Origin of the sequence: Nocardia otitidiscaviarum NBRC 14405 (genome assembly GCF_000308635.1) — a bacterium.
In the GTDB taxonomy this organism is placed as follows: Bacteria; Actinomycetota; Actinomycetes; order Mycobacteriales; family Mycobacteriaceae; genus Nocardia; species Nocardia otitidiscaviarum.
Genome location: NZ_BAGD01000027.1, coordinates 56,493 through 105,377 on the forward strand (window position 1 = coordinate 56,493; position 48,885 = coordinate 105,377).

General features: G+C 68.4%; 50 protein-coding genes (1 of these 50 cut by a window edge). 32 read left to right on the top strand and 18 right to left on the bottom strand.

Features of this window, described 5'->3' with window-relative positions; genetic code table 11:
* Nucleotides 1-979, bottom strand: the 5' portion of a protein-coding gene (gene gad / locus ON31_RS03710) for a glutamate decarboxylase (RefSeq protein ID WP_039809252.1). It extends 434 nt beyond the left edge of the window; the window shows 979 of its 1,413 coding nt (coding positions 1-979); the start codon lies at nucleotides 977-979; its stop codon lies beyond the left edge, outside the window.
* A 165-nt stretch (nucleotides 980-1,144) separates the two neighbouring features.
* Here gad and ON31_RS03715 point away from each other — a divergent pair, with 165 nt between their 5' ends.
* From ON31_RS03715 to ON31_RS03725, 3 genes are read left to right on the top strand one after another with little or no spacing between them, the layout of a single operon-like run.
* A complete protein-coding gene (locus ON31_RS03715; RefSeq protein WP_039809254.1) occupies nucleotides 1,145-1,510 on the top strand; it encodes a hypothetical protein in 366 nt (121 codons plus the stop codon).
* A 43-nt stretch (nucleotides 1,511-1,553) separates the two neighbouring features.
* The gene (locus ON31_RS37225; protein WP_051036788.1) at nucleotides 1,554-1,835 is read left to right on the top strand and encodes a hypothetical protein; all 282 of its coding nucleotides are present in this window, start codon (nucleotides 1,554-1,556) and stop codon (nucleotides 1,833-1,835) included.
* Nucleotides 1,836-1,877: 42 nt separating this feature from the next.
* A complete protein-coding gene (locus ON31_RS03725) occupies nucleotides 1,878-3,266 on the top strand; it encodes a dipeptidase (RefSeq protein WP_039809256.1) in 1,389 nt (462 codons plus the stop codon).
* On the opposite strand, the gene ON31_RS03730 is transcribed toward ON31_RS03725, so the two are convergent.
* Entirely contained in the window at nucleotides 3,263-3,907 is a 645-nt protein-coding gene (locus tag ON31_RS03730; protein ID WP_039809257.1) for an MBL fold metallo-hydrolase, read from the bottom strand. The genes ON31_RS03725 and ON31_RS03730 overlap by 4 nt on opposite strands.
* Nucleotides 3,908-4,145: 238 nt before the next feature.
* On the opposite strand from ON31_RS03730, the gene purS reads away from it, so the two are divergent.
* Both purS and purQ read left to right on the top strand, forming a co-directional pair.
* Nucleotides 4,146-4,379, top strand: coding sequence for a phosphoribosylformylglycinamidine synthase subunit PurS (purS, locus tag ON31_RS03735; protein WP_029926445.1), 234 nt, complete (start codon nucleotides 4,146-4,148; stop codon nucleotides 4,377-4,379).
* Entirely contained in the window at nucleotides 4,376-5,053 is a 678-nt protein-coding gene (purQ, locus tag ON31_RS03740; protein WP_039809259.1) for a phosphoribosylformylglycinamidine synthase subunit PurQ, read from the top strand. Before purS ends, purQ begins: the two co-directional genes overlap by 4 nt.
* Here purQ and ON31_RS03745 read toward each other — a convergent pair whose 3' ends face one another.
* Nucleotides 5,054-6,133, bottom strand: a complete 1,080-nt coding sequence (locus tag ON31_RS03745) for a substrate-binding domain-containing protein (RefSeq protein WP_039809261.1) — start codon at nucleotides 6,131-6,133, stop codon at nucleotides 5,054-5,056.
* 45 nt (nucleotides 6,134-6,178) lie between these two features.
* Here ON31_RS03745 and ON31_RS03750 point away from each other — a divergent pair, with 45 nt between their 5' ends.
* The 4 genes from ON31_RS03750 to ON31_RS03765 all read left to right on the top strand — a co-directional run bounded on the left by ON31_RS03750 (nucleotide 6,179) and on the right by ON31_RS03765 (nucleotide 8,822).
* Nucleotides 6,179-6,616, top strand: coding sequence for a MarR family winged helix-turn-helix transcriptional regulator (locus ON31_RS03750; protein ID WP_039809263.1), 438 nt, complete (start codon nucleotides 6,179-6,181; stop codon nucleotides 6,614-6,616).
* 154 nt (nucleotides 6,617-6,770) lie between these two features.
* Nucleotides 6,771-8,090 carry a M18 family aminopeptidase gene (locus tag ON31_RS03755; RefSeq protein WP_039809265.1) on the top strand — a complete coding sequence of 440 codons (1,320 nt, stop codon included), beginning with the start codon at nucleotides 6,771-6,773 and terminating at the stop codon, nucleotides 8,088-8,090.
* Nucleotides 8,091-8,154: 64 nt separating this feature from the next.
* Nucleotides 8,155-8,409 (top strand): FitA-like ribbon-helix-helix domain-containing protein, encoded by a 255-nt coding sequence (locus ON31_RS03760; RefSeq protein ID WP_039809267.1) that lies wholly within the window; start codon nucleotides 8,155-8,157, stop codon nucleotides 8,407-8,409.
* On the top strand, nucleotides 8,406-8,822 hold the full coding sequence (locus ON31_RS03765) for a type II toxin-antitoxin system VapC family toxin (protein WP_039809269.1): 417 nt from the start codon (nucleotides 8,406-8,408) through the stop codon (nucleotides 8,820-8,822). The genes ON31_RS03760 and ON31_RS03765 overlap by 4 nt, the downstream gene beginning before the upstream one ends.
* 127 nt (nucleotides 8,823-8,949) lie before the next feature.
* Here the strand turns inward: ON31_RS03765 and ON31_RS03770 are convergent, their stop codons facing one another.
* Entirely contained in the window at nucleotides 8,950-10,131 is a 1,182-nt protein-coding gene (locus ON31_RS03770; protein ID WP_039809271.1) for a helix-turn-helix domain-containing protein, read from the bottom strand.
* A 211-nt stretch (nucleotides 10,132-10,342) separates the two neighbouring features.
* Between ON31_RS03770 and ON31_RS36465 the strand changes: the two genes are divergently transcribed.
* The 6 genes from ON31_RS36465 to ON31_RS03795 all read left to right on the top strand — a co-directional run bounded on the left by ON31_RS36465 (nucleotide 10,343) and on the right by ON31_RS03795 (nucleotide 15,185).
* On the top strand, nucleotides 10,343-10,507 hold the full coding sequence (locus ON31_RS36465) for a hypothetical protein (protein ID WP_157533580.1): 165 nt from the start codon (nucleotides 10,343-10,345) through the stop codon (nucleotides 10,505-10,507).
* Nucleotides 10,508-10,509: 2 nt separating this feature from the next.
* The gene (locus tag ON31_RS03775; RefSeq protein WP_029926459.1) at nucleotides 10,510-10,722 is read left to right on the top strand and encodes a hypothetical protein; all 213 of its coding nucleotides are present in this window, start codon (nucleotides 10,510-10,512) and stop codon (nucleotides 10,720-10,722) included.
* Nucleotides 10,723-11,012: 290 nt separating this feature from the next.
* Nucleotides 11,013-11,624 carry an MspA family porin gene (locus ON31_RS03785; protein WP_157533582.1) on the top strand — a complete coding sequence of 204 codons (612 nt, stop codon included), beginning with the start codon at nucleotides 11,013-11,015 and terminating at the stop codon, nucleotides 11,622-11,624.
* A gap of 16 nt (nucleotides 11,625-11,640) precedes the next feature.
* The gene (locus ON31_RS36470) at nucleotides 11,641-12,828 is read left to right on the top strand and encodes a hypothetical protein (RefSeq protein WP_147287034.1); all 1,188 of its coding nucleotides are present in this window, start codon (nucleotides 11,641-11,643) and stop codon (nucleotides 12,826-12,828) included.
* Complete coding sequence (locus ON31_RS36475; protein ID WP_147287035.1) at nucleotides 12,829-13,356, top strand: hypothetical protein; 528 nt, start codon at nucleotides 12,829-12,831, stop codon at nucleotides 13,354-13,356. It abuts the gene before it with no gap.
* A 362-nt stretch (nucleotides 13,357-13,718) separates the two neighbouring features.
* Complete coding sequence (locus ON31_RS03795; RefSeq protein WP_051036792.1) at nucleotides 13,719-15,185, top strand: HNH endonuclease signature motif containing protein; 1,467 nt, start codon at nucleotides 13,719-13,721, stop codon at nucleotides 15,183-15,185.
* A gap of 308 nt (nucleotides 15,186-15,493) precedes the next feature.
* On the opposite strand, the gene ON31_RS03800 is transcribed toward ON31_RS03795, so the two are convergent.
* Nucleotides 15,494-16,834, bottom strand: a complete 1,341-nt coding sequence (locus ON31_RS03800; RefSeq protein ID WP_255221971.1) for a glycosyltransferase 87 family protein — start codon at nucleotides 16,832-16,834, stop codon at nucleotides 15,494-15,496.
* A gap of 219 nt (nucleotides 16,835-17,053) precedes the next feature.
* Between ON31_RS03800 and purL the strand changes: the two genes are divergently transcribed.
* A complete protein-coding gene (purL, locus tag ON31_RS03805; protein ID WP_039809278.1) occupies nucleotides 17,054-19,351 on the top strand; it encodes a phosphoribosylformylglycinamidine synthase subunit PurL in 2,298 nt (765 codons plus the stop codon).
* 45 nt (nucleotides 19,352-19,396) lie between these two features.
* On the opposite strand, the gene ON31_RS03810 is transcribed toward purL, so the two are convergent.
* On the bottom strand, nucleotides 19,397-19,687 hold the full coding sequence (locus ON31_RS03810) for a YiaA/YiaB family inner membrane protein (protein WP_029930858.1): 291 nt from the start codon (nucleotides 19,685-19,687) through the stop codon (nucleotides 19,397-19,399).
* Between the two features lie 146 nt (nucleotides 19,688-19,833).
* Here ON31_RS03810 and ON31_RS03815 point away from each other — a divergent pair, with 146 nt between their 5' ends.
* On the top strand, nucleotides 19,834-21,609 hold the full coding sequence (locus tag ON31_RS03815; protein WP_255221972.1) for an alpha/beta hydrolase: 1,776 nt from the start codon (nucleotides 19,834-19,836) through the stop codon (nucleotides 21,607-21,609).
* Here the strand turns inward: ON31_RS03815 and ON31_RS36480 are convergent.
* Nucleotides 21,602-22,009 (bottom strand): hypothetical protein, encoded by a 408-nt coding sequence (locus ON31_RS36480; RefSeq protein WP_147287036.1) that lies wholly within the window; start codon nucleotides 22,007-22,009, stop codon nucleotides 21,602-21,604. The two genes, ON31_RS03815 and ON31_RS36480, sit on opposite strands and share 8 nt — an antisense overlap.
* Here ON31_RS36480 and ON31_RS03820 point away from each other — a divergent pair.
* Both ON31_RS03820 and ON31_RS03825 read left to right on the top strand, forming a co-directional pair.
* Nucleotides 21,987-22,625 (top strand): CPBP family intramembrane glutamic endopeptidase, encoded by a 639-nt coding sequence (locus ON31_RS03820; RefSeq protein WP_255221973.1) that lies wholly within the window; start codon nucleotides 21,987-21,989, stop codon nucleotides 22,623-22,625. The genes ON31_RS36480 and ON31_RS03820 overlap by 23 nt on opposite strands.
* A 129-nt stretch (nucleotides 22,626-22,754) precedes the next feature.
* Nucleotides 22,755-23,144: a sterol carrier family protein gene (locus ON31_RS03825; protein WP_039809284.1), complete on the top strand. Its 390-nt coding sequence runs from the start codon at nucleotides 22,755-22,757 to the stop codon at nucleotides 23,142-23,144.
* A gap of 138 nt (nucleotides 23,145-23,282) precedes the next feature.
* Here ON31_RS03825 and ON31_RS03830 read toward each other — a convergent pair whose 3' ends face one another.
* The gene (locus ON31_RS03830; protein WP_051036795.1) at nucleotides 23,283-24,626 is read right to left on the bottom strand and encodes a YhgE/Pip domain-containing protein; all 1,344 of its coding nucleotides are present in this window, start codon (nucleotides 24,624-24,626) and stop codon (nucleotides 23,283-23,285) included.
* A gap of 113 nt (nucleotides 24,627-24,739) precedes the next feature.
* On the opposite strand from ON31_RS03830, the gene purF reads away from it, so the two are divergent.
* The 3 genes from purF (at nucleotide 24,740) to ON31_RS37500 (ending at nucleotide 27,693) form a co-directional block, all read left to right on the top strand.
* On the top strand, nucleotides 24,740-26,290 hold the full coding sequence (gene purF, locus ON31_RS03835; protein WP_029930863.1) for an amidophosphoribosyltransferase: 1,551 nt from the start codon (nucleotides 24,740-24,742) through the stop codon (nucleotides 26,288-26,290).
* Between the two features lie 111 nt (nucleotides 26,291-26,401).
* Complete coding sequence (gene purM / locus ON31_RS03840) at nucleotides 26,402-27,481, top strand: phosphoribosylformylglycinamidine cyclo-ligase (RefSeq protein WP_029930864.1); 1,080 nt, start codon at nucleotides 26,402-26,404, stop codon at nucleotides 27,479-27,481.
* 41 nt (nucleotides 27,482-27,522) lie between these two features.
* Complete coding sequence (locus ON31_RS37500) at nucleotides 27,523-27,693, top strand: hypothetical protein (protein WP_218007286.1); 171 nt, start codon at nucleotides 27,523-27,525, stop codon at nucleotides 27,691-27,693.
* Nucleotides 27,694-27,869: 176 nt separating this feature from the next.
* On the opposite strand, the gene ON31_RS35400 is transcribed toward ON31_RS37500, so the two are convergent.
* The 4 genes from ON31_RS35400 to ygfZ form a co-directional block, all read right to left on the bottom strand.
* Nucleotides 27,870-28,082: a DUF3073 domain-containing protein gene (locus ON31_RS35400; protein WP_081592194.1), complete on the bottom strand. Its 213-nt coding sequence runs from the start codon at nucleotides 28,080-28,082 to the stop codon at nucleotides 27,870-27,872.
* 172 nt (nucleotides 28,083-28,254) lie between these two features.
* Nucleotides 28,255-29,217 (bottom strand): asparaginase, encoded by a 963-nt coding sequence (locus tag ON31_RS03845; protein WP_039809286.1) that lies wholly within the window; start codon nucleotides 29,215-29,217, stop codon nucleotides 28,255-28,257.
* Between the two features lie 70 nt (nucleotides 29,218-29,287).
* Complete coding sequence (locus ON31_RS03850) at nucleotides 29,288-30,025, bottom strand: MOSC domain-containing protein (protein ID WP_081592195.1); 738 nt, start codon at nucleotides 30,023-30,025, stop codon at nucleotides 29,288-29,290.
* Nucleotides 30,022-31,137, bottom strand: coding sequence for a CAF17-like 4Fe-4S cluster assembly/insertion protein YgfZ (ygfZ, locus tag ON31_RS03855; protein WP_039809288.1), 1,116 nt, complete (start codon nucleotides 31,135-31,137; stop codon nucleotides 30,022-30,024). The genes ON31_RS03850 and ygfZ overlap by 4 nt, the downstream gene beginning before the upstream one ends.
* An 89-nt stretch (nucleotides 31,138-31,226) precedes the next feature.
* Here ygfZ and ON31_RS03860 point away from each other — a divergent pair, with 89 nt between their 5' ends.
* The 6 genes from ON31_RS03860 (at nucleotide 31,227) to ON31_RS03885 (ending at nucleotide 39,509) form a co-directional block, all read left to right on the top strand.
* Nucleotides 31,227-32,144: an aminodeoxychorismate lyase gene (locus ON31_RS03860; RefSeq protein ID WP_029930869.1), complete on the top strand. Its 918-nt coding sequence runs from the start codon at nucleotides 31,227-31,229 to the stop codon at nucleotides 32,142-32,144.
* Between the two features lie 186 nt (nucleotides 32,145-32,330).
* Complete coding sequence (locus tag ON31_RS03865; RefSeq protein ID WP_039809289.1) at nucleotides 32,331-33,794, top strand: cytochrome ubiquinol oxidase subunit I; 1,464 nt, start codon at nucleotides 32,331-32,333, stop codon at nucleotides 33,792-33,794.
* A gap of 10 nt (nucleotides 33,795-33,804) precedes the next feature.
* Nucleotides 33,805-34,854, top strand: coding sequence for a cytochrome d ubiquinol oxidase subunit II (gene cydB, locus ON31_RS03870; RefSeq protein ID WP_039809291.1), 1,050 nt, complete (start codon nucleotides 33,805-33,807; stop codon nucleotides 34,852-34,854).
* 3 nt (nucleotides 34,855-34,857) lie between these two features.
* Nucleotides 34,858-36,912: an ABC transporter ATP-binding protein/permease gene (locus ON31_RS03875; RefSeq protein WP_063821428.1), complete on the top strand. Its 2,055-nt coding sequence runs from the start codon at nucleotides 34,858-34,860 to the stop codon at nucleotides 36,910-36,912.
* Nucleotides 36,913-36,917: 5 nt separating this feature from the next.
* Nucleotides 36,918-38,618, top strand: coding sequence for an ATP-binding cassette domain-containing protein (locus tag ON31_RS03880; protein WP_039809293.1), 1,701 nt, complete (start codon nucleotides 36,918-36,920; stop codon nucleotides 38,616-38,618).
* A 309-nt stretch (nucleotides 38,619-38,927) separates the two neighbouring features.
* Nucleotides 38,928-39,509 carry a Uma2 family endonuclease gene (locus tag ON31_RS03885; RefSeq protein WP_039809295.1) on the top strand — a complete coding sequence of 194 codons (582 nt, stop codon included), beginning with the start codon at nucleotides 38,928-38,930 and terminating at the stop codon, nucleotides 39,507-39,509.
* 43 nt (nucleotides 39,510-39,552) lie between these two features.
* On the opposite strand, the gene ON31_RS03890 is transcribed toward ON31_RS03885, so the two are convergent.
* The 6 genes from ON31_RS03890 to ON31_RS03920 form a co-directional block, all read right to left on the bottom strand.
* Nucleotides 39,553-40,245 carry a heme-binding beta-barrel domain-containing protein gene (locus ON31_RS03890; protein WP_039809297.1) on the bottom strand — a complete coding sequence of 231 codons (693 nt, stop codon included), beginning with the start codon at nucleotides 40,243-40,245 and terminating at the stop codon, nucleotides 39,553-39,555.
* A 201-nt stretch (nucleotides 40,246-40,446) separates the two neighbouring features.
* A complete protein-coding gene (locus tag ON31_RS03900) occupies nucleotides 40,447-40,752 on the bottom strand; it encodes a DUF1416 domain-containing protein (protein ID WP_029930876.1) in 306 nt (101 codons plus the stop codon).
* Between the two features lie 5 nt (nucleotides 40,753-40,757).
* Complete coding sequence (locus ON31_RS03905) at nucleotides 40,758-41,591, bottom strand: sulfurtransferase (protein ID WP_029930877.1); 834 nt, start codon at nucleotides 41,589-41,591, stop codon at nucleotides 40,758-40,760.
* 27 nt (nucleotides 41,592-41,618) lie between these two features.
* On the bottom strand, nucleotides 41,619-42,131 hold the full coding sequence (locus tag ON31_RS03910; RefSeq protein WP_051036797.1) for a DUF4395 domain-containing protein: 513 nt from the start codon (nucleotides 42,129-42,131) through the stop codon (nucleotides 41,619-41,621).
* A gap of 260 nt (nucleotides 42,132-42,391) precedes the next feature.
* Complete coding sequence (locus ON31_RS03915) at nucleotides 42,392-42,847, bottom strand: thioredoxin family protein (protein WP_039809300.1); 456 nt, start codon at nucleotides 42,845-42,847, stop codon at nucleotides 42,392-42,394.
* Nucleotides 42,844-43,671: an LmeA family phospholipid-binding protein gene (locus tag ON31_RS03920; RefSeq protein WP_039809301.1), complete on the bottom strand. Its 828-nt coding sequence runs from the start codon at nucleotides 43,669-43,671 to the stop codon at nucleotides 42,844-42,846. Before ON31_RS03920 ends, ON31_RS03915 begins: the two co-directional genes overlap by 4 nt.
* Nucleotides 43,672-44,150: 479 nt before the next feature.
* On the opposite strand from ON31_RS03920, the gene ON31_RS03925 reads away from it, so the two are divergent.
* From ON31_RS03925 to pstC, 4 genes are all read left to right on the top strand, one after another.
* Entirely contained in the window at nucleotides 44,151-44,906 is a 756-nt protein-coding gene (locus ON31_RS03925) for a winged helix-turn-helix transcriptional regulator (RefSeq protein WP_039809303.1), read from the top strand.
* A gap of 569 nt (nucleotides 44,907-45,475) precedes the next feature.
* The gene (mshD, locus tag ON31_RS03930; protein WP_085996329.1) at nucleotides 45,476-46,372 is read left to right on the top strand and encodes a mycothiol synthase; all 897 of its coding nucleotides are present in this window, start codon (nucleotides 45,476-45,478) and stop codon (nucleotides 46,370-46,372) included.
* A gap of 300 nt (nucleotides 46,373-46,672) precedes the next feature.
* Complete coding sequence (gene pstS / locus ON31_RS03935; protein ID WP_039809306.1) at nucleotides 46,673-47,782, top strand: phosphate ABC transporter substrate-binding protein PstS; 1,110 nt, start codon at nucleotides 46,673-46,675, stop codon at nucleotides 47,780-47,782.
* Between the two features lie 103 nt (nucleotides 47,783-47,885).
* A complete protein-coding gene (gene pstC, locus ON31_RS03940; RefSeq protein ID WP_029930884.1) occupies nucleotides 47,886-48,857 on the top strand; it encodes a phosphate ABC transporter permease subunit PstC in 972 nt (323 codons plus the stop codon).
* Nucleotides 48,858-48,885 lie beyond the last annotated feature (28 nt).

Below are 48,885 nucleotides of genomic sequence, written 5' to 3' on the forward strand. Positions count from 1 at the left end.
GCCGGTAGCCGGTCCGGCCGAGCCGGATGAAGTCGTAGTACTGGGTGATCACCTGCCCGCCGGGGCGGGAGAAATTGAGATTGAAGGTGGCCATGCTGCCACCCAGATAGTCGACGTCGAAGATGAGCTCCGCGGGCAGGTCGGCCGCCTCCCGCCAGATCGCCCAGCCCGCGCCGAGCGGGGCCAGCCCGGTCTTGTGGCCGGAGGCGTTGATCGATTTCACCCGGGGCAGCCGGAAATCCCACTCCAGATCCGGAGCGCAGAACGGGGCGAGGAAGCCACCGCTGGCGGCGTCGACGTGGATGGGGATGTCGAGCCCGGTGCGGGTCTGGATCTCGTCGAGCGCACGGCTGATCCCGGCGACGTCCTCGAACAGTCCGGTGAAGGTCTGCCCGAAGGTGGGCACCACCATGATGGTGTTCTCGTCGACGAACCCCGCGATATCGTCCGGATGCAGGGTGAGGCGGTCGCCGCGCAGCGGCACCTGCCGGATTTCCACGTCGAAGTAGCGGGCGAACTTCTCCCAGCACACCTGGACCGGGCCGCACACGAAGTTGGGCGTGCCCGTGCCGCCGCGAGCGCGCCAGCGGAACTTGGCGGCCAGGCCGCCCAGCATGGCGGCCTCGCTGGAGCCGGTGGTGGAGGTGCCCAGAGCGGTGGCCGGGTCGGGGGCGTGCCACAGGTCGGCCACCATCCGGACCGCGCGCCGCTCGAGTTCGGCGGTCTGCGGGTATTCGTCCTTGTCGACGATGTTCTTGTCGATGGAGTCGTTCATGAGCCGCCGGGCCTGATCGTCCACCCAGGTGGTGCAGAAGGTCGCCAGATTCATGCGGGAGACGCCGTCGAGCATGAGTTCGTCGTGCACGATCTCGTAGGCGACCTGGGGCAGCATCTCCGGCTCCGGAAAGCCCGCCTTGGGCGCACCGTGGCGCAGGCCGGGCAGCGCGTACAGGTCATGGGATTCGGACTTCTCGGCCATGCTGCCTCCGGATTCGCGGCCGGTAGTTGCCACTCTTCGAGTACTTACGCGTTCATTACCGAAACTCGTTGGACAGCTTACCGTTTCATATCCGAAATTCGGTTGCTGGACGATTACCATCCTGCATATGGACTATCACCACGGTCGCGAGCGCGTGGTTCGATGATGGCGACGACCAGGGCCGCGACGGCCACCAACTACCTCCCCTGGATCACGCTGGCCCTGATGACCACCAGCTCGGTGGCGAGCCTGCGGGCCGCGCCGACCATGGCGGTCTACGGACTGGTGTGCGTATTCCTCTACCTGCTGCCCGCCGTGCTGTTCCTGTTGCCCACCGCCTTCGTGGCGGCGGAGCTGGCGTCCGGCTGGGCGGTCGGGGTGTACCGGTGGGTGGGGGAGGGGATCTCGCAACCGGCGGGTACGTGGCCATCGTCATCATCACCATCTACTGGGCGGCGGTGTACATCTCCTCGCAGGGCACCAAAACCGTGGCTGGACTGTCGAGTGCGGGACTGGTCATCGGCACCCTGATACCCGGAGCGCTGCTGACGCCGCCACCGCCAAGGCCGAGCGGTTGCACGCCCGGCTGCTCGCCGCGGGACTGGCCGCGCCCGATCCGCGGGTCATCGCCGACTCGCTCGGCGCCGACGGCGGGCTGGTGTGCCAGGACCCGTCGTCACCGCTGGTCCAGGCGCGCTACCAGGCCGCCATCAGCAATGGCGCGACCGGTCCGGGAGCGCGGCCGGTCACCTGGGACCGCGATCTGCTGGCGGCCACCGCCCTGGCCATCGAGACCTACTTGCCCGGATCGCCTCGCCGCCTACCTGGAGGAGACGGGAACACTGAGAACCGGTGACACGCTGAAACCTCGAGGCAACCAGTAAGTCAGGAGCTTGCTATGACCGATACCGCCGGGGCGGAAGACGATCCGCGCATCGCCGCACTGCGCGCCGCCGTGCGCAAGCACATGCCACAGGCGAAAGCCGATCTCGCCGAGCTGGTTTCGTTCAAGTCGGTGGCCGACCCCCGCCAGTTCCCGGCCGAGGAATGCCGAAAGGCCGCCCAATGGGTGGCCGACGCCTTCGTCGCCGAGGGGCTCACCGACGCCGGACTGCACACCACCCCCGACGGCACCGACACCGTGGTGGCCCGCCGCGCCGCACCCGCCGGGAAGCCGACCGTCATGCTGTACTCCCACTACGACGTACAGCCGCCGCTGGACGACGCGGCCTGGCATACACCGGTGTGGCAGCTCACCGAACGGGACGGGCGCTGGTACGGGCGCGGGGCGGCGGACTGCAAGGGCAATATCGTCATGCACCTCACCGCCCTGCGGGCGCTACGGGAAGTTCTGGGGGACAAGGGTTTCCCAGTGGGCTTGACCTTGGTGTCGGAGGGCTCGGAGGAGCAGGGCACGGGCGGGCTGGAGCGATTCGTGCCGGAGCACGCGGACCTGCTGCGCAGCGACACCATCCTCATGTGCGACACCGGCAACTTCGCGGTCGGCGTGCCCACCTTCACCGAGACGCTGCGCGGCAACGTGAATGTCGTCGTCACTGTCGAAACCCTCGCCAGCCCCATGCATTCGGGCATGTTCGGCGGCGCCGCGCCGGACGCGCTGGCGGCGCTCATCCACCTGCTGGCGACCCTGCGGGACGAGCACGGCAACACCACCGTGGACGGACTGGCCAACGACCAGGTGTGGGACGGGGTGCAGTATCCGCCGGAGCAGTTCCGGGCCGACGCCACCGTGCTGCCCGGGGTGGATCTGGTCGGCAGCGGGACGCCCGCCGATATGCTCTGGGCGCGTCCGGCGCTGACCGTGCTCGGCATCGACGCGCCCAAGGTGGTCGGGTCGTCGGCCGCCATCCAGTCCACCGCCGCCGCCCGGCTCAACCTGCGGATTCCACCCGGGACCGATCCGGGGCAGGCGCTGCGGCTGCTCGCCGCGCATCTGGAGCGGCACACCCCCTGGCATGCCAGGGTGACGGTCGAGACGGAAGGCGTCGGCGCGCCGTTCAGGTCGGCGGCCGGGGGATCGGCCCGCACCGCCATGGCGGCCGCGCTGGCCGCCGCCTACGGTCGTCCGGCCACCACGGAGGGGCAGGGCGGAGCCATTCCGCTGTGCAATGTCTTCGCCGACACCTACCCGGACGCCGAGATCATGCTGTTGGGGGTGGAGGAGCCCAAGTGCCTGATCCACGCGCCCAACGAGAGCGTGGATCCGACCGAGATCGAGCATATGGCGCTGGCGGAGGCGCTGTTCCTGGCCTCGTACGCGGATTAGAACTCGGTGTGGTCCTCCGGCTCGATGACCCGGAAATCCGTTCCGGCGGGCGTCATTTCATTGAGTCGGCCGAAGTAGATGCCCTGCGCCGCGTCCGCGATGATCCCGTAGTGGATGGGGAACGCGGTGCGGGGGTTCACGGCCCGCAGGTAGTCGACGGCCTCGCTGATCTTCATCCACGGCGCGACGGCGGGCAGGGCGAGGACGCCCACGGGGACCGGCGGCACCCACAGCGAGTCGCCGGGGTGGACGAGTTCGGCCGGATCATCCGGGGTGCCGAGTTGGAAGACCGTATTGTCGATGACCGGAATCTCGGGGTGGATGACGGCGTGGCGGCCACCGCCGCCGGTTATTTGTACATTTCCAACTTTCAAGACATTTCCGGCATGCACGGCTTCCCACGGTTCCGCCCGCTGCTGCGCGGTCTGCGGATCGGAAAGCAATCGCGCCTTAGGATTGCCTTCGATAAGTTCGCTTATCCGATTCGGGTCGATATGGTCGGGATGCTGATGGGTCACGGCAATGGCGTCCAATCCGGTGATGCCCTCGAAACCGTGCGAGAAGTTGCCGGGATCGAACAGGATCTTCGTGCCGTGCAGTTCCACGAGAATGCAGGAGTGTCCGAAATGGGCTATGCGCATGCTGTATATACTGCCCCTCCGCTTCGCTCCGGGGCGGGTTCGCGGCGCTGGAAGTCTCGGTTCTTCCCTCCCTACGCTCCCCCGCTTCGCTCCTCCGCTCCGGTCAGTCCAGAACCGAGACGCGCCGCGAACCGGCAGGTTGTGGTGAGCGGCACGATCGAGCAGACCCGGCGAGGTGTTCTCGAGCGGTGGCAATTACGCTGATCAGGTAAACCCCCACCAGCTTTAGGAGCAACACGTGGCACGTGTCGTGGTCGAGGTGATGCCGAAGGCCGAGATCCTGGATCCGCAGGGTCAGGCCATCGTCGGCGCGCTCGGGCGCCTGGGACACCCGGGCATCTCGGATGTGCGCCAGGGCAAGCGATTCGAACTCGATGTCGACGACAACGTCAGCGACGACGAGCTCGAGCGGATCGCCGAATCGCTGCTCGCCAACACCGTCATCGAGGACTGGAAGGTCGTCCGGCTGTGAGCGCGCGCATCGGTGTCATCACCTTTCCGGGCACGCTCGACGATGTCGACGCCGCCCGCGCGGTGAAAATTGCCGGTGCCGAGGCCGTCAGCCTGTGGCACGCCGACGCCGACCTGAAGGGTGTCGACGCGGTCATCGTGCCCGGTGGTTTCTCCTACGGTGACTACCTGCGCTGCGGCGCCATCGCCCGCTTCGCGCCCGTCATGGACGAAGTGGTGCGGGCCGCCGGCCAGGGCATGCCGGTGCTGGGCATCTGCAACGGCTTCCAGGTGCTGTGCGAGGCCGGGCTGCTGCCGGGCGCGCTCACCCGCAACGAGGGGCTGCACTTCATCTGCCGCGACCAGTGGTTGCAGGTGGAGACCGCCGATACGGCGTGGACCTCCCGCTACGAACCCGGTGCCCAGATCCTCATCCCGCTCAAGTCCGGTGAGGGCCGCTACCAGGCGTCCGAGGCCGTCCTCGACGAGCTCGAGGGGGAGGGCCGCGTGGTCTTCCGCTACGCGGGCGACAACCCGAACGGTTCCCAGCGCGGCATCGCCGGTATCGCCTCGGCCAACGGCCGGGTCGTCGGCCTCATGCCGCATCCGGAGCACGCCACCGAGGCGCTCACCGGCCCCAGCGACGACGGGCTCGGCATGTTCCTGTCGGTGCTGGACACCCTGGTCTCGGCGTAGTCAGCAGATGCGGTCCAGGATGTCGAAATCGACGCCGTCGACCGCCGCGATATAGCCGGGCAGCACCACCTGCTGTCCTGCGAATCGCCTTTCCCCCGAAGGGGTTTCGAGCACGCGGTCGTCCTGTACGGCCGCGTGCACGCGTTTCACGTCCAGTGATCCCGCCGCGTCCGCCATGGCCGCCAAGGTGTGAATCGCCTCGTACTCGGTATTACTGAAATTAGTGAGGGCGGGCGCGAATTGACCGTGCAGCCGTCTGTACCGGGCCAGCCGGTCGGAGTCCGCGCCCGCGTTCATGAAAAAGCTCGACGGCACATACAGATTCCGGTTGGCCGGTGCGCCCCCGGTGAGCAGCACGTTCTGATCCACCGCCGGGCTCACCCGCAGCTGCCGCTCGGCCCGCCCCACCCGGGTGAACTGGCGGTTGAACCGCGCCACATCGGCCCCGACCAGCAGCACGATCACGCCGTCCGCGCGATCCAGACGCGGATCGGCCAGGAACTCGGTGAAATCCTCGGTGCCCAGCGGCACGAACATCTCCAGCGGCAGCGGCGGCTCCCGCCCGGTCCCGGACAGTTCGGCGCGCACCACCTCGGCGGTCCGCCGCGGCCACACGTAGTCGTTGCCGATGATCGCCCAGCGGCGCGCTCCCAGTTCACGGCGCAGCCAGCGCAGGGCGGGCAGGATCTGGCGGCTCGGATCCGATCCGACCAGAAAGAGCCCCGGTGGGGCCTGATCCAGGCCCTCGTTGTCGGTGGCGAACAGGTACGGCACCCGCCCCGCCGTCACCCGGGCCACCGCCCGCCGCACCGCCGAGGTGTGCCAGCCGGTGACGGCGTGCACCATGCCGGTGGCCAGCAGCGCCTCCACCTCCCGCGCCACCTCCTCGGGATCGCGGCCCCCGTCGATGTGTGTCGTGCGCAATTCCCGCCCGAGAATTCCAGTGCCACTGTTGATTTCTTCGGCGGCCAGAGAAATGGCGGCCTCACAGGACGGTGCGAAGATACCGCCGGGCCCCTGGAGCGGGACTATGTTGAGGATCTCGATACTGTGATCGAGATTCTCCGGCGGCGGTACCATCGGTTACTCTGCTTCTCGTTGAGCGGAAATTGATGGGCGGACAATATGGCGACAATTGTAAGCAGCATTAACACGCTGCATGGAGCCCTGCGGGCCGCGGAACGCAGTTGGCTGCGTCACCTCGAGGAGGCGCTCGCCGCCCGTCGGCTCTCCCCGGATCAGTGGTCCATGCTGTCCAATCTATCCGCCGACACCGGTATCACCATGAGTGAGCTCGCCACCCGCGCCCAGCTCGCTCCCTCCTCCGCCACCCGGCACGCCGATTGTCTGGCCGAACGCGGACTCATCTTCCGCATCGCCGCCGCCGACGACCGCCGCCGCATCCTCATCGGCCTCAGCCGCCGCGGCGTCGATCTGGTGGGGGAGGTGCGCGCCGAGGAACAGCGCGCCGAAGCCGAACTCCGCCGCCGCCTCGGCGGGACGAACTATCAGGAGCTGCTGCGCCTGCTGGAGCAGGTCACGGAGACCCCGCTACCCGACTGACCGCGCTCGCGGCTGACGTTCGTGCCCACGGCGGGTACCGGCCGGTCCGGGCGCATCCGATGGGTCTGGAGACCGGCTGCCATGTCCCGGCCGGTCGTATCCCCGCTCGTATGCCGGGCGGCGGATGCGAAGCGCCAGTGCTTAGGATCGGCTCATGCCCGTTTCCGTGACCGCTGCCACCGCCGCCGGACTGTGCGAATTCATCGACGCCTCGCCGTCCCCGTTCCACGTATGCCGCACGGTCGCGGCGGAACTCGACGATCACGGCTTCACGAGACTGTCGGAATCCGCGCCCTGGCCGTCCAGCAGCGCGGGGCGCTACTACGTGGTGCGCGGCGGTTCGCTGGTGGCGTGGGCCGATGGCGGGCCGGGTGCGCCGTCCGGATTCCGGGGCGGGCAGGCCGCGCCGTTCCGGGTGATCGGGGCGCATACCGACAGCCCCAACCTGCGGGTGAAGCAGCATCCGGACCTGGCGTCCGCCGGATGGCAGCTGGTCGGGCTGGAGCCCTACGGCGGGGCCTGGCTCAACTCGTGGCTCGATCGCGACCTCGGCATCTCCGGTCGCCTGTCGGTGCGTGACGGAAACGTGGTGCGCGAGCGGCTGATTCGCATCGACGAACCGATCCTGCGGGTGCCACAGCTGGCCATCCACCTGTCCGAGGACCGGAGCGGGGTGAAACTCGACCCGCAGCGGCACGTCAATGCCGTCTGGGGCGTCGGTGTCGAACCACGCTCGTTCCTGGCCTTCGTCGCCGAACGCTCCGGCATCGACCCGGAGGCGGTGCTCGGCTGGGAACTCATGACCCACGACCTGGTGCCCGCCAAACTGATCGGCCGCGACCTGGACCTGGTCAGCGCGCCGCGCCTGGACAACCAGGGCACCTGCTACGCGGGTCTGCGCGCCTTCCTCGCCGCCATCGCCGAACCCGGCGCGGCCGTTCCGGTGCTGGCCATGTTCGACCACGAGGAGGTCGGCAGCCAATCCGATCGCGGCGCCCAGTCCTCGCTGCTGCCCACGGTGCTCGAGCGCATCGTCCTGAGCCGCGGCGGTGGCCGGGCCGAATACCTCGCCGCCCTGGCCGGTTCCGTCTGCGCCTCCGGCGACATGGCCCACGCCACCCACCCCAATTACCCGGACCGCCACGAGCCCATGCACCGCATCGAGGTCAACGGCGGCCCCGTCCTCAAGGTCAACCAGAACCTCCGCTACGCCACCGACGCCACCGGCGCGGGAGCCTTCGCCCTGGCCTGCTCCCAAGCCGACGTCCCCCTGCAACGCTACGTCCACCGCGCCGACCTCCCCTGCGGCTCCACCATCGGCCCCTTCACCGCCGCCCGCACCGGCATGCCCACCGTCGACGTGGGCGCGGCCCAACTGGCCATGCACTCGGCCCGGGAGATGATGGGCGCGGCGGACGTCCCCGCCTACGCGGCGGCGCTGGCGGCCTTCCTCACCCCGGAGATCGGGCGCTGATTTCTGTGATGGCGAAAGTCGATGCTTGCTATCATTGATGGCAACATTGGAGGGGTGGTGTCATATGAAGAACGTGACGATCCGTAATCTCAGCGACGAGGTGCACCGCGCGATTCGCCAACGCGCGGCCACCCACGGTCGCAGCGTCGAGGCGGAGATGCGTGCCATTCTCGCCGAGGCCGTGCAACCACCCGAGCGGATCAAGCTCGGTTCACTACTAGCGGGCGGCATCAGTGAAGAGAACAAACTGACCGACGAGGAACGCGAAATCTACTTCGGCCGCGACCGAACCCCGGCCGAGCCCATGGAGTTCGAGTGATCATCCTGGACACCAACGTCATCAGCGAGACCTCGACCAAGGCCCCCAATCCGCAGGTAATGGCATGGCTCGACGCCCAGAACGCCGAAACCCTCTTCTTGGCGGCGGTGACCGTGGGTGAACTCCGGTACGGCATCGCCGTCATGCCCGCCGGCCGCCGCCGCGACGAGTACACCGATTGGCTCGAAAACCTCACCATTCCTTCGTTTTCCGGCCGCATACTGCCCTACGATCTCGCCGCTACCGCCCAATACGCGCATCTCATGTCCACCGCCCGTGCCGCCGGACTGGCAATCTCGCCCCCAGACGGCATGATCGCGGCTACCGCGTCCGCCGCAGGCTTCGCCGTCGCCACCCGCGACACCGCACCGTTCGAAGCCGCCGGAGTGCCGGTCATCAATCCATGGCGATAGCTCGCTAGGCGCGGACGCCGACCTTGCGGCTGAGCTCGCGCACCTCGGTACGCATGCCCGTGGGCGGCTTCTTCGACAGCTCGCTCAGCATCTCGGGCATAGCCGTTGTAGCGGATCGGGCCACGCGCTAGAGGGTTACTCCCAGCCAGCGGGCGAATGCGCCTGTGCTGTCCGATTTTCGGCGTTCCGCCGACGCGATGGCGAACAGAGACTCTCGGACATTCGGGTGGAGCTTGGTCTGCTGTGGGGCGATGCGGCGGGCCATGGTGAGCGAGTGCAGTGCCTTGTCCGGCTGACCGGCGAGGATCCAGGCGCGGGCATTGTCCTGCCAGTGGTGTCCGGCACGGGTGGCGGAGATATCGGTGGGAAGTCGTAGGGCGGCACCCTCGCGAGCTGCTTTGCCGGGATCCCCGGCTTCAAGTTCGACAGCACAGGCATGGATTTCGACGTTGCCGGGTCCGAATTCCGTGGTGTACAAGTCGCTCTCGCGTTGCATCGGTCGAGCAAGGCCGCGGGCCTCGGCGACGAACTGCTGAGCCAGGTCGAGATTGCGGTCGCGTCCGGCCACGATCGCGCCTCGCAGCAGCCCATAGCCGCGCAGCACTCGCTCGGCCTCGCTCTCACCTGCCGCGAGCCCGATACCTCTTTCCACCAACGACATAGCGACCTCGGTCGAGCCGTGCGTCATGAGCAGGCGGGCGCGCTTCATCAGGCTGCGTACCGTCAGCAGCGGGTCGTCGATATGCGTGGCGGTCGAATCGAGGCGGTCCAGGATCAGCGCGGTCAGCGCGCTGTGGCCGAGGCGGGTGCAAGCTCCCTCCGCCGCGATCCACGCCGAGCACAGCATGCGATATGCCTGATCGCGTTCGTCGTCGGTACGGGCGGTGTGGGCGGCCCCGCAGAGTTGGCGGATCAGACCGGGCAGCTCCGCAAGAGCCTTGCGTGTCTTGTCATTCCGAAGAGCGATCTCGATCGTGGTGAGGCGAGCCCGCAGTTCGGGCAGCGGCGCTGGCTCCGCCTGCCGGACGAACGCCCCCTCGGCGAGGATGGCGCGCAGATCCGCCAGACCATCGAGCGGCCCATCCTCTTCCAAGGTGTCGTAGTACGGGGTACCCATCAGGTGTTCGGGCTCGACACCGAGGACCAGAGCAGCCTTCGCGATGTAACCGGGCGAGGCGGGCTCACGGCCCTGTTCGACCGCCCTGACCATGCCCTTGCTGTAGCCGATGCGGTTCGCGAACGCCTCCTGCGTCAAACCGGCGACCTTGCGCTCCGCCGCGATACGACTGCCGATGCCGTTGGTGGTCATGCCGAGAACCTCGCTCCGAGTGGGCGGGTACAGGTACGCCTACGAGCGTATCCGGAATCGGCGGCGCGCGGTGGGGCAAGTTGCTGGCACTTTTCTGGTACTTCGGCTGGTAGCGGGCGTGTGAGGCTGCTTGTGGCCCCGATCCCGGGATGGTCTCGACGCCTCGGCGCAGGGTGCCTCCACATCATCGATTGCATCGGAGGGAAGCGGAATGGACATTCTCGCCATCGTTCTCATCGTTGCGGGCGTGCTAGCGGCCCTCACCACGCACGAGCACCGGCCGCCGCGCCACCGGTACGGGCGGTCTGTCGCCGATCTTCAGGCGCGGTTGGCGGCCGAGTCCGCGGGCACCTTTGTTCCGCTGCGGGGGTGGTGAGTGTGGATCTTGTCAGCATTCCCGTTGGGGCCGATGCGATTTCCATCGCGACGCTGGTCAGTTGCGTGAGTCCGGCATGGGCGCAGCGTGATCCGCACCGGGCGATGCAGGTGCACATCGAGTGTGAGGTCGGTGTGTGCGTCACGAAATCCGTTGCGCACCAGATGTTGCGGGAGCAGGGGAAGCTGGTGCCGGATTCGGGACGGGTGCGGTGACCGGCGCGGAGTCGGCGTGGCACCGACGTGATCGGGTCGACGGCCCGATCGGGTTCCTGCATCGCGATGACGGGGTGTGGCCGGTGGGTGCGGACGGCTGGCCGGTCACCGATGCGGAGCCGGACAGCGGGGGCGACCCGGACCTCGCGCCTCGCTATGACCTCCGCCACAATTAGCTAGAAGATTGCTATTGGGCTGGTTGTTCTGCTTTGGTCGAACAGTCAAAAGCTCTACACGCGCAACAGTTCCGGGGTGGGTTCGCTGTGATGATGAGGGTTTCCGCTGTTCCTGTGGGTTTGCTGGCTGTTGTCTTGTCGGGTGTGGGGGTGGCGTCGGCGGAGCTGGTCCACAGCCCCGATCACGTGGTCACCAAACCGACGGTGGACGGCTGGATCGCGGAAGCGTGGCTGGTGAACGTGGTGGTCAACACCGTGCCGAACCTGGCCCAATCCCCGTGGACGCGGGAGGCGTTCGTCGATGCCACCGCGATCGGCAATATCACCGGCCGGGGTTCGACCGGTGTGAAGTCGGGGGTGCTGCGCTCGGGGTTGCAGTTGGGTTGCAACACCGATGTGTCCTCGGGGTTGCAGACCGGCTCCTCGGCGTCGGTCGGCCCGAACGCCTCGGTCACCATCTCCGAACGCCCGTCGGTCGGTGTGGGTGGTAGTGCGACGGTGTCGCCGTCGATCCAGACCACGATCAAACCCGGTGCGATCACCACGATTCCGCTGTCGGAGCGGGTGCTCGAGGGTGCGGTCGGCGCGTCGGACCTGACCGGTATCCAGGTGCATGTGGACAACTGCCTGGGTCCGGTGAGTGTGCGTGTCTACGCCCAGTTCTCGATGTCGACCCATGTCGCCGACACCACGGTCACGGTCTACTCCGACCCGACCACCATCTGATCGGGCGGGACCGGACATGCGACTCGGAGATATTCTCGAACCTCAACGGCGAGGGCGCGCGGTCGCCGCCCTCACCGCCTCGGTGACGGTGGTGGCGGCCGTGATCGCGCTCAACGCCGGATCGGCGGCCGGTGAAACCCCGGCCGAACGGTGCGCGCGGGAGACCGCGGCCTACAACGCGGCGTGGGAATCGACCTGGCGGGCAAGCCATCCCGGCAACCCGGGACCTCCACCCCCGCCACCGGTACCCTACGTCTGTCACGACCCAGGCGAACCCACCACCACGACGACCCCGCCAGCACCGACAGCACCTGGGCTGCAACCAACGCAGGCACCGGGTGACGGAGTCCAAGGCCAAGCCGGGAACGCTCCCGGCCAACTCCCACAAGGCAACGGCACCGACATCGTCGCCGGGCCCACCGCGAGCCCGGCGATGCCGCCAGCCGACCGGGCGGTGCCGACGGATAATCCGCCTGCCAAGCCGGAACCTGACAGGACGTCACAGGAAGCTTCGCCGATCCCGGTGCGTCCGTCGTCCGCGCCCTCGTCGATATCGGGTACTCAAAGCCTGCAGACAGTGGCCGATCGGGAAGGCCCTCCGTCAATCGACGAGGGGCCCAACGCCAATGGCTGCGCGCACTGCAAGAAGGATGAGAATGGTGCACTTCTCACAGGCGATGTCGGCGGGATGCCGGGCTTGATGAGTGGCTATGCCTACCATTGGGTTATCGACGAAGTGACCTGGGATGGCGTCGTTGCTTCACCATCCCAGGTCGGTCCACCGGCAAGCTGCTCGAGTCCTGCTGAGAAGCCCACACTGGAGTTCAGTTCGACCGCATTCGCCGGCACTGAGAGTTCTCAGAACGCCTCGCTGGCCGGAACGCTCGGCCCACTCGAGGGTGGCGGGGACTTGTCCAACTCGAAATCGGAATCGAAAGAGATCCAGTCGACACGTTCTGTCGAGATCGACTGCAAGGAATCAATCGAGGCGAATGCGCTCGAGCCGGGCAAGATACGTGTGTTCTACCAGAACTACAATAAGTACCGCTGGAAGGGGCACTGGACCTTGTATTACTGCGCTTTCGGGATCTGTAAGAAAAAGGATTCAGGACCTGCTTCGGGTGTCTACTACGCCCCCATGGCGGGATTTCAGTCCGTCGATGTCGACGCGCCTGCGCTTCCCACTCAGAAGGGCGGCAACTAGATGAGCAAGCCACGGAATCTCACGTCGCACCGTCGTATCGTTAGAACCGCCGGTATCGTTGCCGGTGTCATCGTGCTGGTGGTTACGACGGCTTATGTGTCGGTTCAGTGGATTCGGTTGACAGAGCCCGCCGCTCCGGGCGCATCGGTTACGTGGACGACGGCACCCGATCGGCCCGCCCATAGTGTGATGTTCGATGACCTTCTTGGCAAGCAGCTGTCGGATGTCGAACGGCTGCTCGGCATTTCAACCGGCAAGATCACCCTCACTCTCGCGGGGCCTCCGGTGGTGGTCGCTGTGCCTGACGATGGGGCAACCGACGGGCTCCCCCCTGATCAACTGACCGCCACAGCCATTTGCGCCAGCCCGGAGAAATCCCCGCCGCAGACCATATATATCGGTGTCACACCCACGACGCGCTACGACCAGGACGTAAGCCGCCAGTCGCCCGCTCACCTGTCGCGCCTCGCGGAACTCACGGGCTGTGACCCGAAGGGATTTGTCGGGGTAGCTGTCTATGACAGTTGATCCGGTGCCAGCGCTGCACGGTAGGCACGAGCCGAAATGGGTTCAGCTCGACTGGTCGATTCTCATCGTGCAGTCCCTCGGGTGTCGTCCACGGATAATGAAACGGGCATGGGTGGCATGGTCGATATGACACGAATTCGGGTGCTGGTCACGGTGGCCAGGTGGGTCGCCAGGACACCGCGATTCCGATCAAGGTTCCGACCTCGCGATAGGAGGGGCGCCTGGCCGATGTGTATTGCGGTACCGGGAGACTCGGTAGTGACTCGGATACGCCATAGATGGTGGATTGAGACATTTGAAGATGGCTGATTCAGATGTCGTCTTCTGTTCTGTGGCAATGTGTTTCGCGGTAGAATAGGGGCATGAATTCGGAGGGGGAAATCCAGCAGCGTGATCCCGCGCTCGCCATGTTGGCGACCGCGATCGACGCGCTGTTGGCCGAGGACCTGACCGGATTCACCGACACCGCATTCGCTGCCCGCGTGCAAGGACTGGAGGCGTGTCGCCGTCGCCTCGAGACGGTCGGGCATCGGCACGTGGTCGAGATCAACGACCGCCGGTTGTGGACCACCACCGGATCGGTGGGGTTGTACCGGTACCTGGTGGAAACCCTGCGGCTAGCGAAGGCCGACGCCGTCGCCCGAGTGAAGGGTGCCGCGCACCTGGGAGTGATGACCAGCGCCTACGGGGAGAAGTGCGAACCCCGCCTGCCGCATACAGCCGCCGCGCAAGCCGAGGGGGTGATCTCCGGAGATCATGCGCGGGCGGTGATGCGGGTGATGGACCGCATCCCCGACGCGGTCGACACCGAACACCGCGCGATCGCCGAGGAACACCTCGCCGACGCCGCGCGGGCCGGGACGCCGGAGATGGTGGGCAAGGTCGGCGACCGCATCCTGGGCTACCTCGACCCCGACGGAACACTCACCACCGACAAGGATCGCGCCCGCCTGCGGGCGGCGACGTTCGGGGAACAACGCCTGGACGGGATGAGCCCGTTCCAGGGCTGTTTCGATCCGGAACTGCGGGCGATGCTCGATACCGTGTTCGCGAAGTGGGCGCGGCCGGGTATGTGCATGTCCGACGACCCCGACAGCCCTCAACTCGGCGTGCACGACCCTGAGGGGTTCGACCCGAACCGGTTGGCGGCGGCGGTCGGGCGAGATGGGCGTACTCCGGCGCAGCGGCGCCACGACGCGTTGAAAGCGTTCCTGTCCGCCAGTGGCCCGGACAAGCTCGGTGCGCATCGTGGCCTGCCGGTGTCGATCGTGTTGACGATGTCGGTCACCGACCTGCTGGGCGGTGCGGGGGTGGCGCGGGCGGCGTCGGGGACGACGATCCCGGTGCGGGAGGCGTGGCGGATGGCGCAGGGCTCTATTCCGCTGTTGCTGCTCTTCGACGAAACCGCGGGAAAGCCCCTGTATTTGGGGGAGGGTGCGAGGATCGCGTCGCCGTGGCAGCGGTTGGCCGCCATCGCTCGTGACCGTGGCTGCACCCACCCGGACTGTTCGGCTCCGGCGACGATGTGCGCGATGCATCACCTGATCCCGTGGGCCGCGCACGGACCGACCGATATCGACAACCTCACCCTGGTGTGCGATGCCCATCATGCGCAGATCGCCGCGGACCCGGATGATCCGAGCGGGTGGGCCACGCACCGCGTCCCGCCCGGTGGCGCGGATGCGGGGCGGACGGCGTTCTGCCCGCCGACCTCGGTGGATCCGCATCGCCGACCGCGGGTGAATCGGTTCCATCACCCCGAACAGGTACTCGCCGAGAGCGTGAAACGCCGCCGCGCCCGACTGCTCTCCCACCGCGCTCGGGAGTAGATTTCGTCTTCCGATCCCGCATAACAAACGGAAATCGGTGGCGGCCCGCGCGGAAGATCGTGTGCCGCGCAGGAGAATTCGCCGTGAGTGTGGATGGACGATCGCGACGGCATGGGCCTGTGGCAAGACGGAGGGCGCCCCCTGCCCGGGTGGTACGGCGCTCGGCGGACCTCCTCCGGCAGACCACCGCCTGGCAGACCACTGCCCGGCAGCCCACCGTCCGGAAGACCGGCCCGAACTGTTGCGTTCGTGACCTGTCGCAGCTCCCAGCAAGGGGATGCGCGCCGCACACGTCAGCCCTGATGACATCAGCTCTGATGAGCCGAGGCATCTCCGCCGAGTCGCCGCACCCGCTCCGGGTGGTAGGTGAGCACCGCGACCACGAAGATCGCGAAGGTCAGCAGCACGTAGCTGCTGCCGATGATCTGCTCCCACCAGGACCAGGCGAGTTCGCGGTCACTGTCGTGCGGCAGCACCCACTGGGGTCCGATGGCGAACAGGACCGTCGCCAGGGCGACCGTGCCGACGAACCGGGGGTTGCGGCGGCCGCGGAGGATGGCGTCGATGGCGATCACCAGGGTGGGGGCGATCCAGACCCAGTGGTGGGACCAGGAGACCGGGGAAACCAGCAGGACCGCACCGGCGTTCACCATCAGGGCGGTGACCGGGTGGCCCGCGTCGATGAGGCGCTTCATCCAGATGGCGGCCAGGGCTACCGCGATCACCGACAGGGTGAGCCAGATGGCGGTGGCGGTGGAGTCGGAGACGCCGAGGCGGAAGGCGAAACCCTTCAGGGATTGGTTGCCCGCGAAATGCGGGGGACCGATGCGGCCGGTGTCGGACAGGGTGTGGAACCAGTACTGCACCGATTCGTGCCAGAAGAAGACGAACATCAGGCCGACCGCGGTGATGGTCGAAACCACCAGGGTGATGGGCGATTTCCAGTCACCGCGCGGTAGGTAGCGCCGCCAGCCCGCCGCGTCGGGCCAGCCGCCGCGCGGGGGGAAGTCCAGACACAGCAGGAAGAACAGGAGATAGGCGGCGGGGGTGAGCTTCACCGACACCGCGATGCCGATCAGCATGCCACGCGGCCAGAAAGGCTTGCGCACCAGGCAATCCAGGGCGATGGCGGCCATCAGCACCAGATTGATCTGGCCGAAACCGTAGGTCTGGCGAATCGGCTCCAGCCATTGCAGGATCGCCACCGCGCCGATGACGAGTGCCAGCCGCGTCGGCCGGTCCATGGCCGGACGCACGCGCTCCAGCACGATCCACAGGGTCACGCCCAGCGCGGTGATCGAGGTCGCCAGCACCAGCACCTCCGCCACCGACAGCGGCATGAGGGCCAGCGGTGCGAAGAACAGCGCGGCCAGCGGGGGATAGGTGAACGGCAGGCCGATCCCGAACACCTCCGGCATGGGGCCGTACAGCTCACCGCCGTCCATCCACACCCGGGGGCCGTTGCGGTACACCTGGAGATCGATGTAGCCGTGCCAGATCTTCCCGAAATGACTGATGAGCGCCGATATGACGAACAGGGCGACCGCGATCGCCAGCAGGCGGACCTGACGGTGAGACAAACCCGTGGGCCCCCCATGCGTCGTCGCAGGCTTCTCGGTCGGATCCGCGACCCCGGATCGATCGTTCACCGGGACAGACTAGCGGGTGTGCATAACCGTTCCGCCGCAGAACCCCCGGCAGCCCGGCCGTCAAACGAGAGACGCGTCACATCGGCCACCCGGGGCGGCATCGCGGGCAACCCGGCAGGTTGGGGTGGGTTTGCCGGGCATTAGACTTCGGGGCGAATCCCGCCGTATCCAGCTTGCCGGTCGCTGTCTCGTTCCGGCCGAAAGGACTCTGGTATTCCCGTGACCAACCACGTCGATACCGTCAGCGCCGCCGCGGCCAGCCCGGAACAGCCGCAGCCCTACAAGGAACTCGGCCTCAAGGACGACGAGTACGCCCGCATCAAGGAGATCCTCGGCCGCCGCCCGACGGATGCCGAGCTGGCCATGTACTCGGTGATGTGGTCCGAGCACTGCTCCTACAAGTCCTCCAAGGTGCACCTGCGCTACTTCGGCCAGACCACCACCGACGAGATGCGCGCCGCCATGCTGGCCGGAATCGGCGAGAACGCGGGCGTGGTGGACATCGGCGAGGGCTGGGCGGTCACCTTCAAGGTGGAATCGCACAACCACCCGTCCTATGTCGAGCCCTATCAGGGCGCGGCCACCGGCGTCGGCGGCATCGTCCGCGACATCATGGCCATGGGCGCGCGCCCGATCGCCGTCATGGACCAGCTGCGCTTCGGCGCGGCCGATCACCCCGACACCCGGCGCGTGGTGGACGGCGTGGTGCGCGGTGTCGGCGGCTACGGCAACTCCCTCGGCCTGCCGAATGTGGGCGGCGAGACCGTCTTCGACCCCTCCTACCAGGGCAACCCGCTGGTCAACGCGCTGTGCGCGGGCGTCATGCGGGTGGAGGACCTGCATCTGGCGTTCGCCTCCGGCCAGGGCAACAAGATCATCCTCTTCGGTGCGCGCACCGGCCTCGACGGCATCGGCGGCGTCTCCGTGCTCGCCTCCGACACCTTCTCCGGCGACGAGTCCGGCGCGGGCCGCAAGAAGCTGCCCAGCGTCCAGGTCGGCGACCCCTTCACCGAGAAGGTGCTCATCGAGTGCTGCCTCGAGCTGTACGCCGCCGACCTCGTCGTCGGTATCCAGGACCTCGGCGGAGCCGGGCTGTCCTGCGCCACCTCCGAACTCGCCGCCGCCGGTGACGGCGGTATGCACATCGAACTCGACAAGGTGCCGCTGCGCGCCGCCAACATGACGCCCGCCGAAATCCTGTCCTCGGAATCGCAGGAGCGCATGTGCGCGGTCGTCGCCCCGGAAAACGTGGACGCCTTCATGGCGGTCTGCAAGAAGTGGGACGTCATCGCCACCGTCATCGGTGAGGTCACCGACGGCGACCGGCTCGTCATCACCTACGACGGCGAGACCGTGGTGGACGTGCCGCCGCGCACCGTCGCCCACGAGGGCCCGGTGTACGAGCGCCCGGTGCAGCGCCCCGACTCGCAGGACGCGCTCATCGCCGACACCCCGGACAAGCTGAACCGGCCGAAGACCGGTGAGGAACTGCGCGCCACCCTGCTGAAGCTGCTGGCCAGCCCGCAGCTGTGCTCCCGCAAGTGGATCACCGAGCAGTACGACCGGTACGTGCGCGGCAACACCGTGCTCGCCGAGCACGCCGACGCCGGTGTCATCCGCATCGACGAGGAAACCGGCCGCGGCATCGCCCTGGCCACCGACGCGTCGGGCCGCTACACCAAGCTCGACCCGTACACCGGCGCGCAGCTGGCGTTGGCCGAGGCCTTCCGCAATGTCGCCACCACCGGTGCCACCCCGAAGGCCGTCACCAACTGCCTCAACTTCGGCTCCCCGGAGGATCCGGGCGTCATGTGGCAGTTCCAGCAGGCCGTGCGCGGTCTCGCGGACGGCTGTGTGGCCCTGGGCATTCCGGTCACCGGAGGCAATGTGTCCTTCTACAACCAGACCGGGCAGACCGCCATCCTGCCGACGCCGGTGGTCGGCGTGCTCGGCGTCATCGACGACGTGCACCGCCGCATTCCCACCGGCCTCGGCCTGGAACCGGGCGAGACCCTGATCCTGCTCGGCGAGACCCGCGACGAATTCGGCGGCTCCATCTGGGCGCAGGTCGAACACGACCACCTCGGCGGCGAACCCCCGAAGGTCGACTTCGCGCGCGAGCAACTGCTCGCCGAAATCCTCACCGCCGGATCCCGCGACGGCATGATCAGCGCCGCGCACGACCTGTCCGAGGGCGGTCTCGCCCAGACCGTGGTCGAAGCCGCGCTGGCGGGCGAAACCGGGTGCCGCATCCTGCTGCCCGAGGACGCCGACCCGTTCGTCACCCTCTTCTCGGAGTCGGCCGGACGCGTCCTGGTCGCCGTGCCGCGCACCGAGGAGACCCGCTTCACCAAGATGTGCGACGCCCGCGGGCTGCCGTGGACGCGCATCGGCGTGGTCGATCAGGGCTCCGACTCGGTCGAGGTGCAGGGACAGTTCACCGTCACGCTCGACGAACTGCGCACCACCTTCGAGGGCACCCTGCCCGCGCTGTTCGGCGGAGCCGTCGAACACTGACAGCGAGACGCCCCGCCCGGACCCCTCGTTCCGGGCGGGGCGCTGTCATGCCACCTTGAACGGATCGTGTTCGGCCATCAGCTTTTCCAGCCGGGCCTCGTCGATACGGCTGTGCACCCGCGACGCCTCGTGCTGATCTCGAACCACCTTCGCGAGAGTGAAGGAGCTGCTGACCAGAAACAACAGCGACATCACCAGGAACCCGCGCTGCCAGATGTCCAGCGGCAGATAGAGGATGCCGATAATGCTGGCGGAGAAGGAGATTCCGAACGCGATGGCGGCTTGGGCGAGAAATGCCGTGGTGCTCTTGCTCTGTGCGTTGGGAGTATTGCTCATACCGGAGAAGTCTGTCGGCCACGACGCCCGCGGACCCGCGTAGTTCTACTCGAGCCACCAGGGTAGATACCCTACCCGCATCACCATTGAGCGACGTCACGCCACCGAATCCCCTGATTCGGGCAGCCTACCGCCATACTTGACGGGTGCTCGACACGACCGACGCTCTGACGCGGCTGCGCACCGGTAGCGCCGTCGCGGTACGGCCCGTGTCGATATGGGTGCGCCGAGCCGCCCCCGTCTGGCGCAGGATCGAGGAGATCATCGACCTCAATCACGTCGGACTGGTGGTCGCCACGGTGTTCTTCGCCTGGTCCGTCACCCCCTCGCTGCTACCGCGCGACTGGCTGTTCCAGGGCCTCATCTCCGGGGTGAACGCGGCGCTCGGCTACGGCGTCGGCTGTGTGCTGGAGTGGGTGTTCCGGCGGTGGGTACGGCCCAGGATCAAAATCAGCACCCCACCCATGTGGGTGCGCGACGCCGTGAAGACCGCCGTCGTCCTCACCTGCGCGCTGGTCGCCGCCTACATGCTGGTGCTGTCGGCGGACTGGCAGCGCGAGATCTTCTCGCTCATGGGCATGTACGGCACCACCACCGAGGCGTACCTGCGCACCGGTGGACTCAGCCTGCTGGTCGGCGTGCTGGTGGTGGCGGCGTATCGGACGCTGCGCGAGGTGGTGCGCTTCTTCGCCCACCAGCTCAGCCGCTGGGTGCGGGTGCCGCCGCACCTCGCCCCCGCCGCCGGGACGCTGCTGCTCGTGGTGCTGGTCATCACGCTGTTCAACGGTGTCGCCACCCAGGCGTTCTTCGCCGTCGCCAACTCGGCGTTCAGCGTGCGCAACGACGAGATGTCGCCGTACGCCGTCCAACCGGTCGCGCCGGAACGTTCGGGCAGCCCGGCGTCGCTGTCGGAGTGGGAGACCCTCGGCTCGGAGGGTCGCTGGTTCGTCTCACACGGGCCGGACCCGCTGCTCATCAGCTCGATCACCGGCGAACCGGCCAAGGAGCCCATTCGCGTGTACGTGGGGCTGGAATCCGCCGGCCAGGACATCACCCAGGAAGAGTTGGCGGTCGCCGAACTCGAACGCACCGGGGCCTTCGACCGGCAGGTGCTGGTGATCGTCACCACCACCGGCACCGGCTGGGTGAACAGCATGGCCGCCGCCGCCATCGAATACATGTACGGCGGGGACACCGCGATCGTGGCGTCGCAGTACTCGTACCTGCCCAGTGTGCTGTCGTTCCTCGCCGACCGGCAGAAGGTGGCGGCCGCGGGGAAGAAGATGTTCGACGCCGTCTACGCCGCCTGGTCGCGGCGGCCGGTGGAGGAGCGGCCGAAACTGCTGGTGTACGGGGAGAGTCTGGGTTCGCAGGGCTCCGAGGCCGCGTTCGACGGGCTGGCCGACCTGCGCTCCAAGGTCGACGGCGCGCTGTGGGTGGGGCCACCCAACTCGAATCGGCTGTGGGAGCAGTTCGTTTCGCGCCGGGACCCGGGGACGCGGGAGGTCGCGCCCATCTACGCCGACGGGCTGGTGGTGCGCTTCGCCGCCGACGCCGCCGACCTCGCCCGGCCGTCGACGGAATGGCGGCAACCCCGCATCGCCTACCTCATGCACGCCTCCGACCCGATCGTCTGGTGGTCGACCGATCTCATCCTCTCCCAACCGGACTGGTTGTCCGAGCCGCGCGGCTCGGACGTGTCCTCGCAGATGCGGTGGTGGCCCTTCGTCACCTTCTGGCAGGTAGCGGCCGACCTCACCAACGCCCAGGGCGTCAGTGACGGCCACGGCCACCGCTACGGATCCCTGGTCCTCGACGGCTGGGAAGCCATTGCCGCACCGCCGGATTGGAACCCGGAACTGCGCGAGAAGATCCGCACCCAGATCGAACTGGCCGAGGACTACGAGCGAGCGGTCAAGTAGGGGTCGGGGTGCTGTACCGGGCGAAATCCTCGCCGCGGTCCGGACGTGGTCCGGGCCGCGGCGCTGAACAGGCGTCGCGGCCCGGTGTGCGCGGGGTGTCGTCGAGTAGTGGTTCGGCCGCGATGGCGGGTCCTGCTGTGGTGCGTGGAATGTCGGCGGGTGGTGGGCTCGCCGCGACAGCACGGACGGCCGGGATGGCCGGGAAGTCGTCGGGCGACGCCCTGGCCGCGGTGGCGGGCTCGGCGGCGGGGTCCGGGATTGCGTACGTTGCGGGTGCATCCGCGAGGTCGAGTACCGGTGGACGGTCGCGGGAGTTGTCCGCGCTCGGGCCGCGCGCGTGGGCGAGGTCGGCAGCGGGGCGGAAGCGGTGGCGGGCGTTGCCGAAAGCCGCTGCGGCCATGGGCTTGCCGCTGCTGTGGAGTAACCGGGTGCTGCCCGCGCTGGCGCTGAGTATGCGCGGGCGCACCACCGCCAACCTGGCCTTCGCGGGCGGGTACGCCGTGCTGTTCCGGGGGCGTCCGGGGTGGTTCTCGGCGAGCGGGTGGCGGGTCGGGCTGGCCGCCGCCGGGCTCACCCTGGCGGGTTACGGTGTGGCACTGGCCGTTCCGGGGCTGCGCGAGCGGGTGGGGGAGATCGCGGAGCGGGTGCCGGAGACCTCGCACGCGGAATGGGTCGGCCTGCACATACCGGTGGGCACCGTCGTCAGCGAGGAGCTCATCTTCCGCGGCACCCTGACCCCGCTGCTCGACGACACCTTCAGTACCGGCGGTACCTGGCTCGGCGCAACGGTTTTCGGGCTCTGGCACATCCACCCGGCGCGTGCGGCGGGCGACCCGATCCCGGCCGCGGTCGCCATCACCGCCGCCGCGGGCCTGCTCTTCGACCACCTCCGGCACCGCACCGGCAGCGCCACCGCACCGGCCCTGCTCCACCTCGCCCTCAATGCGGGCGGCGCGCTCGCACCGCTGCTTGCCCGGCGCATTTCGGAGCCCCCGGAGATTCTGGTCGGCGAGTGACATCCCGACGCCACTGCCCGATCAGCCGTGCCGCGAGCGCAGTGACGTCCCGCCGCCGCCCGCTGTCTGCCGACGGTGTGCGGCGGCGTGCCGAATCCCGGTGTCGGCCGGAGCGGCTAGCCTCGTCGGGTGGCACGACGAGCGGCGGTGAACCCGGAGGAACTGCGAGCGGCCCTGGCGGCGCTGGAACCCTGGCTGCGCGACGAGACCGCGCCCGGTCCTACCCGAGCCGAACTCGGTGCGGCGGTCAAGGGCACCGCCCGCACCCTGGCGGCCGATGCCCCCGGAGCCTCGGTGGAGGTCCGCGTCCCGCCCTTCGTGGCGGTGCAGTGCATCGAAGGCCCGCGCCACACTCGCGGCACTCCACCGAACGTGGTCGAAACCGACCCTCGCACCTGGCTCCTCCTCGCCACCGGACTCCTGGATTTCGACCAGGCCCTGCACTCCGGAGCACTGACCGCCTCGGGCACCCGAGCCCCCGAAATCGCCCGCTGGCTCCCCATCCTCCGCCCGCACTGACCCGCGTGGGCAGTCTGCGCCAGGGGCGCAGGGTGGGCAAGCGCAGCGCGCTCTCCCGGAGAGCGCGAACGCCGAACCCATGCCCGCCGACGATCCCCGCCGAGCGGCGCTGCCGCCGCTACGTCTGCGCTGCCGCCGCTACGCCTGCGCCGCCGCCCGCGCGTCCTTCTCCAGCGGCTTGCGCTCCAACCCCTTGTGGTCGTAGTACCGCGTGATCACCAGCCCGAACACCACGCCGATCGCCAGCCCCAGGGCCGCCATCCACACCCCGCGCGTCAATCCCGCCACTCCGCTGCCGTTGAAGTAGAGGATCGCGCGGGTGCCCAGGAACACCTGGTGCATGGGTTCGAAATTGGCCAGCCAGCCGAAGTACTTCGGCGTCGCCTCGATCGGCACGGTGCCGCCGGAGGACGGCAGACCGAGAATGATGAAGATGATCAGGTTGACGATCAGACCGGCCGTGCCCACCGCCGCCAGCACCGAGGTGCAGGTGAATCCGACCGCGATGATCACGAACGCGCCGTAGATGAACAGCAGCAGCGGTTTGTCGATGGGCATGCCCAGCGCCGCGCCGATGCCGAGCAGCGCGGCCGACACCGCCACCGCCATCACCGCCACCGCCGCCCATTTGAGCAGCAGCGTCCGCGTCCGCGAGATCGGGGCGCGCGGGAAATGCACGTACCAGGGCCCCCATTCGGTCGGCAGGAAGCCCAGCGCCGAATCGATCAGCTGATGGATGATCATCGCGCCCACCATGCCGACCAACAGCAGCAGCAGGCTGTAGAAGAAGGCCGTCAGACCCTCACCGGAACCGTTCGGCAGCGGTCGATACTGCTCGACCACGATATTCAGCGGCTCCGCCAGCGCCACCCGGGTAGCCGCGGTGAGCTCCGGCGCGGGCGGCCCGTCCGGTGGCGGCGCCAGCTGGGCGTTGACCTGTTCGGTCAGCTGCTTGCCGACCTGGATCTGTACCTGACTGAGAGCTTCCTCACCGAATTTCTGGGTGATAGCCGTCGCGAACGCGCCGGTGCGCGGATTGGTCTGCAGAGTGATGACCGGCTTCGAGATGTCGCCAGGCACCACACTTCCCACGCCCAGAATGCCGAGCCGTTTGGAGAAGTCGCTGGGAATGATGATGGTGCCGTAGACCTGCGCCTGCTGCATCTGCAACTGCGCCTCGTTGATGCCGAGCTCGCGCAGGTCGATCTTGTCCGCGGGCACCGCCTCGCGCAGTCCGGCGGCGACCTGATCGCCGAAGTTCACCTGCTTTTCCTGGCCGGGCGCGCCGATGGTGTCGCCGACGTCCTGATTCACGAGTGCTATCGGGAAGTCGTGCAGATTCTCTTCCGGATCCACGACATAGTCGAGGTACATCACGCCCAGCAACGAGGCCAGCAGCGTGACGACGATGATCGGAAAACCCCATTTGATCGGGGTGAGATGCCGGCGTGGCGTAGGTTCCGGGGTATCGCTGGTCGTCACCGGAGAAAGCTAACAGCAAACGCCGCGCCACCCGGGTTATCCCAACGGCGGGTTGCATCGTGATTACCCGTAGACTGGTGCGTGCCCCCAGCCCGCCGAACAGGGAGCAAACGGTGAATCTGCACCCCTCCGCCGCCGCAGCCGACCAGGACGAGAACGAACCGCGTGAAGAATGCGGTGTTTTCGGTGTCTGGGCACCGGGTGAGGATGTCGCCAAGCTCACGTATTACGGGCTCTATGCCCTCCAGCACCGTGGTCAGGAAGCGGCGGGCATCGCCGTCGCCGACGGCGCGCAGGTGCTGGTCTTCAAGGACCTCGGCCTGGTGAGCCAGGTCTTCGACGAGCAGACCCTGGCCGCCATGCCCGGTCACGTCGCCGTCGGCCACTGCCGCTACTCCACCACCGGCTCCACCACCTGGGAGAACGCCCAGCCGATCTTCCGCACCACCGCGGTCGGCACCGGAATCGCGCTGGGACACAACGGAAATCTCGTCAATACCGCCGAATTGGGAGCGCGGGCACGGGAACTGGGCCTGATCAGCGGGCGACTGGCCGGATCCCTGGGCGCCACCTCCGACTCCGACGTGATGACCGCGCTGCTCGCGCACGCCGCCGCCGACAAGAGCATCGAGCAGGCGGCCATGGAGATGCTGCCCACCCTGCGCGGCGCCTTCTGTCTCACCTTCATGGACGAGCACACGCTGTACGCGGCGCGTGACCCGTGGGGTGTGCGGCCGCTGTGCCTGGGCCGACTGGATCGCGGCTGGGTGGTAGCCAGCGAGACCGCCGCCCTCGACATCGTCGGCGCGTCCTTCGTGCGCGAGATCGAGCCGGGCGAACTGCTGGCGATCGACGCCGACGGGGTGCGGTCCATGCGCTTCGCCAATCCCGAACCCAAGGGCTGCGTCTTCGAATACGTATACCTGGCCCGCCCGGACTCCACCATCGCCGGACGCTCCGTGCACGCCACCCGCGTCGAGATCGGCCGCCGGCTGGCCGCCGAACATCCCGTCGACGCCGACCTGGTCATCCCGGTGCCGGAATCCGGCACCCCGGCCGCCGTCGGCTACGCGCAGGGCTCCGGACTGCCCTACGGCCAGGGGCTGATGAAGAACGCGTACGTGGGGCGCACGTTCATACAGCCCAGCCAAACCATCCGGCAGCTCGGCATCCGCCTCAAGCTCAATCCGCTGCGCGAGGTCATTCGCGGCAAACGCCTCATCGTGGTGGACGACTCCATCGTGCGCGGCAACACCCAGCGGGCCCTGATCCGCATGTTGCGCGAGGCGGGCGCGCTGGAGATCCACGTTCGCATCGCCTCGCCGCCGGTGAAGTGGCCCTGCTTCTACGGCATCGACTTCGCCTCGCGGGCGGAGCTGATCGCCAACGGTGCGGGCGAGGGCTCTTTCGAGGACATGGTCGAGGGCGTGCGTCGCTCCATCGGCGCCGACACCCTCGGCTACATCTCCACCGAGGGCATGATCGCCGCCACCGAACAGCCACGCAGCCGCCTGTGCTGCGCCTGCTTCGACGGCAAGTACCCCATCACCCTCCCCACCGAGGCCGCCATCGGCAAGAACGTGCTGGAGGGCATGCTCACCGGTGCGACGGAAACCGAACTGCTGGCCGACAACGCCAATGCCAGCGCATTGAGCCGTCCTTGATCGGAACTCGGGCCGACGGCTCTCAGCCGTGCGCTGAAGTCGCGGGGAGCCGGTAATGCTAGCGTGAGCAGGCATCTATCCACCGATTCGGCTTGGAGCTCTCCGAAGACAATGACTGAACAGACCCCCAGCGGTGCCGGTGCGTCGTACGCGGCGGCCGGAGTGGACATCGAAGCCGGCGATCGGGCAGTTGAGCTCTTCGCACCGCTGGCCAAGAAGGCAAGCCGACCCGAGGTGCAGGGTGGACTCGGCGGCTTCGCCGGGCTGTTCGCGCTGAAGGGTGGATACCGCGAGCCGCTGCTGGCCGCCTCCACCGACGGCGTCGGCACCAAGATCGCGGTCGCGCAGGCGCTCGACAAGCACGACACCGTCGGACTCGACCTGGTCGCCATGGTCGTCGACGATCTCGTGGTGTGCGGCGCGGAACCGCTGTTCCTGCAGGACTACATCGCGGTCGGCCGGGTGGTGCCCGAGCGGGTCGCCGAACTGGTCTCCGGTATCGCCGAGGGCTGTGTCCAGGCCGGTTGCGCGCTGCTGGGCGGTGAGACCGCCGAACATCCGGGCCTGATGGGTCCGGACGACTACGACCTGTCCGCCACCGGCGTCGGCGTGGTGGAGGCCGACGCGGTGCTGGGCCCGGATCGGGTGCGTCCCGGCGATGTGGTGATCGCCATGGGCGCCTCGGGCCTGCACTCCAATGGCTACAGCCTCGCCCGCAAGGTGCTGCTCGACATCGACCGCATGTCCCTCACCGGGCACGTGGAGGAGTTCGGCCGCACCCTCGGTGAGGAACTGCTCGAGCCGACCCGCATCTACGCCAAGGACTGCCTGGCGCTGATCGCCGAAACCGATGTGCGCACCTTCGCCCACGTCACCGGCGGCGGCCTGGCCAACAACCTGGCGCGTGTGCTGCCCGCGGGCATGGTCGCCGAACTCGATCGCGGCACCTGGAACCCGGCCCCGGTCTTCAAGATGATCGCCCAGCGCGGCCGCGTCGAGCGTGTCGAAATGGAGAAGACGTTCAACATGGGCGTCGGTATGGTCGCCGTGGTCGCGCCCGAGGACGCCGACCGCGCGCTGGCCGTCCTCACCGCCCGCCACATCGAATGCTGGACCCTCGGCACGGTCAAGAAGGCCAAGGACGCCGACGCCGCCCGCGCGGTGCTGGTGGGAGACCACCCGCGCTTCTGAGCGCCTGAGCACTCACGCACCGAACCGCCCCGACCACCACCGTGGCCGGGGCGGTTCGCATTCGGCGGTCCGCTCGGCTGGCCGACATGATCCTGGCCTGCCTGGAGACGCAGCGGCTCCACCTGGCGCACGGCGCGGAACTGGCGAGCGCCGTACGGCAGGTGCTGCTGTTCGTCGCGGACGGAATCGTGCGCGACGAACAGCGACCCTGAGCGCGAATCCCGTTAGGGCGTAGCGGGAAACGCACCAGCGCCCCTTCGCGACTGCGCGGGGACGCCGATGTGTCGTATGTAGTTCGAGCCCTCGACACCGTGAATCACGGCAAAATCGACGCGCTAAGGGGGAGGCCAGTCACGGCCTCCCCCTTAGCACGTCGATTCGATCCGAGTCAGCGGCGCCAGTCGTCGTAGGTGTCTTCTTCTTCCCAACGCGACGATTCATCCGCGTCGTGCTCGTCGGAAAGCACACCACTCCGCTGCGAGCTGGGGGAAGAACTTCCCGACAGCTCGCGCTGAAGGCTCGCGAAGTCGGTTGGTGCCGAGCTGTACTTCAGCTCGCGCGCAACCTTGGTCTGCTTTGCCTTAGCCCGGCCACGGCCCATGGCTGACCCCCTCGCGTCACTGCGGGGCGGCCTGGGGTGGTTGGCGGCCCCGTTCGAATTAATATCTTCCTGACAGACACTTTAGCGTGTGTCAGGCGGTCGCGCTTCCATGAGTGCCGGAAGATCCTCGCGAGTGCCGTTCCGACCGGGGCGACGCCGTTTCCGGCAGACCTCAGAGCAGCCCGGGAATTGCCCGGATCACGCCGACCCGGGCGCCGCCGCCCAGCACGGCGGGAGCCGCCAGCTCGGCGTGGTCGTCGGTCCAGTCGACGCCCATACGCTGCAGAATGGCCAGCGTCAGCGGTACCCGGGCGCGGTCGTGCCCGTCATCGATCTTGTAGGCGAAGGCCGAACCGTCCGGCAGCGCACCCGCGTGCACCCCGTCCGCGCCGATCTTGCACACCAGTCCGGGCGTCGCCGTCATCACGCGCAGATCCGGCCCGTCCGTGCCGGAAATCACTCGCGGATGGGTGCGGATCGCCTCCGCCACCCGGCGCTCCGGGGAGCCGGCGGGGGCGGTGGCCATGGTGGCGTAAGCGCGGGCGAGGTTCACCAGCGACACCGGCACGATCGGCAGGCCGCAGCCGTCCAGGCCGAGATCGGTTTCCGGCTCGCCGGTGATATCGGCGATGGTGTCGGTGACCGCGCGCTGCAGCGGATGCCCGGCATCGAGGTAGCCGCGGGTCGGCCAGTCGTTGATCCGGCAGGTGGCGAGCATGGCGGCGTGTTTGCCCGAGCAGTTCATGTAGATCCGGCGCGCCGCCTTGGCACGGTCGTGCCCGGCGAGCGCGGTGGCGCGGGCCTGCTCCTCGAAGGGCAGATCCGGCGGGCACTCCAACTCGTCCTCGGTGAAGCCGAAGCGGTCCAGCAGCCGCTGCACCAGCTCCACGTGATCGGGTTCGCCGAAGTGCGACGCGGTGGCGATGGCCAACTCGGCGTCGTCCACGGGATGAAAGCCATGGCGCAGCAGGGTGATCGCCTGCATGGGCTTGTTGGTGGAGCGCGGGAAGATGGGGCCGTGCACCTCACCGAGCTCCACGGTGGGCTCACCGTCGGGGTCGAGGATCACCAGCGAACCGCGGTGCACGCACTCGCGGAAACCCGACCGCACCACCTCGACCAGTTCCACACTCATGCTGCATCCCTTCGAGCATGGGCGGGGCGCTCCATGGTCGCGCTCCGCTGCCGCCGCCGCGCCTGACCGCTCATGCCGACCGCTCCGCGCCCGTCGCGGCAGCGCGGTCGTTGCGGCGGCGGTGGCGCTCGATCTGCATGCGCACATCGTCGGAGATGGTCGGCTCCTCGGTGAGCAGCCGGTCCAGCAGTGCCTGATCGCGGCCGCCGAACAGGTCGCGCACGGTGATGCCGTGGGCGGGAATGTGGATCCGCCGCACCTCGTCGCCCGCGCCGATCGCGCCCTCGGTGAGCACCCGCAGGTACGCGCCCGTATCCGATTGCAGGGTGAAGCGTTTCACCCACTGCTGCTCGCCGGTCCAGTGCTGGAAGGTGGCGCACGGGACGCGCGGCGCGCTCACCTCGAACAGGGCGTCGCCGATGGCCCACCGCTCACCCAGTACCGCATCGCTCACCGGCAGGCCGCCGATGCGCAGATTCTCGCCGAACCAGCCGTAGGGCAGCTCGCGATCGAGCTCGCGGCCCCAGCGTTCGGCGTCCTCCTGGGCGTAGGCGTACACGGCCTGGTGTTCGCCGCCGTGGTGTTCGGTATTGCACACGTGATCGCCGTCGAGGCTGAGCCTGTTCACTCGCACCCGCCGCGTGACCGGGCGTTTATCGATGGCCGAGCGACCGACCCGGCCCGGCACCTCGATATCGGCGTGCACCACGCACACGGCCAGCACGGTGCCGACCGTGCTGGACGCCGCCGGGGCCGCGGAGTGCTCGGGCAGCACGGATTCCGCCGCCGCGGTGAGTTCGTCGCTCATCGGCCGCGCAGCCTCTCCACGGCCAGGCGACCCGCCTGCGGCTCGTCGTGGGCACGTACGGAATCGGGGTCGATGGAGGCGGCGACCGGTCCGGCCGCCAGCTCGGTATCGACCGGGACATTGCGTTTGATCAGGGCCAGCGCCACCGGGCCGAATTCGTAGTGGTCGACCACCGTGCCCACCACGCCGACCGCGCGGCCACCGGCGGTCACCGGATCACCGGTGGCCGGACGCGAATCCGCGGAGCCGTCCAGATGCAGCAGCACCAGCTGCCGCGGCGGCTTGCCGAGATTGTGCACGCGGGCCACCGTCTCCTGGCCGCGGTAGCAGCCCTTGTTCAGGTGTACCGCGCCGAATTCGGCCGGGCCGCCGATCCAGTGCACCTCGTGCGGAATGGTGCGCTCATCGGTGTCGACGCCGATGCGCGGGCGCAGCGCCGTCACCCGCAGCGCCTCGTAGGCCCACATTCCGGCGGCCTCGGCCCCGGCGTCGCGCAGCCGCGCCCACCAGTCGCCCAGCTGCGCGCGGGGAACGATCAGATCGTAGGAATCGGCCGTGGGCCAGGGCATGCGGCGCAGGAACCCGCCACCGGGCAGCGCCACCGCCGCATTGACCTCGGGCAGCGCGGCGACACCCAGGGTGTCGGTCAGTTCGGATACGCGCGGCCCGAGCAGGCTCAGCACGGCGTGGTCGGGTGCGGCCTCGGGCTTGGCGTCGGCCCAGAACACCATTTTCGCGAGGAAGTCGAGCAATGCCGGGCCGCGCTCGGCCTCGGTGTCGATCCACACCGTGCCGTCGAGTTCGGTCAGCACGAAGTGGTTGAGCACGCGGCCGTTGAGATCCAGGTCCAGATTCTCCGCCGACCGTCCGTCGCCCAGTTCCGCCACATGCTGGCTGGAGACGGTGTGCAGCCAGGTCAGCCGCTCTTTGCCGGTGATGGTGAACAGGAAGCGATGCGAACGGTCCACCACCGCCACCCGCTGCGCCGCCGCGCGCTGCTCGCCGAAGGGATCGCCGTAATGCCACGCGACAGCCGAATCCGGAGACTCGGGCAGCCCTGCGACTGCCCCTGGATTGGAAAGGATCGGGCTGGGTGCAACCTCGGAGGACACATACCCACAATAGGTGTTGGCCGATCCGCCTTGCGTCGGCGGTGGAGAACCCGCGTAACCGGGCACGATCTGTCCTAGGCTCACTTGCCATGGTGGAACGAGTTTTGGTGTCCCTCGACGGCGCGATCCGGGATCCGGACGCGCCGTTGCTGTATGCGGACGACATCGGTGTGTTGCGCGGCGACGGCGTGTTCGAGACCGTGCTGGTGCGCGACGGCCAGCCGTGCGCGATCGAATCGCATCTGGCGCGACTACGCAGATCCGCGGAGGCCCTGGAGCTGCCGCCACCGGATCTCGACGCCTGGCGCGCCGCCGTGCAGAAGGCGGCCAAGGAATGGGGGGAGTCCCGCGAGGGGCTGCTGCGGATGGTGCTCACCCGCGGCCGCGACAGCGAGCAGGGCGTCGGCGGGCAGGCCGCCAACAAGGAGCTGACTCCGGCCGAGCCCGCGACCACCGGCTACGTACTGGTGCTGCCGGTGCCTCAACGGGTGGAAACCGCGCGCACCGAGGGTGTTTCGGTCATCACACTGTCGCGTGGAATCTCGGTGGATCTGGCCCAGGCCGCGCCCTGGCAACTTCTGGGCGCCAAGACCCTGTCGTATGCGACGAATATGGCGGCGCTGCGTTTCGCGCACCGCATGGGCGCGGACGACGTGATCTTCACCAGTACCGAGCACAAGGTGCTGGAGGGCCCGCGCTCCACGGTGGTCATCGTGCGCGACAAGCAGCTCATCACCCCGCCGCCGAAGGTCGGCGTCCTGCCCGGCACCACGCAGCGGGCGCTGTTCGCCGAGGCCGAGAAGGCGGGCTGGGAATGCCTGTACAAGCCGATGTTCGTCGCCGAACTGATCACCGCGGACAGTATCTGGATGCTCTCCAGCATCACCCTGGCCGCCCGGGTGAACTCGCTCGACGGACTGCGGATGTCGGCGCCGGACCACGCTCCCGAGATCATCGAACTGGTGAACCGCGGGGTGGCGCGGGCGGGCAGCGTCGCCGACTGGTGAGGGTGCCGCGGGCCTTTCGGATGACCTTCGGAAGGGCTCGCGCGGGGACCTGGGGGCACACCTTCGGGGACTTCGGTCACCGCTTGGCAAACGACCAGCATGTTGTGGCGCGTCACATGGTCATCTGATACCCAGCAGGCGTAGTGTCCGGTACTACGTCATGTCGTAGATCGGCAGGGAGGTCGGATGGACGTCGTCGACGTCGCGCGCTGGCAGTTCGGTATCACCACCGTTTATCACTTCATCTTCGTGCCGCTGACCATCGGCCTGGCGCCGCTCGTCGCGGGCATGCAGACCGCCTGGGTGATCACCGGCAAGGAGCACTGGAAGCGCCTCACCAAATTCTTCGGCAAACTGTTCCTGATCAACTTCGCCCTCGGCGTCGCCACCGGCATCGTGCAGGAATTCCAGTTCGGCATGGGCTGGAGCGAATACTCCCGCTTCGTCGGTGACGTCTTCGGCGCACCGCTGGCCATGGAGGCCCTGGTCGCCTTCTTCATGGAATCGACCTTCCTCGGACTGTGGATCTTCGGCTGGGACCGACTACCCAAGAAGGTGCACCTGGCGTGCATCTGGCTGGTCGCCATCGGCGTGAACGCCTCGGCGTACTTCATCGTCGCGGCCAACTCCTTCATGCAGCACCCGGTCGGCGCGACCTTCAACCCCGAGACCGGACGCGCGGAATTGACCAGCATCTGGGAGGTCATCACCAATGTGACGACCCTCGCCGCCTTCCCGCACGTCGTCGCGGGAGCCTTCCTCACCTCCGCCACCTTCGTCGCGGGCATCGCCGGCTGGTGGATGGTTCGAAATATGCGCAAGGGGGAGGCCGTCGGCGTCGAGGAGGCCCGCACCATGTGGCGGCCCGCCGCGCGCATGGGCCTGTGGATCATTCCCGTCGCGGCCGTCGCGCTCGTCTACACCGGTGACGTGCAGGGCAAGCTCATGTTCGAGCAGCAGCCCATGAAGATGGCGTCGGCGGAATCGCTGTGCCACACCGAAACCGACCCGAACTTCTCCATCCTCACCGTCGGCACGCACAACAACTGCGACAGCGTGAGCCACCTCATCGAGGTGCCCTATGTGCTGCCGTGGCTGGCCAAGGGCGAATTCAGCGGCGTCACCCTCGGCGGTGTGCAGGACCTCCAGGAGGAGTACGTCCTGAAGTTCGGCCCCGGCGACTACCGGCCCAACCTGTTCGTGACCTACTGGTCCTTCCGCGCCATGATCACCTTCATGGCGGGCTCGATCCTGCTGGCGCTCATCGGGTTCTGGGTGACGCGGCGTGGGCGGGTGCCGGATCAGAAGTGGTTCTCCTGGTTGTCGCTGCTCGCCATCGCGACACCGTTCCTGGGCAATATCTCCGGCTGGGTGTTCACCGAGATGGGGCGGCAGCCCTGGGTGGTGGTGCCCAATCCGACCGGGGATCAGAGCATTCGAATGACGGTGCAGCAGGGCGTCTCCGGGGTGTCCGCGGGCACCATCCTCACCTCGCTCATCGTATTCACACTGCTGTACGGCATGCTCGCGGTCGCCTGGTTCTACCTGATGCGGCGCTACACCGTCGCCGGGCCGGAACCGGCCGCCACCGACCAGGACGCCCCGAAGATGACCGGGGATTCCGTCGAGAAGCTTTCCTTCGCTTACTAGGAGACTCCGGATGACTCTGCAAGTGTTCTGGTTTCTGCTGGTCGCCGTGCTCTTCATCGGCTACTTCGTGCTGGAGGGCTTCGACTACGGCGTCGGCATGCTCATGCCCATCATCGGGCGCAAATCCGAGGTGAAGCGGCGCGTGGTGCTCAACACCATCGGGCCGGTGTGGGACGGCAACGAGGTGTGGCTGCTCACCGCGGGCGGCGCCATGTTCGCGGCCTTCCCCGAGTGGTACGCGAGCCTGTTCTCCGGGTTCTATCTCGCCCTGCTGCTCATCCTCGTCGGCCTGATCACCCGGGCCTGCGCCATCGAATGGCGCAGCAAGATCAATGACGACAAGTGGCGGCGCTGGTGCGATATCGGCATCGGGCTCGGCTCCTGGATTCCCGCGCTCGCCTGGGGCCTGGCGTTCGCCAACATCGTGCGCGGCGTCCAGCTCAACGAGAAGCGGCAGATCGAGGGCACTCTGTTCGACCTGCTCAACCCGTACGCGCTGCTCGGCGGGCTCACCACGCTGCTGCTGTTCCTGCTGCACGGCGCGATCTTCATCTGCCTCAAGACCGGCGGCGAGGTGCGCGACGACGCCGAGGCGATCGTGCGCAAGATCTTCGTGCCCACCGCCGCGGTGGTGGCGGTATTCGGCATCTGGACCCAGCTGTCCTACGGGCAGAGCTGGACCTGGATTCCATTGGTGCTGGCCGTGATCGGGATCGTGGTCGCCGGGCTGGCGCACAGCCGCAGCCGCGATGGCTGGGCCTTCACCGGCACCGCGCTCACCATCCTGTCGGCCACCGCCCTGCTGTTCGGATCGCTGTTCCCGGATGTGCTGCCCTCGACCATCGACCCGGCCTTCAGCCTCACCGTGGACGGCCGTGACGGCACCGTCAGCGCCTCGTCCACGCACTACACGCTGGTGGTCATGAGCTGGGTGGCGGTGGTCATGGTGCCGATGGTGCTCATCTACCAGGGCTGGACGTACTGGGTGTTCCGCAAGCGGCTCACCATGGAGCAGATCCCCGACCCCATCGGCCTGCTCCCGGAGAAGGCGAAGAACTGACCCATGGCTCGACCGGTCGACCCGCGCCTGTGGCGGCACGCCCGCTCGGCACGACGGTATCTCGTGCTGAGCGTGGCGCTGTCGCTGGTGACCACGGTGTGCATCGTGGTCGCGGCCCTGGCCCTGGCGCGGGTGCTGTCCGGTGTCATCACCGATCCGGGACGCCGTGACATCGACTCCTGGACAACCGAACTGGCGGTCTTCGCGGTCGCGGTCACGGTGCGGGTGGCGGCCACCTGGTGGCAGTCGCGGCTCGCGCACCGTGCCGGAGCGCAGGTGGTGGCGGAGTTGGAGACCGCGGTGGTGGTCGCCGGAGCCCAGCTGCCGCCGCGCGAACTGGAGCGCCGCCGAACCGAATTGGCGGTGGTGGCGGGAACGGGACTGAACGGCCTGCGCGCCTACCTCGCCGGGTATCTGCCCGCCCTGCTGCTGGCCGTGCTCGTGCCCCCGGTCCTGCTGACCGTCATCGCGCTGCACGACCTGGTCTCCGCCGGAATCATCGCCGTCACCCTGCCGCTCATCCCGATCTTCATGATCCTCATCGGACTGCTCACCCAGGGGAAGTCCAAGGAGACCCTCGCCGCGACCACCCGGCTGTCGGATCAGCTGCTCGACCTGTTCGCGGGCATGCCGACACTGCGGGCGCTGGGGCGGGAGACGGGGTCGCGGCCCGGAGCGGGCGGAGACGCCGCGATCGACACCGCTGTCGGCACTGGGGAACCGGCTACCGGGCGCGGGGACGCGGTGCACGGATCGGGTGTGTCGGCTACGGATGAGTCGGCGCGGACCACCATGGCGGGCCGGGTGCGCGATCTGGGCGAGGCCCTGCACAAGCGCACCATGTCGGCGCTGCGCATCGCCTTCCTGTCGTCCATGGTGCTGGAGATGCTCGCCACCCTGTGCGTGGCACTGGTGGCCGTATCCATCGGCATGCGACTGGTGTACGGGCACATGGGGCTCTACGGCGGGCTGGTGGCGCTCATCCTGGCCCCGGAGGTGTACCTACCGCTGCGCATGGTGGGGGAGCGGTTCCACGCGGCGCAGGACGGAATGGCGGCCGCGGACAAGGCTTTCGCCGTACTCGAGCCGGACGGGCGGGAGCAGGACGGGCGGGAGCAGGACGCGGGCGTGTTCGCGGTGGAGGCCGAACCGCTGGGCGGATCGACCCGTGTGGTGGTCGGCACGTCCGGCAGCTCGCCTGGCCCGTCCCGCGTGGAAACGCGAGAGCTCCACGGCCACATCGAGATCGCCGAGTTGAGCGTCGCGGCCCGCGACGGCGCGGCCCCCGACGGACTCTCCGCCACACTGTCGCCCGGCGCGGTGACGGTGCTGACCGGACCCAATGGCTGCGGCAAATCCACGGTGCTCCAGGCGATTCTGGGCTTGATCGTCCCCGACACCGGTGTGGTGCGCATCGACGGCACACCCGTCGCCGACCTGGACCCCGACAGCTGGTGGTCCCGGGTGGCGTGGCTGCCGCAGCGCCCCGTGCTCGTCCCCGGCACCCTGCGCGACAATCTCGAACTCCTCGGCGCTCCCGCCGACCCGGCACAACTGGCCGCCGCCTGCGCCGCAACCGGATTCGACACCGTCCTCGACGAACTCCCCGACCGCTGGGACACCGTCGTCGGCACCGGCGGCATCGGCCTGTCCCTCGGCCAACGCCAACGCCTCGCCCTCACCAGAACCCTCGCCGCCCAACGCCAGGTCCTGCTGCTCGACGAGCCCACCGCCCACCTCGACGACGCCAGCGAGGCAACCGTCCTCACCGCGCTGACCGCCCGCGCCCGCGCCGGAGCCACCGTGGTGATCGTCGCCCACCGCCCCACCATCCTGGCCATCGCCGGCCACGTCATCGAGGTGCACGCCACCCAGCCGGACGGCGAGTCCGATTCCCTCGTCGCACAGCCGGATGACGAGCGCGACGCGAACACCTCGGCGGATGTCCCCGTACCATCCGGACCCGCCGGTGATGCCGCGTACGGCGGGCCGTCCGGGGCGGCCGGGCTGCCTGGGACGACCGGAGTGTCCGGGACCGCCGGGGTGGTGGGGCGGTGAGGGCGATGCTGGCCGATTTCCGGCGGATTCGGGAGCTGCTGGAGCTGTCGCGGTGGCGGATGGCGGTGTCGATCGGATGGGGCACGCTGGCGTTGGGGAGCGGTCTGGCGTTGGCGGCCCTGGCGGCGTGGCTGATCGCCCGCGCCTGGGAGATGCCGCCGGTGCTGGATCTGACCATCGCGGTGGTGTCGGTGCGGGCGCTGGGTATCGCGCGCGGGCTGTGCCGGTATCTGGAGCGGCTGGCCACCCACGATGTGGCGCTGCGGGCCATGACGACCGCGCGCACCACCACCTACCGCAGGCTGGCCGCCGCCGACATCTGGCGGCCACGACGCGGCCAAGGCTCGGCATTCGGCGGCGAGGCGTCCGAACCGCCGGGCGCGGGCGATGCCGGACGAGTGGACGCACCGGCGCGGGCGATCGCTACGGCAGGTGTCGCGGATCCCACGCGGCTGCGGCGGGGGGAGCTGCTCGGGCGGGTGATGGGGGATATCGACGATCTCGGGGCCGTGGTGGTGCGGGCGTTCGTGCCGATGGCCGTGGCGGTGGTGCTGTCGCTGAGCGCGGTGGTGCTGTTGGCGTTCATCTCGATACCGGCGGCGCTGATTCTCGCGGTGGCGCTGGTGGTGGCGGGCGTTGTCGCGCCGTGGCTTTCGGCGCGGGCGGCGCGCGAGGCCGAGGAGGCGGTGCGCGGTGATCGCACCGAGTTCACGGCGGCCGCGCTGACCGTGCTCGACCATGCCCCGGAACTGCGGGTCGCGGGGCGGCTCGACCGTGCCGTGGCGAGCACGCGGGCGGCGGGGGAGCGGGCGGTCGCCGCCGAGGACCGCGCGGCCTCGCACAGTGCGTGGGCGGCCGCGGCGACACCGCTGTCGATCGGCGTGAGCGTGCTGGGCGCGCTGCTCATCGGAATCGTGCTGTACGGCACCGGAACCGGCACGCCGACGGCCGGATTCCAGACGGTCGAGCCGGGCGGAATCTCGCCCATGGCGCTGACCGTGCTGGTGCTGGTGCCGCTGTCGGCCTTCGAAGCGGTCGGGGTGCTGCCCGCCGCCGCCCAGGCGCTCACCAACGGGCGGGCGGCGCTGCGCCGCATCGGCCGGTTCGAGCGCGGCGAATCCACGGCTGTGCGAACGGATTCGCTGGATCTGCCGGACGGGCATCGCATCGCGGTGGTCGGCCCGAGCGGTGCGGGCAAGACCACGCTGCTCATGGCGTGGGCGGGCCTGTTCGACACCCCGCGCCCCGGCGTCACCTTCTTCGCCGAGGACGCGCACCTGTTCGGCACCACCGTGCTGGAGAATCTGCGGGTGGCGCGCGGCGACATCACCGAGCCGGAGGCCGAAAGCGCCCTGCGCGCGGTCGGAGCCGGTGCGTGGCTCGACTCCCTGCCCGACGGCGTGCACACCGAACTGGTGGGCGGCGCGGCCGCGGTATCCGGCGGTCAACGCCGCCGCATTCTGCTCGCCCGCGCCCTGCTCGCCCCCGCCCGCGTCCTGCTGCTGGACGAGCCCACCGAACACCTGGAGGCCGCCGCGGGCGCGGATCTGCAACGCCGCCTGCTGGACCGCACCAGCGGCCTGGTCGCCCCCGACCGTGTCGTCGTGGTGGTCACCCATCAGCTCCCACCCGACCACCGTGCCGACACCGTGGTGCGGGTGGCCGCCGACGGCACCGTGGCAATAGACCGGTTTATTCCCTCCTGACCTGCGATTTCGCCGTCCGAGAAAATACATTGCCGCCACCGCGCACCCCCACTAGATTCATCGGTACACGGGAAAGGAGGTGGTTCGAGAAATGGTTATTTCTAGGACGCGTGAGGTGGCTGCCAGCTAGGCGCTACCGCTGCAGACGGATTCCGTTCGCGCGAGCGCCTCGCGAATCCCAGGCAGTCACCCGGCCCCCGAGTCCCGATCCGTCCGATCGGATCCGCGTGAACGTTGCATCCGCGGATATGGCTCGGGGGCCGTACCTTTTCCGGCGAGTCTGCTCTGATCAGGAGTTACGCTGAAGCCATGACCGTAGAGCCGCTGCCCGACTGGGTGAACCCGCCAGGGGGTTACACCGTCGAGGAGTTCTTGCGGTTGCGTGACCTGCCTCGGCACACCGAACTGATCGACGGGGGGCTTGTCTTCGTGAGTCCGCAGGAGAAGTGGCACGGTCGTGTCATCACACTTTTCCAGCGCGAGCTCGACCTACAAGCGCCACCCGAACTGCGGGCAGAGCGGGAGATGGCGGTGAAGCTGGGTAAGCGACAGATGCCGGAACCCGATGTCGTCGTGGTGACGAAGGACGCCTACGACCGCGATGACCCGTCGACGTACTATTTCGCCGAGGACGTAGTTCTGGCGGTGGAGGCGGTTTCGCCGGATTCGGTGGAGCGAGACAGGGAGACGAAGCCGGGTAAGTACGCGAAGGCCAAGATCCCGTACTACTGGCGCATCGAGCGTCGTGCCGATGAAACCGTCGTCTACACCTATGAAATCGATCCGCTGACCAGCGGCTATGTGCCTACCGGCATATTCAGCAACAGGTTGCGGCTTGCGGTGCCCTATCCGGTGGACATCGACCTGACCGCAGTGCTCGGACGCCGATGACGCGGCAGCCCGGACCGAGGCAGTAGTCCGGGCTGGTTTCGGATCAGCCGATGTAGCGCTGGAGGCGGGCCGAGAGGCGGGGTTCCAGCGCACCGTCGGCGGAAATGCGCTCTTCCACGTAGCCCAGGTCGCCGCCTTCGACGATGCCGTAGAGGCGCTTGGCCCCGCCGACCACGATGCCGGACTGGCTGCGGATCACCACGTCGGTGGCGAGTTCCCAGGACGACTGGGTGAGGGCCTGGCCGTAGAACAGTTCGACGATGCCGGACGAGTGGGTGAGCAGCAGCTCCAGCACCTCGTCGTCGCCGTCGATGCCGACCCGCCAGAAACCGCTCTCGCGCAGATCGGGGCCGTTGTAGGAGCCGTCCTCGCCGATGACCCAGGAGCGGGCCTCCCAGGTGAGGTAGTCGCCGCCGTCGTGGGAGACCACGATCTGCTGGCCGAAGCGGTAGTCGCCGGTTTCGGGGTCGTTGCCCTCGCCCTCGCCGCGCCACACGCCGACCAGCGGCAGCAGCGCGAGCATGGAGGAACTCAGGTCGGGACCCTGACGCAGATTGGCGGTGTCCTCCGGCAGCGGGAGACCGGAGAGCGAGGGGATGTTCAGGCCGCCGGTGGACTTCGCCTTCTCGGCAGCCTCGGCCACGGCCTGATCACCACTGCGCCGGGCAGTGGCGGATTCCGGCACGAAACCGTTCGACGCGCCGTTGTCGGTGTTCTCGCTCGCCGACTCTGTCACGACTCGGTGAACAGCCGGTAGAGGACGTACAGACCGAACCACGCGATCAGCACGGAGACGAGAACCAGCAAAATCTCGAAGGCAAGCACCACGATTGCGGAGTCTAGTGGCACCGTATTTCGGATGCGAAAACGGCCCCGGGAAAACGATTCCCGGGGCCGTTTCCACGATCCCTCACCCCTGAACAGGGTGATCGGTGAGTTACTTGGCGACGACGACATCCAGCTCGTGGATGCCCGCACCCTCCGGCTTCACCTCGGCCGAACCATTGCCGGACGACGACAGCGCCCGCACGGTCCACGCGCCGGGCGCGGCGAAGAAACGGAAGTCACCGGTGCCGGAGGCCACGACCTCGGCGGTGAAGTCACCGTTGCCGTCCAGCAGGCGCACGAACGCGCCGCCGACGGTCTGGCCGTCGGCGGTCAGGACGCGGCCGGTGATGACCGTCTCCTTCTCCACGTCGACGCCCGCGGGAATGGCCTGACCCTGGGTAGGTGCTGCACACATACTGATTACGCTCCCAACTCGATCGGTGCACCGACGAGGGAGCCGTACTCGGTCCAGCTCCCGTCGTAGTTCTTGACGTTCTTGTGGCCCAGCAGCTCCTGCAGCACGAACCAGGTGTGCGAGGACCGCTCACCGATGCGGCAGTAGGCGATGGTCTCCTTCTCACCGTCCAGGCCCGCTTCCTTGTAGAGCTCGGCCAGCTCGGCGTCGCTCTTGAAGGTGCCGTCCTCGTTCGCGGCCTTGGACCACGGGACGTTGATGGCGGTCGGGACGTGGCCCGGACGCTGCGACTGCTCCTGCGGCAGGTGCGCGGGGGCCAGGATCTTGCCGGAGAACTCGTCGGGCGAACGCACGTCGACCAGGTTCTTGGTGCCGATGGCGTTGATGACCTCGTCGCGGAAGGCGCGGATGGACAGGTCCTGCTCACCGGCCTTGTACGAGGTGGCCGGGCGGTTCACGGCGTCGCGGGACAGCGGGCGGCCGTCGAGCTCCCACTTCTTGCGGCCACCGTCGAGCAGCTTCACGTCCTGGTGGCCGTAGAGCTTGAAGTACCAGTAGGCGTAGGCGGCGAACCAGTTGTTGTTGCCGCCGTAGAGCACCACGGTGTCCTCGTTGGCGATACCGCGCGCCGACAGCAGATCGGAGAACTGCTCCCGGTTCACGAAGTCGCGACGGACCTGATCCTGCAGGTCGGTCTTCCAGTCCAGCTTGACGGCGCCCTCGATGTGGCCCGTGTCGTAGGCGGAGGCGTCTTCGTCGACCTCGACGAGGACGACGCCCGGGGCGTTGAGGTTCTCTTCGACCCAGTCAGCGGAGACCAGGACATCGGAGCGAGCCATGTTGTTCCTTTCAGATGTTTGCCGGGGTCAGGCGGTGGGATGGGGGTTGGTCGCCGCGGCCTTGGGGACCAGCCGGGAGACGAGGGGGTAGAGCTTGCAGCCCAGGCAGACGCCGAACGCCGCGTTGAGAAACGCTGCGAACAGCGCGAAACCGGTGAAAACCGCACCGGCGACGGGGGTCGAGGCGGCGAACCCGATGACGCCGAGGACAGCGAAGATCAGGCCCACCAGTTGGGCGAACCGCAGTGGCGCAACGGGTTCCACGGCGGGGGCCGGGCCGATGCGGGGCAGCACCAGGTTCTTGTAGAGCAGACCGTAGGGGCTACCACTCGGGCCGCGCAGGGCGCCGAGTGCGAAGACCACGGCCTGGGCGGCCAGCAGGATGCCGGCCGCGAGCGGGGAGAAGGCGGAGAGGATCAGGGTCAGCACCAGGACGGCGGTGGTGATCCAGGCAGCGAAACGGGGGCCGCGGACATCGACCTGACCGGAAGGAATTCGAGTACCGACCGGTTGGAGGTTGGGGGTAGTTGTATGCGACATATCAGTGCTCCTGCGCGGAAAGAGGATTCGGTTGGCCAGAGCGCCGGAGGATGCGGACATCACTCGTACGGCGGGTCAATCCCGGTCGGCGACAGAAGGATTCGAAAGGCCGACCGGCTAGCGGCACAGGCAGCAACAACCACCGAGGCGGCACAGATCTACCGTGCGGCGTCGGGTGAGCATCAGCTCGCGGTTGGATTGCACGATTCGGAGTTTACCCGGTTTTCGGGGGAAATTGGACCCGGGGTCCGTAATGCTGGTCACTCTTCGGCATTTGCCCTGGTTAGCGGGGCCAGGGTGGAGCGCAGATCGGCGGCTTTCGGTACGCCCGAGATCCGGAAGCGCTCACGGCCGTCGGCGTCGAAGACGAATGTGGTCGGCAGCGACAGCACCGACAGCTCCTTGGCCAGCGCCGGATCGGCGTCGATATCGATCTCCAGATCCAGCGGCGGGGCCGGGGCGTCGGCGAACTCGGCGACGGTGCCCGCCACCACCCGCCGCACCGCCGCACACGGGCCGCACCAGTCGGCCGAGAAGTGCAGCACCGCAGGCCGATTCGCGACCAGTCCGGCGGCAGCAAGCAGTTCGCGGCGCGGTGACGTGGCATCCGGCTGCGCCGCGGCGCTGGCCCGAACCCGACCCTCGTTGCGCCGCAGCAGAATTCCCACTGCGACAGCGGCGGCCACGGCGGCGGCGAGGACGGCGAGCTCGATCATTGCTGCCGCTGCAGATGGTCCAGGTCGATGGTGACGTCGCGGCCGCGGCCCTCGACCACGATCTGCCCGCCGACCGCCTCGACCTTGGTGGGGCGGATGCCGAACGGCAGATCACGGGTGTCGATGGTGCGGGTGAACCAGCCCAGAATCATCTCGGTCGGCACCGCGGGCAGCACCGCCACGGGCGTCGCGGTGGCCTCCTCACCGTGATAGATCTCGGTCGCCACGATCTGGATCTGGCCGTCGGCATCCAGCCGCAGATCGGCGAGCACACTCACCAGCTGACCCTTCTCGGTGCTGGACGAGCCGGGCGGGGTGTCGACGCGCGGCGGCACGGTGCCGGTGAGGATGATCGCCCCGGACGTGGTCATGCCGGTGCCGCCGGAACCGCCGGAACCGTCCGACTTGTCGGCGGGCGGGCCGAACACCTGCAGGTCCGGAATGCGGAACAGCCGCCCCAGCTCGATGGGCTCGATATGCATGCTGGCCTGCACCTCGTCCACCGGCACCATGCGCACCCGGCCGTCGGCCAGATCACTCAGCGGCAGCCGCACCCCGTACAGATTCGATTCGATCTGGATCTCGCCCGGAATATCCGGCCGCCGGGCCCGCGCCCGGATATAGATGTCGTCGTAGGTCCCGTCCACCGCCTGCGCCACGAACGGAAACCCGCGAAAGGTCACCTCCGGGTCCGCGCTCAGGTCCGAGCCTTCGCGCAGCAGCCGCGACACCCGGTACTCGGAGTAGGCAGCCGTCCCGAAATCGAGCACGACCGCCAGCCCCGCCAGGCAGAGCAGCCCGATGATCACCCTGCGGAAACTCATGACAGGCACCCTACTGTGTTGAATTTGCCCTCCGCTTCGCTCCGGGCGGGGTTCGCGGCGCTGGAGGTCCCGGTTCTTCCCTCCCTCCGCTCCCCCGCTTCGCTCCTCCGCTCCACTCAGTCCAGAACCGGGACGCGCCGCGAACCCAGGAGGGTGGCGCTTTGTGCTGCGGGAGTGGCTGGACGGGTGGTGAGCCCGCGGGTGACGGTCCTTCCCTCGCTTCGCTTCCCCGGTTCGCTCCTCCGCTCTGGTCAGTCCAGAATCGGGATGCGCCGCGAACCGAACGGGGGTGCGCTGGGTGTCGGAGGGGATCGGGTGCGTTGTGATCTTGGGGTAGCCGGAGTGATCTGGGCGGCTGCTATACGTGGTCACGCGGACATACGCGCTAAGGTATGACGCGACTTACCTGTGATGACGCGCATGGCGTCGTGGCGGACGATGAGGTTGCCGCGCACATGCCAGATGGGAGGAGAGCCCCCATGGAGCTGCTCCTGCTGACCTCCGATTCCAATCCGGAGTCGGTACTGCCGTCGCTGGCGTTGCTGCCCCACCACGTGCGACCCGCGCCGACCGAGGTCGCCTCGCTGCTGGAGGCGGGGTCGGCCGATGTCGCGCTCGTCGACGCCCGCACCGATCTGGCCGCCGCCCGCGGACTGTGCCGGCTGCTGGGCAGCACCGGCTCCTCGGTGCCGGTGGTGGCGGTGCTGACCGAGGGCGGACTGGTCGCGGTGAACGCCGACTGGGGGCTGGACGACATCCTGCTGCCCGGCACCGGCCCCGCCGAACTGGACGCGCGGCTGCGGCTGCTGGTGGCCCGCAACGGCGGCGCGGCCAGCCCGGAGAACACCGGCAAGATCACACTCGGTGAGTTGGTCATCGACGAGGGCACCTACACCGCGCGTCTGCGCGGCCGCCCGCTCGACCTGACCTACAAGGAATTCGAACTCCTCAAATACCTCGCCCAGCACGCGGGCCGCGTGTTCACCCGCGCCCAGCTGCTGCAGGAGGTGTGGGGCTACGACTTCTTCGGCGGCACCCGCACCGTCGACGTGCACGTGCGACGACTACGCGCCAAGCTCGGCAGCGAATACGAATCGCTCATCGGCACCGTGCGCAATGTCGGCTACAAGGCCGTGCGCCCCGCGCGCAGCGCGAACAAGAGCGATGCGGTGACCTTCCCGGATGCCGAGAGCAGCGACGACGAATACGCTCCGGTGAACGGCACCGTCCAGTAGCTCACGCCGCGCGAAGATATCCGCGCTGCCACAGCGGCCGCGATCCCGACGCCCGCGCAGTGCTGTGCTGATGTCGCCGCTGTGCCGATGTCACCGGCGGTGCCTATGGCCTACCCGCGGTGCTGTGCCCGACTACGCACGCTGCTGTGTCCGCCCGCGGTGCCGATACTGCCCGCGATGCCGACACCCGACGCGATACCGGTCGCGGGTGCGTCACCGGCTGGCCGACGGGGATGCCGATGTCGACCGCCCCTCGAGTTCGGCGAGTGGTGCGGCGCGGCTTTCTCCGACGCCGTGACGCACGATGTCGCACCGTCCGCGACGGCGGTCCGGTGCGCGGCCGGGGATGATCGGCTGACCTCGCCGTGTTGGACTCCTCCGGTAGGGCCGATAGCGTGGCCGATCGGGAGCGCGTCGACCGCGGACAGCGGGTGGGACGCGGTCGAGTCGGCCCGCGCTGGGTCGGAACGGAACTCGCCGACGGTCTCGCTTACCGGCGGCATGGACTGGGAGCCGAAGTCGGCGGCGTCCCGCGATGGGAGGAAGCGGTGGAGGTCGAAGCGCGGCGCATGCGCGAACTGGGTTGGACCGACCGGTTGGCCGACGATACCCCCGGGCGGGTGCGCGAGATGCTGGACCGCGCCGCCACCGCCGATGGTGTGGCCCCCGTCTCCGAACAGGCCGTGCTTTCCCTCACCCGGGACGCCGAGGCGTGGCATCTGCTCGCCCGCGCCGGTGACACGGTGATCGGTTACGCGAATCTGGTTGCCGCGCACGGAGAGCATCCCGCCATGGCGGAGGTGGCCGTCGATCCGGAGCATCGCGGGCGGGGAGTCGGCGCGGAGCTGGTGACCGCCGCCCTCGATGCGGGCGGCGACGGCGCGCGGGTGTGGGCGCACGGGAATCTGGCCGCGGCGCGATCGGTCGCGTCCCGGCTGGGCCTGACCGTGGCCCGGGAGCTCTGGCAAATGCGTCGCCCCCTTGCAAATTCGGAGCTACCGGAGCTGACGGTGCCGGAGGACGTGCTGTTGCGGACCTACGCCGGTCCGTCCGACGACGCCGAGCTCCTGCGCGTCAACAATGCCGCGTTCGCCTGGCACCCGGAACAGGGCGGCTGGACCGAACGCGAGATCGCCGCGCGCCGCGACGAACCCTGGTTCGACCCGAAGGGCCTGTTCATCGCCGCGGACCCCGCCGATCCGGACCGCATCCTCGGATTCCACTGGACCAAGGTGCATCTCGACGAGGACCCGCGGATCGGCGAGGTCTACGTGGTGGCCATCGACCCGGCCGCCCAGGGGCGCGGGCTCGGCCGCCTGCTGACCCTGGCCGGACTGCACCATCTGCGCGAGCGCGCCCTGCCCGAGGTGCTCCTCTACACCGAGGCCGACAACACCGCCGCCGTCCACACCTACACCCGCCTCGCCTTCACCCCCGCTCACGTGGACGCCGCCTACGCTCGGTGACTTCCATCCCAGTGTTTTCGGTCACGGTCCGGCAACCGTCCGACCGGGCGGCTACTGCGTGGCTATCCAGTCACCCCGCTAATCTGCGGCTAATGTCACACCTATCGGCCGAGATCGCACGAGGTTGTTCACCTTGCGTTCACCCGCCCAGGTCCAACTGTCTACGTACCGCCCCTACGTTGCTATGTGGGCGGTACCAGGCTGCCCGGTGCGCGAGTTCGCAGCGAACAGCCACCAATATGCGCCCGTCCGGCCGTTGAGGGGTCGGGCGTGCAGAACGATGATTCCCGGAGGAATTAGGTGAATCTCAAGCGTAGTAGCGCCCTGATCGGTGTGCTGGCCGCGGGTGCCATGACGCTGTCCGCCTGTGGCAGCGACGACAACACCGACACCAGCCAGGTGTCCGCGAATTCCGATGTCGCCTGTGGTGGCAAGACCTCGCTGAAGGCCAGTGGCTCGTCCGCGCAGAAGAACGCCATGGAGCGCTTCATCGCCGCCTACGAGGCCAACTGCGACGGCTTCACCCTCGACTACACCTCCAGCGGCTCCGGCGCCGGCGTGAAGGAGTTCCTCGGCGGCCAGACCGACTTCGGCGGCTCCGACTCGCCGCTGAGCGCCAAGAAGGACGAGCCTGCCCAGGCCGCCGCTCGCTGCGACAGCCCGGCGTGGAACCTGCCGACCGTGTTCGGTCCGATCGCCGTCACCTACAACATCGACGGCGTGACCGACCTCGCGCTGGACGGCCCGACCCTGGGCAAGATCTTCAGCGGTGCCATCACGACCTGGGATGCTCCCGAGATCAAGGCGCTGAACCCGAACGCCAGCCTGCCGGCCGAGCCGATCGCGGTCATCTTCCGCAGCGATGAGTCGGGCACCACCGACAACTTCCAGCTCTACCTCGACGCCGCTTCCGATGGTGCCTGGGGCAAGGGCGCGGGCAAGGTCTTCAACGGCGGTGTCGGCGAAGGCGCCAAGGGTAACGAGGGCACCTCGGCCGCGGTGAAGGGCACCAAGAACTCGATCACCTACAACGAGTGGTCGTTCGCCAAGGCGCAGAACCTGTCCATCGCGCAGATCGTCACCTCGGCGGGCCCCGAGCCGGTCGAGCTGAGCGTCGAGTCCGCCGGTAAGGCCATCGACGGTGCCAAGATCTCCGGTGAGGGCAACGACCTGGTGCTGGACGTCTCCTCGTTCTACAAGCCGACCGAGGCGGGCGCGTACCCGATCGTCATGCCGACCTACGAGATCGTCTGCTCCAAGTACGCCGACGGCGAGACCGCCACCGCCGTGAAGGCCTTCCTGACCTCGGCGATCACCAACGGTCAGAACGGCCTGGACGAGAACGGGTACATCCCGATCCCCGACAAGTTCAAGACCAAGCTGACCACGGCGATCAACGCCATCTCCTGATTGCCGGCCGATGACCGTTCACGATGACGTCTCGGCTGCGGGCCTGTCGAAATCGGCGGGCCCGCAGCCGGGCTCAGCTCACCCGTCGGGGGATACTTCGCTCATGCCGACCGACCCCAGCACGAAACCGAAGGCCGCCGCATCCCGTGGATCGGCACTGAACGCCGAATGGCTGTTCCGTTCGGCCGCCACCACGGCGGGTGGCGTCATCGTGGCGGCGATCGCCCTGATCGCGCTCTTCCTGCTGGTGCGGGCGGTGCCGTCGATCCAGGCGAACGAGGTCGGCTTCTTCACCAGCACGGAGTTCAACACCTCCAATGCCGAGCACCTGCGCTTCGGCATCAAGGACCTGTTCATGGTCACGGTGCTGAGTTCGCTCATGGCGCTGGTGATCGCGGTGCCGATCGGGGTCGGGATCGCGCTGTTCCTCACCCAGTACGCGCCCAAGGCGCTGGCGCGGCCGTTCGCGGTGCTGGTGGATCTGCTGGCCGCAGTGCCCTCCATCGTCTTCGGCCTCTGGGGCTTCCTGGTGCTCGCGCCGAAGCTGGAACCCGTACAGCGGTTCCTCAATGACAACCTCGGCTGGTTCTTCCTGTTCTCCGACGGCAATGTCAGCATCTCGGGCGGCGGCACCATCTTCACCGCGGGCGTGGTGCTCGCGGTCATGATTCTGCCGATCATCACCTCGGTCAGCCGCGAGGTGTTCGGCCTGACCCCGTACGCGCACATCGAGGCCGCGCAGGCATTGGGCGCCACCAAATGGGAGGTCGTCCGGATGACCGTGCTGCCCTACGGCCGCAGCGGCGTGATCGCCGGTTCCATGCTCGGCCTGGGCCGAGCGCTCGGTGAGACCATCGCCGTGCTGGTGGTGCTGCGCACCGCGGCGGAGGCAGGCAACTGGTCGCTGTTCGACGGCGGCTACACCTTCGCGTCCAAGATCGCTTCGGCGGCGGCGGAATTCAGCCAGCCGCTGCCCACGGGCGCCTACATCGCGGCCGGCTTCGTACTGTTCGCGCTGACCTTCGTGGTCAACGCCCTGGCACGGCTCGCGGCCGGCGGGAAGGTGAACGGATGAGTACCGTACTGCTCGACAAGCCGGTCAA

What these genes read in the sequence shown, in the direction of transcription:
- ON31_RS03715 (WP_039809254.1), top strand. Translation starts at nt 1,145, where the DNA reads ATGGCGACGACCAGGGCCGCGACGGCCACCAACTACCTCCCCTGGATC.
- ON31_RS03725 (WP_039809256.1), top strand. Translation starts at nt 1,878, where the DNA reads ATGACCGATACCGCCGGGGCGGAAGACGATCCGCGCATCGCCGCACTG.
- ON31_RS03730 (WP_039809257.1), bottom strand. Translation starts at nt 3,907, where the DNA reads ATGCGCATAGCCCATTTCGGACACTCCTGCATTCTCGTGGAACTGCAC.
- ON31_RS03745 (WP_039809261.1), bottom strand. Translation starts at nt 6,133, where the DNA reads ATGGTACCGCCGCCGGAGAATCTCGATCACAGTATCGAGATCCTCAAC.
- ON31_RS03750 (WP_039809263.1), top strand. Translation starts at nt 6,179, where the DNA reads ATGGCGACAATTGTAAGCAGCATTAACACGCTGCATGGAGCCCTGCGG.
- ON31_RS03755 (WP_039809265.1), top strand. Translation starts at nt 6,771, where the DNA reads ATGCCCGTTTCCGTGACCGCTGCCACCGCCGCCGGACTGTGCGAATTC.
- ON31_RS03760 (WP_039809267.1), top strand. Translation starts at nt 8,155, where the DNA reads ATGAAGAACGTGACGATCCGTAATCTCAGCGACGAGGTGCACCGCGCG.
- ON31_RS03770 (WP_039809271.1), bottom strand. Translation starts at nt 10,131, where the DNA reads ATGACCACCAACGGCATCGGCAGTCGTATCGCGGCGGAGCGCAAGGTC.
- ON31_RS36465 (WP_157533580.1), top strand. Translation starts at nt 10,343, where the DNA reads ATGGACATTCTCGCCATCGTTCTCATCGTTGCGGGCGTGCTAGCGGCC.
- ON31_RS36470 (WP_147287034.1), top strand. Translation starts at nt 11,641, where the DNA reads ATGCGACTCGGAGATATTCTCGAACCTCAACGGCGAGGGCGCGCGGTC.
- ON31_RS36475 (WP_147287035.1), top strand. Translation starts at nt 12,829, where the DNA reads ATGAGCAAGCCACGGAATCTCACGTCGCACCGTCGTATCGTTAGAACC.
- ON31_RS03795 (WP_051036792.1), top strand. Translation starts at nt 13,719, where the DNA reads ATGAATTCGGAGGGGGAAATCCAGCAGCGTGATCCCGCGCTCGCCATG.
- ON31_RS03810 (WP_029930858.1), bottom strand. Translation starts at nt 19,687, where the DNA reads ATGAGCAATACTCCCAACGCACAGAGCAAGAGCACCACGGCATTTCTC.
- ON31_RS36480 (WP_147287036.1), bottom strand. Translation starts at nt 22,009, where the DNA reads ATGGCCGCAGCGGCTTTCGGCAACGCCCGCCACCGCTTCCGCCCCGCT.
- purM (WP_029930864.1), top strand. Translation starts at nt 26,402, where the DNA reads ATGACTGAACAGACCCCCAGCGGTGCCGGTGCGTCGTACGCGGCGGCC.
- ON31_RS35400 (WP_081592194.1), bottom strand. Translation starts at nt 28,082, where the DNA reads ATGGGCCGTGGCCGGGCTAAGGCAAAGCAGACCAAGGTTGCGCGCGAG.
- ON31_RS03845 (WP_039809286.1), bottom strand. Translation starts at nt 29,217, where the DNA reads ATGAGTGTGGAACTGGTCGAGGTGGTGCGGTCGGGTTTCCGCGAGTGC.
- ON31_RS03850 (WP_081592195.1), bottom strand. Translation starts at nt 30,025, where the DNA reads ATGAGCGACGAACTCACCGCGGCGGCGGAATCCGTGCTGCCCGAGCAC.
- ON31_RS03860 (WP_029930869.1), top strand. Translation starts at nt 31,227, where the DNA reads ATGGTGGAACGAGTTTTGGTGTCCCTCGACGGCGCGATCCGGGATCCG.
- ON31_RS03865 (WP_039809289.1), top strand. Translation starts at nt 32,331, where the DNA reads ATGGACGTCGTCGACGTCGCGCGCTGGCAGTTCGGTATCACCACCGTT.
- cydB (WP_039809291.1), top strand. Translation starts at nt 33,805, where the DNA reads ATGACTCTGCAAGTGTTCTGGTTTCTGCTGGTCGCCGTGCTCTTCATC.
- ON31_RS03875 (WP_063821428.1), top strand. Translation starts at nt 34,858, where the DNA reads ATGGCTCGACCGGTCGACCCGCGCCTGTGGCGGCACGCCCGCTCGGCA.
- ON31_RS03880 (WP_039809293.1), top strand. Translation starts at nt 36,918, where the DNA reads ATGCTGGCCGATTTCCGGCGGATTCGGGAGCTGCTGGAGCTGTCGCGG.
- ON31_RS03885 (WP_039809295.1), top strand. Translation starts at nt 38,928, where the DNA reads ATGACCGTAGAGCCGCTGCCCGACTGGGTGAACCCGCCAGGGGGTTAC.
- ON31_RS03900 (WP_029930876.1), bottom strand. Translation starts at nt 40,752, where the DNA reads ATGTGTGCAGCACCTACCCAGGGTCAGGCCATTCCCGCGGGCGTCGAC.
- ON31_RS03905 (WP_029930877.1), bottom strand. Translation starts at nt 41,591, where the DNA reads ATGGCTCGCTCCGATGTCCTGGTCTCCGCTGACTGGGTCGAAGAGAAC.
- ON31_RS03910 (WP_051036797.1), bottom strand. Translation starts at nt 42,131, where the DNA reads ATGTCGCATACAACTACCCCCAACCTCCAACCGGTCGGTACTCGAATT.
- ON31_RS03915 (WP_039809300.1), bottom strand. Translation starts at nt 42,847, where the DNA reads ATGATCGAGCTCGCCGTCCTCGCCGCCGCCGTGGCCGCCGCTGTCGCA.
- ON31_RS03920 (WP_039809301.1), bottom strand. Translation starts at nt 43,671, where the DNA reads ATGAGTTTCCGCAGGGTGATCATCGGGCTGCTCTGCCTGGCGGGGCTG.
- ON31_RS03925 (WP_039809303.1), top strand. Translation starts at nt 44,151, where the DNA reads ATGGAGCTGCTCCTGCTGACCTCCGATTCCAATCCGGAGTCGGTACTG.
- mshD (WP_085996329.1), top strand. Translation starts at nt 45,476, where the DNA reads ATGCGCGAACTGGGTTGGACCGACCGGTTGGCCGACGATACCCCCGGG.
- pstC (WP_029930884.1), top strand. Translation starts at nt 47,886, where the DNA reads ATGCCGACCGACCCCAGCACGAAACCGAAGGCCGCCGCATCCCGTGGA.